Genomic DNA, 57,671 nt, shown 5'->3' with positions numbered 1-57,671 from the left:
TTCTTTATGTTCGTAAAGTTGCCCAGGTAGTCGTAATATATTCGCTTCTAGTTCATTTCTTAGAAATAGCATCCCAATAAAAACCCCTGTTAGGATAACCAATACAGCTGTATAGCCTTTTAACCTAGGTGTAAATTTGAATTTTTCCTTTTTGGTAATCTCATCCTCACTGGCATATCTAATCAGTCCTTTAGGAAGGTTTACTTTTTCCATTATGGTGTTGCATTCATCTATGCATGCAGTACAGTTGATACACTCTAGTTGGGTTCCGTTTCTAATGTCTATACCCGTGGGACACACGTTGACACATTGGTAACAATCTATACAATCCCCATGGCCAAGTGCGTTTCTGTCCTCATTTTTACGCCATTTTTTTCTTCCGGCCTCTCCTTCACCACGTTTATAATCATAGGCGACCACTATTGATTTATTGTCCAATAAAACGCCTTGCATTCTACCATATGGGCAAGCAATGATGCAAACCTGTTCCCGGAACCAAGCAAAAACAAAGTAGAAGACCCCCGTAAAAACCAAAAGGGAAACGAGCGTGCTAATATGCTCTAGTGGACCATTTATGACATATCTCACTAGACGGTCACTGCCTATTAAATATGCTAGGAATACATTGGCAATTAAGAAGGATATAATGAAAAAAATAATCCATTTCAATACTCTTTTTCTAATTTTCTCTGCATTCCAGGCCTGTCTATCCAGTTTAATTTGTGCACCTCTGTCCCCGTCTATCCAGTATTCAATTCTGCGAAATACCATTTCCATAAATATAGTCTGGGGACACATCCAGCCACAAAAAATACGGCCAAAGGCCACCGTGAACAAGGCAATAAAAATGACGCCTATAATCATCGAAATCACAAATAGATGAAAATCTTGGGGCCAAAATGGAAAACCAAAAATATTGAACCTACGTTCCAAAACGTTGAACATTAGAAATTGGTTCCCATTTATTTTCACAAAAGGGGAAGCGAACAAAAAAGCCAACAAAAGGTAACTTACATATTTACGGTATTCGTAAAATTTTCCGCTAGGTTTTTTTGGAAATACCCATGCCCGCTTACCTTCCTCATTAATGGTGCCTATAGAATCCCTAAAGTGTTCCTGGTCTTGTGACATTTTGATTGATATACGTTTTTACTTTACGGTAACACCCATTAAAAGTGGTAGTAACAGCTTCCTAGTTTATGGCCACAGAGGTGTCCGTTGTAAGCGTTGTGTCTTTCATTTGTTCTGGTACTGCTTCCTCCGCAGCTTCAGGTGTATTGGGATCTTTCCAAATATCACCCTCTGGATCTTTGGGGTTTGCTGGAGTTTTACCATTTATTTCTGTTAGGATATAACTAGAAACTTGTGCTATTTGAACAGGTTTAAGAATAGACTTCCATGAAACCATACCCTTGCCATCCCTACCTCCTTCAGACACCGTATTAAAGACATTTTTAATGCCTCCACCAAGTATCCAATAGTCATCGGTTAGGTTTGGCCCAATACCACCACCACCGTCTGCCATGTGGCATGCTACGCAGTTGGTCTCGAAAATAGTTTTACCAGCCGCAAGGTCAGAGGCATCGCTTAACAAAGTAACATTGCTGACATCCACTAAATCTTTTGCGGTTTTCTTATATTCTTCAATGGCCAATTGTGCCGCGGCCACTTCTTGTTCATATTCGAGATCTTGGTCATAATCATTGAATACATGAAATCTTACCAAGTATATCACACCAAAAATAATGGTGGCATAGAACATATATACCCACCATGGCGGTAGTTTGTTGTCCAATTCCCGTATACCGTCATAATTATGATCTAGTATAATCTCTTGCTCGGCTTCCATTGGTTTAGACCCTAGTAGCTTTTTGTAGGTTCTCTTGCCCCAAGTCCATTCCCATGCATTGGAAGAAGATTCCAAATAGCGTTCTTTTGCCTCTTCCGATAAAGTTTGGAACATTACGTTTTCTATGGACGCTAGGATAACCTCTATTGCAATCAATAGCAATAAAATAAAGCCAAGGAACAGCGATGCAATAGGATAAGCTATAAAAGCAGGTTGTTCTCCGGAGTCTATAAAATACTCCATCAATCCAAAAATGATAAAGAAGAGCAGCGGTACCCTAATCCACCATGGTGTTGTATTTTTCATCTGTTTATTATTTAATGGTTTTCATTGTCTGATGTAATTCAATTGGGACTTAAAACAAGTAAGCCCTATTTATACGATATTGTTATTTTGGTCTGTATTCTCCAATGGGAGTTCACTCACCTCTTTTATATAGGTTTTAGATGCTGTTAACACCCACCAGAACAGTACTACAAAAAAGATGAAGAAAATTAATAGGGAAAGCATTGGATAGGTGGCTACACCCTCAATATTTTCCATATACCCTTTTACAAATTTTAACATGGCTTACTTGTTTTCTGAGATTAGTTCGTTTGTTTCTTTTATTTTGATATCGGTGCCCAAACGTTGCAAATATGCTATCATGGCAACAATTTCCCTATCTCGCATTTCTATAAACTCTTCGCCATTCTCAGCAGCGTATTTCTTGTCCGCTTCGTAGGTGGTAACAAAATCTGGATCACTGTAAAGGTTCTTTTCTATTTGAGTGGCCTGATCATTCATAGTACTTTGGGCATTGGCAATATCTTCGTCTGAATAGGGAACACCCAAGGATACCATTGCTTCCATTTTGTCCTGAACACCGCTTCTGTCATGTTTATTTCTTACCAGCCAAGAATATGAAGGCATTATTGATCCTGATGAGGTGGTTTGTGGATCGTACATATGATTTAAATGCCAATTGTCGGTATATTTTCCTCCAACACGTAGCAAGTCAGGCCCTGTACGTTTACTTCCCCATAGAAATGGATGGTCATAAACAAACTCGCCAGCTTTGGCGTATTCACCATAGCGTTCTACCTCACTACGGAAAGGCCTAACCATTTGTGAATGGCAACCAACACAACCTTCCCGTATATAAAGATCCCTGCCTTCTAGTTCCAAAGGAGTATATGGTGTAACACTGGTGATGGTAGGAATGTTTGATTTTACTAAGATTGTTGGTACAATTTGAATAATCCCACCAATTAAAATAGCTACGGTAGCTAATAAAGTAAGTTGAATAGGCTTACGCTCTAACCATGTATGGAAAGTTTCGCCAGCCGTTCTCTTTTTGGAAACACGTGTTAACGGTGCAGCTTCTGCCAACTCATCTTCAACTGTTTTACCAGATTTAATGGTTACTACAATATTATAAACCATTACCAAAGCACCAATAATATACATACTACCACCAATGGCACGCATCCAGTACATAGGAATAATTTCATTAACGGTCTCCAAGAAGTTGCCATAAACCAAGGTGCCATCCGGATTAAAATCTTTCCACATCAATGCTTGTGTAAAACCGGCCACATACATGGGAAGCGCATAAAGAATGATACCTAGTGTTCCAATCCAAAAATGGAAGTTGGCCAAGCCCAAAGACGCTAATCTTGTTTTGAACATTTTAGGAACCAACCAGTAAATCATACCAAAGGTCATGAAACCGTTCCAGGCCAAGGCTCCTACATGCACATGTGCAATAATCCAATCGCTAAAGTGGGCAATGGCATTTACGTTTTTAAGGGAAAGCATAGGGCCTTCAAATGTCGCCATACCATAACCTGTAATGGCTACAACCATGAATTTTAAGGTAGGGTCCGTACGAACTTTGTCCCAGGCACCCCTTAACGTTAACAGGCCATTGATCATACCACCCCAAGAAGGCGCTATAAGCATTACAGAAAATGCAACACCTAAGTTTTGTGCCCAGTCTGGTAAGGCAGAATATAAAAGGTGATGGGGTCCCGCCCAGATATAGATAAATATTAAAGACCAAAAGTGAACTATAGATAGTTTATAGGAATATACTGGCCTATTAGCTGCCTTGGGAACAAAATAATACATTAAACCCAAGAATGGAGTGGTCAAGAAGAATGCTACTGCATTGTGGCCATACCACCACTGTACCAAGGCATCTTGCACACCAGCATAAACCGAGTAGCTTTTTAAGGCACTAACCGGTAGTTCCAAGCTATTAAATATATGCAATACTGCCACTGTTACAAATGTTGCCAAATAGAACCAAATGGCAACATATAAATGGCGCTGCCTCCTTTTGATCATGGTCCCAATCAGGTTGGCCCCAAAAGCCACCCAAATCAACGCAATAGCAATATCTATCGGCCATTCCAATTCTGCATATTCTTTAGAAGTGGTATACCCTAATGGCAGGGTAATGGCTGCTGCAACAATGATTAATTGCCAACCCCAAAAATTAAAGTTGCTCAAAAAATCACTGAACATTCTGGCCTTTAGGAGGCGTTGGGTACTATAGTAAATACCAGCGAAAATGGCATTCCCCACAAATGCAAATATCACTGCATTGGTATGTAAGGGTCTTAAACGACCAAAACTTAACCAAGATATGCCATCGGTTAAGTTAGGGAACATGAACATAAAGGCCAGTAAAAGTCCTACTGACATCCCCACAATACCCCAGAGCATTGTAGCGTAGATAAACTTTTTTACGATTTTATTATCGTAATAAAACTGTTGGATTTCCATAGTTGATTAGTTATTTATTTCTAATGTTTGATCTAGTTCGGTTTCTTGAGAAGTTTTTTTTGATTTTACAATCTCATCATCAAAAAGCATGCGGACAGATGGCGTATAGGAATCATCATATTGTCCATTTTTAACGGAGAAAATAAAAGCAACAAAAAAAATAATGGCTACAGTGATACTGATGGCCAATAACACATAAATTACACTCATACCTACCTGAATTCTGGGGTAAAACTACCGCCCCTGTTTAGTATTAAATATGACATTTGTCAGGTTTCCAAAAATTTTGTTAAAAAGTCCTAGCGGGTATATATTAATTGACTTACCGTAGGTTTTTACATCTTTAAGGATTACCCATAAGGCCCCTATGATTATTAGGTTCTTTATGATATACTGTCCCACAAGGGTAAGTGCTATAGGATTTCCGTTAAAGGATTTATCGTAAAAGAAAAACAATGGGCTAAACGTAAAAAAGATGTGGAACAATGCCATGTATATGGCTGTGGTTGTTTTAATGTTCAAAATAAGGAAAACACCAATGACAACTTCTAGAATTGCCAACAATACAAGTTCTAAATTGGGTGCGATCATATGAAATGTAAGCATGCTAATGGTATCTGTGGCAAGTTCTTCTGCGGGACTCAAGCCCGGAAAAAATTTTAATGTGCCAAACCATAAATACACTAGGCCTATAGCAATTCTCATAAAGCAGATTGGGGATGAAGTTTTTGTAGTTTCTTTTGTTCTCATATTAATTTTCTTCCTAAAATATTAGTCGTTACTGTGGTAAATGCCACCACGCTAATTGAACTCAATGGCATAAGAATAGCCGCAATCACGGGCTCTAATTGACCTGTAACCGCGAAATAAAGGCCTATGGCATTATATGCCAGTGAAAGCAAAAAGCTTAGTTTAATTATTTTCATAGCCTTTTTGGATGCGATGACATAATTGTACAATTGGTTGAATTTTGAAGCATCTAAAATGCCATCACAGGCTGGTGAAAAAACATTTATATTTTCTGATATGGCAATCCCAACTTCTGCCTGTGCGAGTGCCCCGGAATCATTTAGTCCATCTCCTACCATCATTACTTTTTTACCTTGATTTTGAAGGGATGCTATAAAATCCAGTTTATCTTTCGGTTTTTGGTCAAAATACATGGGGGTGAGTTTTGGCAACAATTTTTCCAAAACAGATTTCTCTCCTTCATTATCCCCAGAAAGTATGGCTAGCTGTAAGCTTTGGTTCATTAAACTAAAGAGCTCGGAAACACCTTCCCTATATTGGTTGTGAAATACAAATTTACCCTTGTAGCAATCATTACTGGCAATGTGCACAGAGGTGTTTAAACTTTGGTTTTCTTTCGTGTTCCCTACATATTCTGACGAGCCAATTTTAATATTTCTGTCACCAAAAGTACCCTCGAGCCCTTTGCCTAAATGTTCCTCATAATCGTCCAGGGTAACAATATTTTGTTCTGTAAGCATGGAATAAAGGGACCTGCTTAAAGGGTGGTTGGAAGCTCGTAATGTATTTTTAAGCAATGATTCTTCTGCTGCGGTTAGAGGCATGCCTTCATAAGTGGCACTACTTTCCCTTGCTGTTGTAATGGTTCCTGTTTTATCGAAAATGGCCGTATCTACCTGTGCCAATTGTTCAATGGTATTGGTATCCCTTAGGTAAAATTTTCTTTGGCCAAAAATGCGTAACATATTCCCTAACGTAAATGGGGAGGCCAATGCAATGGCACAAGGGCAGGCAATTATCAAGACAGCGGTAAAGACATTCATTGCCTTGCTTGGGTCTGCAAATAACCAGAATAAGGTTGCTATCATGGCAATAGATAACACACCAATCGTAAACCTCTTGCCAATACTATCTGTTATGGTTTGGAAACGGCTAGATTTGTCTTGTTGAAAAACTGAATTACTCCATAATTGTGTCAAGTAACTTTGTGAGACAGATTTTAAGGCCTCAATTTCAATAGGTCCCTGTAATTGTTTTCCGCCCGCAAATAGTTTATCACCAGAAATTCTCCTTACTGGCTCCGATTCACCGGTGACAAAACTATAATCAACATTGGCCTTGCCATTAATTAAAATGCCATCAACAGGTATGAGTTCTTTGTTTCTAATCAAAAGTCGGTCTCCAGGCTTTATGTCATGTACCTGTACGTTTTCCTCGTTTCCATCGGATGCTATTTTAGTAACGGCGATAGGGAAATAGGACTTGTAATCGCGTTCAAAGGATAAAAATGAATATGTTTTTTGTTGAAAGAATTTACCAAGTAGAAGGAAGAAAACCAAGCCTGTTAGTGAATCAAAAAAACCAGCGCCCCAATCAAAAATAATTTCTAAAGTACTTCTAACGAATAGAACCAGAATACCTAGTGAAATGGGTACATCTATATTTAGAATATTGGAGCGCAATCCTTTATAAGCAGAAATAAAATAATCTGCCCCTGCATAAAAAACTACTGGTAACGAGAAGGCAAACATGAGCCACCTGAACAAGTGTTGGTATTGGTTTAACCAATATTCTCCTCCTGAAGATGCACTTGTTGTTAAATCAAAATAATCGGGAAATGACAGGAACATTACATTGCCAAAAGCAAATCCTGCAACACCTAGTTTATAAATTAGGGATCTATCAATTTTTTTCTTTTTGTTATCATGGTCATCTAAAGAGATATATGGCTCATATCCTATTTGGGCAAGCAGAATAACCAATTCTTTTAGTGTTATCTTTTTGCAGTTGTACGAAATACGGACCGTTTTCTTTGGAAAATCAACCTGAGAAATCGTAATTCCTGGGTGCAGCTTGTTCATATTCTCCAAAACCCAAATACAGGAACTACAATGTATTGTTGGAATGTACAGGTTTATAACTTGAAGCTCACCATCATTAAATTCGGTAAGTTTTTCAACAATGGTATCCGTGTCAAGGAAATTATATTTCCCTTCAATAGTTTCCGGTGTGCTACCTGCGGCGGATTCTAAGTCATAATAGTATGATAAATCATTGCTGGAGAAAATTTCATATACCGTTTTACAGCCATTACAGCAGAAATCCCTATTGTCATATTCAATTGCTTCAGAGCCACAGTTGTTACCACAATGATAGCAGTTGTGCTTTTCCATAATTCATTTGCTTATACCTATGGGCAAAGGTGGCGACTGCTATTTTTAAAAAACATGATAATTATCAGGTTTTTGGTATCTTGTGGTCGGTACCTTTGTTAAGTCAGGTAAACAGAATAGTATGGAAAGCAGATGTGAGAATTGCATCATTAGACAGTTTAGCTCGTTGCGGGCAATGACCAAAGAAGAATTAAAGCGTGTTTCAGATTCTAAAATTAGCAAGACCATTAAAAAAGGGGAGGCTATATTTGAAGAGGGTGATAAGTTAGATGGTGTATACTGTGTTCGTGATGGCGTATCCAAATTATCTAAATTAAGTGCGAACGGCAGTAATCAAATCGTTAAGTTAGCCAGTAAAGGTGAGGTAATAGGTCAACGTTCTGTTGTAGCGGAGGAACACGTTAATCTAAGTGCTACGGCTGTTAGTGATATGGAGGTATGTTTTATTCCAAAAGACGGCATAATAAATACATTACATACGAATCCTAATTTTACCTTAGAGGTATTGCGCCATATGGCCCATGACTTAAAAGAGGCAGACGATGTAATCGTAAATATGGGTCAAAAAAATGTGAAACAGCGTATGGCCCAAGCATTCCTATATTTAAAAACAAATTTTGGAGAGGATAAAGAAGGCTTTTTGAACTTAACATTATCACGAGAGGATATAGCTAACGTAGTAGGTACGGCCCTAGAATCCTGTATTCGAATTATATCGGAATTCAAGAAAAAAGGATATTTGGCAACATCTGGTAAGAAAATAGCCATTGCAGACGAAAAAGCCTTACTAGATCTTATAGAGGGCTTCTGAAACTTGAGTGCCAAAACCTGATATTTATCATAGTTTGCGGTACGGGCCACTTCTAAATTTACCTCATCAATTTAAATTTTAGATGAAAAATATTTTAATCCCAACAGATTTTTCTGAGAATGCTTGGAATGCCATTAAATACGCATTGCAAATGTTTAATGATGAGAAATGTACCTTTTATTTCCTTAATACATATACACCTGCATTAGTAAGCAGCAGGTTTATGGCAGCATCTTTTGAAGGGGGTGTTTTGTCCAATGCCGCTTCCATGCTTTCTGAAAATGGATTAAAGGAAATACTTGTTAAGGTTGAGGATTTAGGGCCAAACCGTAAGCACACTTATAAAACAATCTCCTCATTTAGTCTGTTGGTTGATGAGGTAATGGATACCGTTGCCAATTATGATATTGACTTGGTGGTAATGGGCACGAAGGGGGCTACTGGTCTTGAAGAGGTTTTTATGGGTAGTAATACAGTACGGATTATTAAAACCGTAAAGGATTGTCCTATTTTGGCCATTCCAAATACGTATGAATTTACAAGGCCGAAGGAAATTGCTTTCGCCACAAACTTTAATCGCTTCTATACAAAGTCAGAGTTAAAGCCTTTGGTAGATATGGCTGCCTCATTGGGAGCAGTAGTTAGGATTGTTTATGTACAGTATGAGATCAAAGCACTCTCAGAACTTCAACAATTTAATCTAAGTATGTTGCGTAAATATCTTAAGGATGTAGAACACTATGTACATACCGTTTCAGAACTGAATTCAGTTTCCAAAACATTGGAAAAATTTTCAGAAGAATTGGGAATTCACCTATTGGCCTTATTAAATTTTCAGCATAGCTACTTAGAACGGTTGACCAGAGAGCCTGTTGTGAGTAGGTTGGCCTTTCATTCCAAGACCCCGTTATTTGTGATTCCGGAATTGAGTATGGCAACCCAGTCTAGGTCAAAAAGCCAAGATGAATTCACTTTTTCTAATTAGGCCTCCCACTAATTGGATCGTCTTCATAAAAGTCATCAAAAGTCTTGTTGGTTTTATACTTGTCCGTTAGTACTTTATAAACCATTAAAACAATTAAAATTTGTCCGACTATGGTGCTGTAAAATACCCAGTTGAAAGGAAAATTCATAACGGACATGAGGGTTACGGTAATTAATGCCAAGGTGGTCAATACTACCCAAAAGTGTGCTGTAGCTTTCATTTTATTTAAAAGATACAGTTAATAAAGGGGAAATTACGTTAATGGAATTCTAAAACTAGATGCTTCCCCTTAACATCCAAAATTTATCTCCATCCGGTATTTTATTTTTTCGGCCTAGATGTAATGGGTTAAATTTCATTTTTGCAAATGCATACCATATGGAGGATGAAAGTGTTGGGGAAATATCTGTATGGTCCCAAAGTAAGCTTGGCCCATAGGAAGTGCCAAAATTTGATGTATATGGAATTCCTTTGGCCTCAGGTGTTATGGAGCTCTTAATAAGGGATTTTTCTAAATCTTTTAATAATTTTTCAGCTAGGTCAAATCGTTCTATATCATTAAAGGCTAAAGCCATTTGGGAAGTGCCTTCTAGCCAAATAACATCTTTATCATCATCAAAACAATATCCAGTAATCTGGTCACCACTTAAAGTCAATGTTTGCTCGTTTAAAAAACGGTTTGCCTGAAAAAGTACATCATCAGACATATCGGAAAAAATTCCTTTACTAAGAGTAAGTACGTCCAATGCAAAGGCATACTCTGGATTTTCTGGCCATGCCATCAAAATACCAAGTTCGTTGTTCCATCGGTTATTGGCTAAAAAAGATAGCAGGTTTTTATGAAAATCGTCATATCCCTTAACAGCATTAAAAGCCATTAGCATGCCTTCCGTAACTTTGGGTATGGCCGTGCCGTCTGTATTTATACCACCTAAAAGGCTACCGTCCTCTTGTTGTAAAGATCGCATCCAAAATTCTAACTTTAGTGTTAGTTCATCATATTTGGAAAGTCCATAAACGTCTTTGTAATGGTTTAAGGCTATTAATAGCCAAGCATTGTCTCCCATCCAAATTCTTTCGGGTTCACTACCGTCAGATTTTCTAAATTGGTAGAATCCGCCGTTTTGGTCCAATTCACTATCCATTATTGTGGTGTAATAATCAAAAATACGCTCAGCTTTCCCTTTTTGTCCTATTTCTACAAACAGTAGGGCAGCTAAGGCATTATCATATAAGGAAGTGAAATCTGAATTTTCTGTACTGGCAACCAAACCTGTTGATGATTGCATTTGAAATACCCATTGTATTATTGGGTCACCTGATGTGGTTTTTTCATTGGGAGGTAGCGCTGAATTGTTTAATTCCCCATCTACAATTACTTTAATATCCTCAGGGTTTTCCAACGGGTCTTTTTGACAAGAGGTCAAAGCTATAATCACCAGTAGGATAGGAAAAATCTTAAAGTTCATTTAGGCTGATTTTGGGTTGCAACGCTATACCTAAATTAGGTTGGCGAAATATCTTTTTGGACATCTATCGACTATGGACTATTTTACTCGATGTGAGAAGATTGTGTTGTCAGAGGTCCAATAAAATGGGATTTAATCTTGACTGATGAATTTCGGCCTATTTGATTTAATGGAGAATAGTCGCATTTTAACGGACGACAAAATTTTTATTCAAGAAGGATAAACTAAAAAACCTTTCCTATCTTTGTCATGTTGTGTTGTGCCTCAGACAACATTTGAGGCAATTGTGTTTATCAATATTTATTGATAGTAACCAATGAAAGGCTTTCCATTTAGGGAGGCTTTTTTTGTTTTAGGCTAATATTCTAATAAGAATGAATCACTTGGTGAATTAAGGAAGCAGCCAAACGTGCCGTTTGATGATCTACATCAAATTCTGGATTCATTTCTGCAATATCCACAGCAACCAATTTCCCCGAAGCGGTAATGGTCTTTAAGCTTTCTAAAACCACATCAGGAGTAAAACCCATTGGTGATGGTGCGCTTACACCTGGTGCATACGCTGATGAAAAACCATCGAGATCAATTGTCGTATAAACCACATCCACATTTTTAATGAACGCATTGATCCAAGCATTGATCTCATTATGGAATTGTATCCTAAAAGTATCCCTTTGAATGAATTTTACTTCTAATTCCTTGGCTCTTTTAAAAAGAGATGCATCATTGGCATCTTGTCGAATGCCTAAACATAAATAATGAAAAGGTAGATTGTTAGTCTTACAATCTTCGGCTATTTGGTAAAATGGTGTACCAGAATTAGCACCATTTTTGTCGGATCGTAAATCAAAATGGGCATCAAAATTTATAATACCTATGGTTTTGGAATTGCCTATTGTCGCTTTAATTCCTTTAAAGGTGCCATAGGATATATCATGACCACCGCCCATTAGTATAGGAAAAGTATTGGCAACTAAAAGTTCACTTACTTTTTCTGAAAGTAGTTCTTGGGTCTTTTCAAGGTTGCTTAAGCCATGGCATACATTACCAACATCCAAAAGGGAGGTATGTATATCTAGGTGATTGGGGAGTTTACCCAATTGCTTTCTAATAGCATCTGGTCCTTTTTTAGCCCCAACCCTTCCTTGGTTTAATTTTACGCCCTCATCACATTCATAACCCAAAAGTGCAATTGACTTTGCACTGGCTTTTTTCGATACTTCTTTTATATCTATACATGAAATCTTCTCATGTAAATACAACTGTAGGTCAGAAGCCCTTCCCGTATACGTGTTGGGTTTGGTTGACTTGTATTTTGGCATTTATTGTTTAGTTTAAAACAAATCTTGTATTAGATGATCATCCACTAAGTTAGGCAAAGTTATATGGAGTTCGGGGGTACGGGCCATTTCTCTTTTAATTGCAAATAACGCTTCTTTGTTTCTGGCCCAACTTCTTCTTGATATTCCGTTATTTACGTCATAAAAGAGCATGCTCTTCAATTTTCTAGAGGCGTCTGCGGATCCATCCAATACCAATCCAAAACCACCGTTGATTACTTCGCCCCAACCAACTCCACCTCCATTATGTATAGAGACCCATGTTGCACCTCTAAAGCTATCGCCAATAACATTGTGTATGGCCATGTCTGCAGTAAATTTGCTGCCGTCATAAATATTACTGGTTTCCCTAAACGGGGAATCAGTTCCACTCACGTCATGGTGATCCCTGCCCAGCACTACAGGCGCCGAAATCTCACCTGTTTTTACAGCATCGTTAAAAGCTTCTGCTATCTCCGCACGTCCTTGTGCATCGGCATATAGGATGCGGGCTTGTGACCCTACTACAAGCTTGTTCTGTTCAGCTTCGGCAATCCATTTTATATTGTCCTGCATTTGTTGTTGGATTTCAGATGGAGCTTCTTTTTTTATTTCTTTCATCACCCTCAATGCAATGGCATCTGTTTTGTTAAGGTCTTCAGGATTACCTGAAGTACATACCCAACGAAAAGGACCAAACCCATAGTCAAAACACATGGGTCCTAGAATATCCTGTACATAACTGGGATATTTAAAATCGATTTTGTTGGATGCCATAACATCTGCTCCGGCACGGGAGGCTTCTAGTAGAAAGGCATTTCCATAATCAAAGAAATAGGTTCCTTTTGCTGTATGTTTATTAATAGCCGCTGCGTGTCTTCGTAAAGATTCTTGAACTTTTAATTTATATACATCCGGATCTGAGACCATTAAATCATTGGCCTCTTCATAGGAAATCCCGGCAGGATAATATCCACCTGCCCAAGGATTGTGCAATGAAGTTTGATCTGATCCCAAATGCACAAAAATATGTTCCTCATAAAAGCGCTCCCAAACACTTACAACATTTCCAATGAATGCCAACGAAATTACTTCCTTTTCGACAATGGCTTGTTTAGTTCTCATTACTAAACTGTCCATATCATCAATAAGTTCATCAACCCAACCTTGTTCATGTCGTTTTTGTGCGGCACTAGTATTCACTTCGGCACAAACCGTAATACAACCTGCTATGTTTCCTGCTTTGGGTTGTGCACCACTCATGCCACCAAGACCTGCCGTTAAAAATAGTTTTCCGGAAGGGTTTTCATCTGGTTTCAATACTTTTCTAAAAGCATTCATAACCGTTATGGCTGTGCCATGTACAATACCTTGCGGACCTATATACATATATGAACCAGCGGTCATTTGTCCGTATTGGGTAACACCCAAAGCATTGTATTTTTCCCAATCATCAGGTTTTGAATAGTTGGGTATCATCATGCCATTAGTGACAACAACTCTTGGAGCTTCTTCTGAAGATGGGAAAAGGCCCATAGGATGGCCAGAATATATGTGCAAGGTTTGTTCATTGGTCATAGTTGCCAAATATTTCATGGTCAAAAGATATTGGGCCCAATTCTGAAAAACGGCCCCATTGCCTCCATAGGTAATCAGCTCCTCTGGATGTTGTGCAACATTAGGGTCTAAATTGTTTTGTATCATCAGCATTATGGCTGCCGCCTGTGATGCTTTTGCAGGATAGTCATCAATAGGTCTTGCATAAAGGTCATAATCGGGCATAAATCGGTACATATAAATGCGACCGTATTCATTGAGTTCCATGGCAAATTCCTTGGCGAGTTCCCTGTGCCAATCTGCCGGGAAGTAACGTAAAGCATTTCTAAGGGCCAATTTTTTTTCATCAACCGATAAAATTTCTTTCCTGTTTGGGGCGTGACTTACCTTATGAGATCTATCCTTTTTCTTGGGAAGTTCAATCGGGATACCTTGAAGTATTTGCTCCTTAAAATTCATACCTAAAAATTATGCTTTATGCTTATTGTAGGCCAATATTCCATTTTTCCATACCATACAAGGTTTCAAATTGCCTTGGTTGTACAATATCTCCTGATAATTATCTGTATGGAACAAACTAAAATCGGCTAAATGACCTGTTTTAAGTACACCACGATCTTTTAGTTTTAACGCTGCTGCAGCACGAAAAGTGATTCCGGCCAAAACCTCTGCATTTGTCAACTTTTCAAAGGCCCCTAAAATTGCTGCCTGCGTTAATAGATCTCCCATAGGTGCTGATCCAGGGTTATGGTCACTAGCAATGGCCAAAGATGCACCGGCATCCAATAAGTTTCTTGCAGGTGTATATGCACAACCAAGCCCTAAAGAGGCTCCAGGTAACGCTATGGCTATGACGTTACTATTTGCTAATAACTTAATTTCCTTTGCGGTACTTGCTTCTAAATGGTCTGCACTTATCGCATCAAAATCCACCGCAGTTTCACTGCCTCCGGTTGAAAATTGATCGGCATGTACAGTAATATCAAAGCCTAGTTCATTTGCCTTTTTAAAATAGGGTTTTATTTGTTCAGGCGTAAATGTACTTTGTTCAATAAACGCATCAATACGATTGGTTAATTTCCCCTCTATTAACCTTGGAAAAAGCGATGCACTCATTTCAGCTAAATAAGCTTCTGCGTTTCCGTTGTAATCCCTCGGTAACATATGGGCGGCCAAACAGGTCGGTATTAAATCGACGGGAGTTTGATTGCCAGCTTCCTTTATGGCATATAGCATTTTAAGTTCTTCTTCCACAGAAAGACCGTAACCACTTTTTACCTCTATGGTAGTAACTCCAGTTTTAAGATGCCGGTTGGCACGTTTCGCCGTGCCTCTTGCCAAGTCTTCTTTACTCGTATTTCTAGTTTGGGTAACCGTATCCCAAATACCACCTCCAACTTCTGCAATTTCCAAATAACTTTTACCTGCATTTCGCATGGCATACTCATTGGCACGTGATCCTGCAAAACAAATATGTGTATGGGCATCTACAAACCCAGGAAGACAAACATGATTACCTTTCAACTCGTATATTTCTGCATTTTTATACTGATTTACCAAGTCCTTGAAAGTGCCAATGGCTTCAATTTTAGTGTCGTTAATTACGATGCCGGCATCGTTGATAATTAGTAGCTGCTCATCGTATAGAGCTCCTTTCAACGGTACCCCGGTCATGGGCAATACTTGTTTAAATGGCCCTATGAGTTTTATTTCTTTCATATACTAGGTTTAGTAATTTTCAAATTCTTCGGAGTACTTTGTGTTTAAAGATACGCCTTGTTTCTTGCTAACCTGAGCAACTACTTTACTTATTATGCCATCTTCAATGAGCTGAATGCCTTTTTCAATATCATCTGAAAATACTCTATCCTTTTCCGCAAAAGCAACATGTTTCCGTACTTCTTCATGTACGCTATCTAGAAAAATACCTGATTTTAACGGTTTTCTAAACTCAAATGCTTGGGCTGCCGTAAGCAGTTCTATTGCCAGTATTTTTTCAACATTACCAATAACCTGCAATGCCTTTCTACTTCCAATGGACCCCATACTTACATGGTCTTCCTGCCCTAAGGAAGTGGGGATGCTATCTGCGCTTGAAGGGAAACAAAGTCCTTTGTTTTCGCTTGCCAGAGCAGCCGTGGTATATTGTAATATCATATAGCCTGAATTAATGCCAGTATCCTTCATTAACAATTTAGGCACACCCGGGCTATTCCCTTCCAGTGCCAAATAAATCCGTCTATCTGAAATATTACCAATTTCTGAAGCCGCCAAACAGGCATAATCCAATGCCATGGCTAAAGGCTGTCCATGAAAGTTTCCCCCACTTATGGTAAGTTCTTCATTTATGATTACTGGATTATCGGTAACGGAATTCAATTCTATTTCCAAAAGTTCTTTTAAATGAAGCCAAGTATTCCTAGATGCCCCATGCACTTGTGGAATGCAACGAAGGGAATAGGGGTCTTGGACACGTTCACAGTCAATATGGTCCTCCATAATTTCAGAACCCTTAAGCAAGCGTTTTATACGTTTTGCCACATGTATATTTCCCTTAAATGGGCGAAGCGCATGTAATTCGTTGTAGAATGGTTTTACGGAACCTTGAAGGCCCTCTATCATCATAGCGCCAATAATATCTGCTTGGGATAGTACCGCATGTAATCTTTGTACTACCTTAACACCATGGGCGGTTATAAACTGTGTACCATTTATAAGTGCCAACCCCTCTTTAGGACCTAATTCAAGCGCGGTTAGATCTGTTTTTTCAAACAATTCAGCAGTGGGCATGATAGTTCCTTTATAATGCACTTTTCCTAAACTTATCAACGGAAGAAATAAATGGGACAAGGGAGCCAAATCTCCTGAGGCACCTACCGAACCTTGAGAAGGAACTACCGGAATCACATCATTTTCTATATGCCAAATAATTCGCTCTAGGGTAGTTAGCGCAATACCGGAATATCCCTTGGCCAAAGAATGTGCCTTAAGTACCAACATTAATTTTGCAATCTCTTGGTTTACAGCTTTTCCTACTCCTACACTGTGGCTTTTTAATATATTGGATTGTAAAATACAGGTCTCGGATTTAGATATTTTAGTGGTGCAAAGTGGTCCAAAACCAGTGTTGATGCCATATACGGGAAGCCCAATCTCAACTATGTTTTGAACAGTATGCCAACTCTTTTGAATTTTGCCTTTGGTTTCATTGGTCAATGCTAATGCAATTTTTCCATTGCAAATATCCAATGCAGTTCCAGATGTTAACCAATCTTCTCCTAATTTAAAGGTTTGGGTAGCTTTTGCCATAATCTTTGTTTTAATCCCTTAAAATTATTGGTTAAATTTGATAATTGCCAATACTATTTTATATAACAATTGATAACTATGGGTTCTCAAATAGAGCTTCGCCACCTTGCCTATTTTTTAGCCGTTTCGGAGGAATTACACTTTAGAAAAGCTGCAGAAAGACTATTTATTTCCCAGCCTGGATTAAGTAGGCAAATTAAGCAGATGGAAGAAATTTTGCAGGCAGAATTGTTTGTAAGGGACAAAAAGAAAGTTTCCCTAACACCTGCAGGCCATTATTTAAAAAGGCAAGCAGAAGATATTTTTAAACAATTAAAGGAAACCAAACGGCAATTGCAATTAATTGGCGATGGGGATACCGGGGAGATTCGCATGGGGTTTTTGGGCTCCGCTATGCAGTATGTGATTCCGTCCCTATTACTAAAGCTAAAGGACAACTTTCCTAAAATAAAGACATCCTTGGAGGAACGATCTAATATGGATCAGGTAGATGCCGTTCTTAAGGATGAATTGGATATTGGGTTTGTTCGACTAGAAAGGGTTCCCGCAGAATTAAACATGCAAACGGTTTTTGAAGATACATTTTCACTTGTTTTACCAGAAAGTTACCCAATGCTTACTAGGGAATATAAAGGTATGGAACGGTTTGCGGATGACGAGTTTATTATGTTTAGTCAGGAATACAGTCCGTATTATTATGAAATGATTATGAGCATTTGTTCAGATGCCGGCTTTGTTCCCAAAGTATCACATAAATCTGTACATGCCCAGACTATATTTAAGTTGGTTGAAAACAGATTAGGTATAGCCATTGTACCGACTGCTTTACAATCTGGCTTTCAAATGCGGGTAAAATTTATAGAACTGAAGGATATAAGACAAAAGGCTTTGCTATCGGTGATTTGGAAAAAGGAGAATACAAATCCCGTGTTAAAGAATTGTATAGATTTGTTATTAAACTGAACTTAGTAGAAAATATAGGATATGGTTTTTGATTTGATTAAAAAAAGACGTTCGGTGTTTCCGGTACAGTACAACAATGAGCCCATTGCCAAAACGGATATTGAAAAAATTTTGGAAGCAGCCAATTGGGCACCTAACCATAAGAGTACCGAACCTTGGCGGTTTAAGGTGTTGCAGGGTGATTCACAAGCAGGGCTAGGGGAGTTCCTATCAAAAAAATATCAGGAAGTGGATCCTAGGCCAAAACAAATGAAGATCAAAAAGCTTTTGGAAAACCCAAAACGAGCTGGTGCAATTATTGCCATTTGTATGCAACGTGATCCTAAGGAATCCTTGCCGGAATGGGAAGAAATTGCCGCAGTTTCCATGGCAGTACAAAACATGTGGTTGTGTTGTACAGAAATGGGGATTGGCTCTTACTGGAGCTCTCCTGGAATTATAAAACATATGCACGAATTTTTTGACCTTAACGAAGGTGAAAAATGTTTAGGTTTCTTTTACATGGGTAATTTTGATGGTGATCTGCCTGAACAAACTAGGGGCCCTGTATCTGAAAAAACGATTTGGATAGATTAGTTGAAGTAAGGAAATAGAGCCGACTTATAATCCCAGGCTGTAGTTAGAAACAATCCCAAATACACGATAGCTACCATAAATTTCAAAAAAGTGCCCGTTAAGAATCCCAAAAAGGAACCAAATGCCGCTTTAGTAGCGGTTTTTTTGTCAGCCTTATTTAATAATTCGCCCACTAAGGCACCAACAAATGGCCATATAACAATTCCCAATGGGCCTAATACAGGGAAAAACAGCGCTACCAGTAATCCAACAGTGGTTCCTATGACTCCAGCTTTAGTACCGCCAAATTTTTTAGTACCCAAAGCTGGAATCACATAATCCAATGCAAAAACGATCAGTGCAATGGCCAATGTTACCCCCAACACCCACCAATTATTTGGAATAGCTTTGGTAAGATAAAGTAATAATAACCCCAGCCAGCTTAATGGTGGTCCGGGCAATACAGGTAAAAAACTTCCTAATACACCCACCAGCATAAATATAAATCCGATAATAAGTAGTGCAATATCCATATGTGCTGTTGTTAGTCAAAAATACTTTTGTTTTGTTACAATCAATGGAAAAACAAACCCATTTATTTTTTTCTCGTATGTAGTTTTAAGATAACGGCCCAAAATAGATAATATCATCATGTATAATTTTAAATGCACATTTTCATTAGTAATTCTACTTTTTGTTAATTCGATATCAAGTCAAAATTTAAAGGGTACTATTAGAGACAGTTTTGGAAATCCTTTACAGGACGTGGGTGTCTTAAATAAAAATAGTGGACAACACAGCCATTCAGATAACAAAGGAAATTTTGTACTTTCCAATACTAAGGCCTACGACTCTATTTTCTTTTCTAGCCTGGGATTTGCAACTAAAATGATATTGGTACAAGCGTCAAACTTCACTAATGGTATGCTAGTTCAAATGGAGGCCGCTTCAATTGCCTTAGATCAAGTCGTTTTGGTTTCTAAAGTAGACGTGCTAAGCAGAATGGTCGCTATTGATATTGAATCTGATCCAGTAAAATCATCACAGGAAATATTACGTAAGGTACCTGGTTTAGTAATAGGCCAGCATGCGGGTGGCGGTAAAGCGGAACAACTTTTTTTGCGGGGTTTTGATATCGATCATGGTACAGATATAGCCTTAAGTGTAGACGGTTTACCTGTAAATATGGTTTCTCATGCCCATGGTCAAGGATATGCAGATCTGCATTTTGTAATTCCTGAGACCATACAAAACCTAAACTTTGGTAAAGGTCCATATTATGCAGATCAGGGAAATTTTAATACTGCTGGTTATGTTGATTTAAAACTCAGAAAAAGCATAGACACTAATTTCGCTTCAGTTGAAATAGGACAGTTTAATACCCAACGTTTCTTAGGAATGTTTAATGTGCTGGATAGTGGAAACAGTTCAGCATATATAGCTTCTGAACTATATTTGACCGATGGTCCTGTAAAATCGCCCCAAAATTTTAATAGAATAAATGTATTAGGTAGATACCGCTATAATTTACCTGGAGATCAAGAAATGCTTATAACAGCTTCACATTTTCAAAGTAAATGGGATGCATCTGGTCAAATTCCAACTAGGGCAGTAGCGCAAGGAATTATAACAAGATTTGGAGCCATAGATGATACCGAGGGCGGACAAACTAGTAGGACAAACATCCTTTTTAATCACAATAAAAAACTTTTAGACGGTGGGTCAATAATTTCAAAAGCCTACGTGTCACAGTATAATTTTGAACTGTACTCTAATTTTACATTTTTCTTGAATGACCCGGAAAACGGAGATCAAATAAAACAAAAGGAAGGAAGGGTTATAATTGGAGCTGAAACTACGTATGCTAATTTTTTTAATAATTGGGGTAGAGGTAACCTTGAGTACAATGCTGGATTAGGATTCAGGTATGATAATAGTGATGATAATGAATTGTCACACACACGTAACAGACAAACTATTTTAGATCGAATTTCTTTTGGGGATGTAGATGAGGTGAATACCTACGGATTCTTAAATGGGGAAATTAAGTTGGGAAATTTCACTCTAAATCCTGCGATACGATTAGACTATTTCAAATTTGACTATGTTAACCATTTAAGCGAATTATATGATACCAAGAGCGAAAATAAAATAGTTGTTAGTCCCAAATTCAACACCATATTCACCCCAAATCCCAAGACTCAATTTTTTCTTAAAACGGGTATTGGTTTTCACTCTAATGATACTAGGGTTGTGGTTGCCAATAATGGTACGGATATTTTACCTGCGGCTTATGGGATAGATTTAGGAACTATACTAAAACCTGCGGATAAAGTAGTGCTCAATGCTACGTTATGGAGTTTATTTTTAGATCAGGAATTCGTTTATGTAGGTGATGCGGGTATTGTAGAACCCAGTGGTAAAACAGAACGATATGGGCTCGAGGTTGGTGCTAGGTATCAAGCTACAGATTGGTTATATCTGTTTGTTGATGCCAATTATACCAAGGCAAAAAGCTTGGCGGCTAATAAAGGAGAAGATTACATTCCGTTGGCGCCAGATTTTGTTTCTAACGGAGGAATAGCAGTTGAATTAAAAAATGGTATTTCTGGAGGGTTAAACTATAGATATGTTGATGATAGGCCTGCCAACGAGGACAATTCTATAGTTGCAGATGGTTATTTTGTGACCGATGCCAATATCAACTATAAATGGAATAACTGGACTTTGGGTTTGATCGTAGAGAATTTGTTCGATACAGAATGGAACGAAACACAGTTTGCAACAGAAAGCCGACTCTTAAATGAAACCAGTCCCGTGGAAGAAATTCACTTTACGCCTGGAACACCTTTTTACTTAAGGGGAAAGGTGAGTGTTACTTTTTAAAACTTATTATTTATGGTAGGTATGTCTATATTGACTATAATTTAGAAATACATTTCTCTAAAGAATAAACTCCCCAAAAAATTGTAATTTCCGCCATAGTTTAGGTGTAATGCAACGCATTTTAATTTTATTGGTATGTCTGGGCATGGCCTCTTGTAATTTCTTTGCGTCTAAAGAGAAACGGACCCAAGAACTTATTGATGTGGAATTAAACCAAATAGATTGGAATTCTATAGATTCCTATCCCTTATTTTTAGAATGTGACGAGAATGCTACCAAAGAAGTTCAAAAGCAGTGTTTTGAACAAAAGCTCACTTCACATTTTGAGCATACCTTAAAGGAGTTTGAATTTACGGTAGATTCCAAAGAGAATGCTATTGTAGAAGTTATCTTTGTTATTGATGCCGAAGGTAAAATTAGCGTAGTTGCCATTCATAAGGATGCATCTATTTTAAAGCAAATGCCGGAGTTTGATGGGATAATCACACAAAGCTTAAAGAACATGCCTGCTATTGCGCCAGCTCTAAAAAGAGGAGTTCCGGTAAGCACCAAGTATAAAATTCCAATTGTATTAAATACCAAGTAATAATTTGGCCAACGAAAAAATAATATTGGGAATAGATCCCGGAACAACCATTATGGGTTTTGGACTCATAAAGGTGATAGGCAAGAAGATGGAGTTTATCCAGATGAATGAGCTATTGTTAAAAAAGTATGATGATCCCTACATAAAGTTGAAATTGATATTTGAACGCACGATAGAATTGATAGATACCTACCACCCTGATGAAATAGCTATTGAAGCCCCTTTTTTTGGCAAGAATGTCCAATCCATGCTTAAATTAGGTCGTGCACAGGGTGTGGCCATGGCTGCGGGACTTTCCAGACAAATTCCTATCACGGAATACCTGCCAAAAAAAATTAAAATGGCCATTACCGGTAACGGAAATGCCAGTAAGGAGCAAGTGGCTAAAATGCTACAGAGTGTACTTGGGTTAAAATCACTTCCCAAAAATTTAGATAGTACAGACGGGCTGGCAGCGGCCGTTTGCCATTTTTATAACGAGGGTAGGATAGAAGTTGGCAAAAGTTATTCTGGTTGGGATGCTTTTGTAAAACAGAACGAGAAACGAGTTAAAAAGTAAATTTCAACTAACAACTAACAACTAACAACTAACAACTAACAACTAACAACTAACAACTGATTACTGCTAACTGAAACTATGTCCGGAATCTACATCCATATTCCATTTTGTAAACAAGCGTGTCATTACTGCGATTTTCATTTTTCTACCACCATGGGAAAAAAAGAAGCCATGGTAGCCGCATTGTGTAAGGAGTTAGAGCTTCGTGAAAGTGAGTTTGCATACGAAACTGTGGAAACGATATATTTTGGTGGTGGAACGCCATCGGTTTTAAATACTTTGGAAATTGAGCAAATCATTTCTTCAGTTTACGCAAATTATACAGTTAATGACAATCCAGAAATTACTTTGGAAGCCAATCCGGATGATTTATCAGAAGAAAAAATTAAGGCACTGGCAGCAAGTCCTATAAACCGATTAAGTATAGGTATCCAATCTTTTTATGAAGAGGATTTAAAGTTAATGAATAGGGCCCACAATGCAGCTGAAGCTTCAAAATGCATAGAAATAGCAACCGCTTACTTTGAAAATATTTCAATTGACTTAATATATGGGATGCCCAATATGAGCAACGAACGATGGCTTTCAAATATTAACAAAGCAATTTCCTTTGGCATACCACACATATCCAGTTATGCGTTGACGGTAGAGCCAAAAACGGCATTGGCCAATTTTGTAAAAAAAGGTTTGGTGAAACCGGTTGATGATGCTGTGGCGCAAGAACATTTTAATATATTGAACGAAACGCTGACAGCAGCTGGTTTTATATCGTATGAGATTTCCAATTTTGGAAAGCCAGGATTTTACTCAAAAAACAATTCGGCCTATTGGCAACAGAAGAAATATATTGGGATCGGACCGTCTGCACATTCTTTTGATGGTCATCGCCGTGGTTGGAACATCAATAACAACCCAAAATACATTAAGGCTATAGAAGTTGGCCATTTGCCTATGGAGGTGGAGGTGCTAACGAAAACTGATAGGTATAATGAATATGTTATGACGGGATTAAGAACCATTTGGGGTGTTTCTTTAACCAAAATAGCTTTAGATTATGGTGAGAAATACAAGCAATATATTTTACTGCATTCCCGAAAATTCCTTCAAGAACAGCTCCTGTTTTTAGACGATGAAACTCTGTTGACCACTAAAAAGGGTAAATTTTTGGCCGACGGAATTGCAGCAGATTTATTTATGGTTAATTTGTCATAGAAAATGCAACAGTGAAAACTAGAGTCCATCATAAAAGAAAGGAATACCAGATAAACTTGGCCAAACCATTGGATATTTCTATACCGATTCATGGCGGGCCATCCAACGTGAACGCTTGGTATGTTAAGCATCCAGAAATAAGACCACATGTAGATGGTGATTTTATTGGCAGCGTTGCAGAAGGTGCTTCAACTAATTTTAATGATATTTGGTTTAATCCACATGCACATGGTACGCATATCGAATGTGTGGGTCATATTACCAAGGAGTTTTATTCTATCAATAAAAACCTAAACACCTTTTTCTTTTTGGCGGAGTTGGTTACCATAGCGCCTGGCAAATTGAACGATGATTTTGTTATCTCCAAAAAACAACTTCAGAATGCTATTAAAAATCAAGATTTGGAAGCCTTGGTAATCAGAACCTTACCCAATACCAATGCAAAGCTTTCTAGACAATACTCCCATGCCAATCCACCATATTTTTTGGAAGAGGCTATGGAATTTCTTGTAGAACTTGGTGTAAAACATTTGTTAGTAGACCTGCCTTCTGTAGATAAGGAAAAGGATGATGGAAAGCTTTTGGCACATAAGGCCTTTTGGAATTTAAATGGAGATGTCAGGCAAGATGCTACGATTACGGAATTTATATATATCCCGAACACTATTGGAGATGGCGACTACTTCCTTAATCTACAAGTGGCGCCATTTGAAAATGATGCAAGCCCCAGTAGGCCTGTGCTCTATAAAATTAAAACCTTATGAAAACACTTTTGAAGCTAGAAGAGTTTGCCATGTTTGTTCTTGGTATTTTCATGTTTGGATTGCTGGGGTACCCTTGGTGGTTGTTTCCTGTGCTTTTATTAACACCAGATGTTGGCATGGTTGGATATTTGATCAACGCCAAAATAGGGGCCACTATGTATAATCTATTTCATCATAGAGGGATAGCTATTTTGCTCTATTTTATGGGAATGTATTTTTCTGCACCTATTGTACAATTAATAGGGGTTGTTGTATTTTCGCATGCGGCCATGGACAGGATATTTGGTTACGGACTTAAATATGAGAAAGGTTTTAGATTCACACATTTGGGTGAAATAGGAAATAAGAATGGATAATGTCTTTGATGTTTTTTTAGGATTGATTTTAGGTGGTATCACCATGTACTGGCTTTTTTCATTCTTTGGAAGGAAGAAAAGAAAGGAGCTTACCACGCATCAGTCCACAGTGCTTTTAGAAAAAATAAAAAATGTTTGTAAATTGATTTCCGTTGAAGGCGACTTTGCTGAAATTTATAAGTACGAGAATACCAAGGAACGGTTTATGAGCTTGGTAAGCAGCAAGAAAAAGGCACTAATTGTAATTAAGGCCAAGGCACAGATAGGGTATGATCTAAATAAAATTTTGATGCATGCCGATGATGGCAAGAAAAAAATAATTCTAACGAATTTTCCGCAACCAGAGGTCTTATCCATAGAACCTGAATTGGAATTTTATGATATAAAAAATGGGTTCTTTAATACGTTTACCCCCAATGATCTAACTAGTTTAAACCAAGAGGCAAAAAAGCATATACTCGAAAAAATACCAGAAAGTGGACTTATGGAAACCGCACGAAAAGAAGCCTTACATACTGTTCTTCTTATAGAGAAAATTGTGGATACCATTGGTTGGAAATTAGATTATTCCGCTTTGGAAATTTCCTCTAAACAAAAAGAGATATTAAAATAAGAAATCGAATACAAGAGATAATTTTAACTACACACTTTAAACCATTTAAAAAGTATGAAAACTATAGCAACTTTATTATTTTTAACACTTACAATAACGGGCTTTGCCCAAACTAAAGAACCAATGAACGAATTTGATTCCCATTTTGCACATACTGTATATTTTTGGTTAAAAAACCCTGATAGCAAAGAAGATTGTAAAGCTTTTGAAACCTCATTACAGAAATTCTTAGATAACTCAGGCTTTGCGAAAACAAAATTTATTGGGAAACCACCAAGAGCAAGCAGGGATGTGGTAGATGGCTCATTTACGTACTCTTTGATTGTGACTTTTGAATCTGCCGAAGCTCAAAAGGAATATCAAGATGAGGCACCACATAAATTATTTATAGCGGAATCGGAAGACTTATGGACAAGGGTAATCGTCTATGATTCCCAAGGTATATAAAAACCCACATGAATATTGAGGCGTTTCGCGAATATTGTGTATCCAAGAAAGGCGTAACAGAGGATTTTCCTTTTGATGAAAAAACCTTGGTATTTAAAGTTATGGGTAAAATGTTTGCATTATCTGGGTTGGATCGCATTCCAACCCAGATAAACCTTAAATGCGACCCAGAACGCTCAGCTTTTTTAAGAGAGCAATATGACGGTTTTATTGTTCCAGGTTATCACATGAGTAAAGCACATTGGAATACGCTTTATATAGATAATCTTTCACCCAAACTAATTCTGGAACTTACAGACCATTCTTATGATTTGGTAGTGTCTAAATTCACAAAAAAAGTAAGGAACGAGTTTGATGCTTTAGATGAAAAATAAGGCAAAATTACATGGTGTTATAATAGAATAATTATTCACACAAAAAAATAGCATCTGCTAAAGGCTATGCCCTTGGGACTGTTTCATCAAGTATTTCCTAACATCATATTTAACATCTTGGCCAAATAGCAATGGTAACCACTTACAATAACTAAGTCATTGTATGTATCTTTACGGGCTAATTAAGCCCAGTGCCCAATGCAGGATCTTTTCTCTTTTTACAAGACCAGAATAGCTGAATTTAGCCACGAACTATCCAAGATTAAAAAAAAGTTATTTGCGTCTAGCATGTTACGTTTGGTTGTATTTTGTATGGCAGCTTTTGGGGTATATCTTTTTTTTGGAAATACCAGGGTAATTATGGCGATTGTCTTGTGTGCCATAATTTTGTTTATTTATTTGGTTTCCAGGCATGCCGACTTACAATATGCCCGGAATACACTAAATACCTTAATTGATATTAATACCACAGAATTGGCAGTTCTTAATAGAGACTTCCATGATTTACCGGATGGGTCTGGATTTAAAGACCCCAACCACTATTATAGTCAGGATATTGATTTATTTGGTAAAGGGTCCTTTTATCAATATGTTAATAGATCCAGTTTACCTGAGGGTAGCACTACCTTAGCGTCTATTTTAAAAGGGAATGATATCATTGACATCCCCAAAAAACAGGAGGCCGTTTCGGAACTGGCCGAAATTCCAAAATGGCGTCAAGATTTTTCGGCAACAGCTTCCATGACAACATCGGAAACACCAATTTTCAGCATAGTTAATTGGCTCCATAAATATATTTCCTTTGTGCCCAAGGTGATGCGGGTTTTACCTTGGATATTTACTGGTCTTTCTGTAACGGTGTTTATTTTGTTTTTTACCGATATGATTAAGGAATCTATTTTACTCTATTGGATGGGCCTGGGTCTTGTGATTTCTGGTTTGTACACAAAGAAAATCACAAAGCTAAGTATAGGTGCCTCAAAGCTACAATCTACGTTTCAGCAGTATAACAAATTATTGCACTTAATCGAGCAACAAGACTTTAACTCAGCAGTGTTAAAGAATAAAAAAGAGCTTATCACAAGTAAGGGTAGAAAATCCTCCGAAGTACTAAAGGAATTTTCCAGATTGTTGGGCAACTTGGACCGGAACAATAATATAATCTATCTCATTTTTGGAAATGGATTCTTCTTGAGTGGTTTGTCAACTTGTTATAAGATAGAAAATTGGATTAAAACCCATGGCGGTGCGGTAGAACAATGGTTTGATATTATTGCCTTTTTTGATGCTTATGCCAGTCTTGGGAATTTTGCATTTAATCATCCAGAGTATAGCTATCCAGAAATAAAGGATGTAGGTTCCGTAATTAAGTCAAGGGATGCTGGTCATCCTTTATTAGATCCCGTTAAAAGTGTTACCAATGATTTTGAAATAGGAAAACAAGACTTCTTCATCATTACCGGGGCCAATATGGCAGGCAAAAGTACTTTCTTGCGTACCGTATCCTTACAAATTCTCATGGCTAATCTTGGTCTGCCCGTTTGCGCGAGTGAAATGGAATATAGCCCCATAAAGCTAATTACGAGTATGCGTACCACAGATTCCTTAACAGATGACGAGTCCTATTTTTTCTCTGAGTTAAAACGGTTAAGGTTCATTGTTGATGAAATTGAAACGGATAACTATTTCATTGTCTTGGATGAAATCTTAAAAGGCACTAATAGTAGGGACAAGGCTATTGGTTCACGTAAGTTTGTGGAACGATTGGTTGCCTCAAAATCTACGGGAATAATTGCGACACATGACCTGAGTCTTTGTGAGGTCTCCCAAACCCTACCACAGGTAAAGAATTTTTATTTCGATGCTGAAATAGTAAATAACGAACTTCATTTTGATTATACTTTCAAAAAGGGTATTTGTCAAAATATGAATGCATCCTTTTTACTCAGGAAAATGAACATTATTCTGAATTAGATTGCCTTGCCCAATCTAATACCACTTTGCGTCGAATAAATACTTCATCGATAGTAATCCACTATCTGTCTATTCTCTTTCTATGCTTCAACTGTAATTTAGATTATACTTCTTGTTCCTAATGTAAATTTGACCTGTAATTAAATAGCATATTAGGATGAAACGATTTGGAAAAAAAGAATTTGTAGGATATTGGGAATCTAATGTAACCTCTGCAGTATATGAAATTTGCGATTTCAATATTAGCGATAATGAAATTACGCTGTGTAGCATTACACCTTTTTAGCAACTAACTAACTCAATTAAATAGGTAGGTAGTTCCCCCCGTTACCTATGAAGGCCGATATCTTAATATATCGGCTTTTTTTATTTTAACCCTTTTACTTGAATATTGTGGAATGTATCTGCTTGTAATCGAAGTAGTTCGGCTGCTTTTTTCTTTTTATATCCATAAAGCTCTTCCTCGCCTTTAAGGTCTTCATATATTTTTTGGTTAAGGGTACTATCTGTAGAAGCAATAAGTTTGCGTTGCGCCAATTTTTGTTCCACCCAAGATGCCAAAGTACTTTCTTCCTCCTCCAGTTTAATATCGTATTCACCCTTAGGGGCCAATATTTTGGCTATAATAGGAGATGTTTCTATGGCCAAGAACAGTAGAAAAATAAAGAAGGATGGAAACCATGGTAATTCCCCCAAAGCTGTTATTCTGGCCATGAGTCCGTCAAAACCATCGATAATCGGTTGGGTGTTTTGTACAACTTCTGCATACTCGGTATTCAGAGCTGCTATCTGGTTTTCCAAGCCAGTTATTTTCTCACTATTGGTGGTTTTTAACTGCTGCAGCTCGGCCAAGGAAGCATCATGTTTATCACGTTTTTCCTTGTAGACGGGGCCTTTTCCTAGAAGCCCCGTACCTGCGGTTCCTTCAGCTTCATTGATGTAGATATCGTAGAGGGTATTCGTTTCGGTTTCCTTTGCCGCTATTTCCGATTTTAAGTTTACAATGTCTTGGTTCAATTGTTCCACTTTAGGAGTGTATTGTAATGCTAATTGTTCTTTATTGGCCAGTGTAAGTTCGTTTTTCTGTTCTAACAACACCTGATTGATTTCCTTTTCGAAAATTTTCATTTCTAGAGGTTTGGAAATGACTACGGCTATGATAACCGCTAAAATAATCCTAGGCGTGGCCTGAAAAAACTCCTGACTAAAATTATTTCGTTTTTTAATGGTGGAAACAATAAAGCGGTCTAGATTAAATATCAACAAGCCCCATATAAGACCAAAAAACACTGCTACATAAACACTGTCAAAAACCGTAAATAATGCATAGCTGCTAGCAATAAAGGCCATTACGGCCGTGAAGAAAACAGTAGCGCCGATACCGGCATATTTGTTTTGCTCCCCTTTGGAGCACGATTTTAAAATTTCGGAATCTGCCCCGGAACACAGGATAAAAAAGTCTTGTAACATATTGATTTGTTTTTTGATTGACCCTTTAGCTAAGCCCAGGGCAAGATTAAATTGATGACATTGGTCTTACCTGTTAGAACGCTATTTATGGGGAATTGTTACGCAAAAAGCCTTCCAAAAGAAGGCTTTAACATTATTTATGATGATTGTATAATTATCGTTCTATAATTATAGGTGCGGTAGTTAGTTCTATAACTGGGTTCTTACCAGTGGAATTTCTTGAATCTATATTTATATTCTTATTGTTTTTCACAATTTCAATGGCCTTATCCGATGATATTTCCTTTCCTCTATACATGAAAATTGCCCCTTTTTTCGCCATTTCTATTACATGGTCTAATGGATTTGGTGGGGTGGGTGGTTTAGGAGGATTATCAAGCCTAATTTCCTTTATGTAAGTTGGTGGTAAAGGCGGTTCTGCCATATTGGACTGTTTAGGTCTAATACCTCCACTAACAACGTCATATGGATCTTGCTCTTCTATGATTTCTTTTATTTTAACTGCGGCTATTTCCCTTTCATTTGGTGCTTCAGGTGCTTTTGGAGAATCAGGTAGTGGCGGCGGTTCTGGAAAATCTGGAAAAGGCTCTGCATCCTCACGTTGCTTGGTTGACATCTTGGCGTAAATGGTTTTTACTCGTTGTACATCTTGTATTTTAATTTGCATGTGGTTACGATCCATTTCATTGTACTTTTTAGCCAAACCATTGTACTCTTTCATTTCTTCACGGGTCGCACTTTTTTGCTGACTGGATTTCATGGAATTCTTAGGTCCAACAATATTGATAGTTGCGGAGCCATATTCCGTAAGGATGTCATTCGCTTTCTTAATCACATCTTTAGGAGTGTTGGTATCGACTTTAATTATTGATCTAATTACTTTTTTACGTTCACCAAAAGAAAGGTGTTTGTTTATTTTGGATAAATATTCTTTTAATTCATTTATAGCAACTAAATCATCTTGAACGAGTATTTGACCGTTATTGTTAATGTTGACAATGATTTCTTTTATAGTTGTTTGATCTTTGGAAGTATTGGAAAAAGTAATTTTATTAGTCTCAATAAATGTTGATTCCGGTGTTATTTCTACCTTTTCTTTAAATTCATTTTCAGGCATAATATATTCATCAGAAAATACTGTTATTCTTTTTATACCTGATTTTCTAATTTCAGCTTGGATTTCATTTATGAATTTAGATGTAATTACGTCATCCGAATAGATTTGCACTTCATATGGAATTTCAGAAGTGTCAATTTCAAAAGTTTCACCTATTTTATGTGTAAGATCATTAAGGGTAACTTTCTGATTTTGAAACCAAATTTCATCATAATTCTTGATTTCTAACCAGATTATTTCCATTGTAGAAGATTCAATATCACTTGCACCCATATCATTAAAAACATTTTCCCTTCTAATTTTTCTAGCATCCTTTAGTGTTTTACCTCCATAGAGACTTGGCTTAAAGGCATTTTGATTAAAGATTCTAGCTGTTCGTGCACTTATGTGTTTAATGTTTAATATACCGATGGATTGCAATTCAACGTGTATAGGGTCAATTAGTTTATACTGACTTTCATCATATAAGATAGTGGCGTGCACATAGTTTTTAATAAAATAGGGATTTAGTTCTGCATTAATTTCTATTGCCTTCTCTGATAACTTATTAAATGTTGTTTTTTGACCATTAATCATTAACCCACCATCTTTTTTTATTTCAATTTGGAGGTCGTTAATAATGGTAGAACTGTTTTTTGGTCGTATTTCTTTTTGACTAAAACCAAAGAGTATTAAAGCTAATATTGGCAAAAGAAGGATGCTCCTTAATACCATTGACTTTTTTGATGTTCTTTTTTTCATGATTGTAAAACGTTTTTTGATGCTTCGATTACGCTCAGCACGGGTTGATGAATAAACTATAGCGTTCGCTATGTTGACTGACTGATTATTATTTGCACTTGCCTGGGATAAAAAGTACAGTAAGAGGTTTTGATATTTTGGTATACTTGTTTTGGCATTTAATACGGCACTGTCCGCCAAGAATTCATGATTTAATTTCATGGAGGATTTCAGCAAATAGATAAGCGGGTTGAACCAAAGAAAAACCTGTACCAGTTCAATTAACAATATATCTATACTATGTCTTTGTTTTGCATGGGTTTCCTCGTGTAACATTACCTCTTGCGGAATGTTTTGAGCCTCAAATTGTTTCTTGTTTAAAAAAATATAGCTAAAAAAAGTATGGGGAGGAAGCTGTTGTGCCAATAGTACCCTAGTTATAAAATTATCCTTGAGTTTTGGGTTTTTACGTATACGAAACCAAATTTGGGCAAGATGTTTTACAAATCGGAAACCAAACCCTAAAACACCTAAGCCATAAACAAACCATAGAACCATTTCCCAATTGACTGGACTCTCTTTTGTTACAGGTTGTAGAATAGTGGCTTCCACAACAGTATTCGTTATTTGAGCTTGTTCAGATATTGTATTAGGAACTATTTCAATATATTCCGTAAATACAATTGTGGGTATAATTAAAGATATCACTAAGGCTGCCAAAAGATAAAACCGTTTAAAGTGATGCATACTTTCTCTTTCCAGTACCACTTTATAAAACAAAAGTAAGATGGCCAAACAGGCTCCTGATTTTAGTAGATAGACTAACATCTTTATTTCTTTTTAAGTTCGTTGTCAATTAATTTTTTCAATTCTTCCAACTCGTCTTTGGAAAGATTAGTCTCCTGAGTAAAAAAGGATGCAAACTGACTGGCACTGTCGTTAAAAAAGTTCTTTATGAGTCCGTTTACATGTTTAGAGAAATAATCTTTCTTTTTTACCAAAGGATAATACTCCCTACTTCTTCCATAACTCTTGTAAGCAATAAATCCTTTGTCGGACATTCGTTTTAAGAGTGTGGCCACTGTTGTCGTTGCCGGTTTAGGGTCTGGGTATTCATCGAGCAAATCCTTCATAAAGGCTTTCTTCTGTTTCCAAAGGATATTCATTAACTCTTCTTCCGATTTTGACAACTGCATGTTCTACATGTTTAGAATTAATTCTACAAACATAGAGTAAATTTTCACATTCTACAAGTGTAGAGTTGATTTTTATTGATAATAGGAACCCTATCAGTATACATTATATTAAGTTTGCGTTTTAAATGATATAATAATGGCATTGTTAGAAGATTTACAAAATAGAAGTAATGGGGCATGTGAATTATGTGCTGCTACCAACAATTTAGAAGTTTATGAAGTGAAACCGGTTTCTACTGGTGGTCTGGACGGTAGTGTATTGGCATGTACTGCTTGTATTGCTCAAATAGAAAATCCTGAATCTACAGATTCTAATCATTGGCGTTGTTTAAATGACAGTATGTGGAGTGAGCATGATGCTGTTAAGGTGCTAGCATGGCGTATGCTATCAAGATTAAAAGGAGAGGGATGGCCACAGGATTTATTGGACATGATGTACTTGGAGGCAGAAACATTGGAGTGGGCACAAGCAACAGGGGAAGGTCTCTCTGAAAGTGAAAAAATTATCCACAGGGATGTAAATGGGGTGATTTTGGAAAACGGTGACAATGTGGTTTTGGTTAAGGACCTAAAAGTAAAAGGCTCGAGTATGGTGGCCAAACAAGGTACCGCAGTTCGTAGAATTTCTTTGGACCATGAAAATGCAGAATATATAGAAGGTAAAGTAGATGGTCAACAGATTGTTATCATCACCAAATATGTGAAGAAAACATAATTTATCAGCTGAGAAATTTCTGTTTGCAAATTGTATTACAGTAGCAAAAATCCATTGGAAACTTAGGATTTCCCTTTTGAAGTACTTTGTAGGTATTACTTTCTATTGTTATTTTAAAGCGATAAACTAAAAAGAGAAAGTGTTTCGCCTTCTTTTTCAAAATCATATTCATAGTTAAGGCCAAGCTTTGTCAATAGCTTTATGGATTTATGGTTATTAGGCAGGGTTATTGCAATTATTTTTTTGTGAATGCCTAACCCAAGTAAGGCCTCTATGTACTTTTTAATTGCTTCTATAGTATAGCCATTTTTTTCAAAATCAGGTAATAAGGCAAACCCGATATCTGGAAAATTTTGATTTTCCCTGTTTAAAAATGTCACAATGCCAATAGGTTCTCCTGAGGTCTTTAATTCAAATATACTATAGTAAAAATGTGGATTGTCCAGTATTTTTTGGATATACCGTTCAGCATCTATTATAGTCGATATATTTTTATCCCCTATAAATTTTAACCAACCTTTAGAATTAACCAACTCTTTGATAAATGCGGCATCCGTTACGTTTATTGGCCTAATTCTGAGTCGCTCTGTCTCTAGTTCTTTATACAATTTAGATTTATGAATTATAAAATATTAATTCTTATGACCATTTTCATTTTGTTTCATCTCGGTAAAATATTCATAGAAAAAAGGGATGGTCTCAATACCTTTTAGGTAGTTCCAAACCCCAAAATGTTCGTTGGGGGAATGTATGGCATCACTATCCAATCCAAAACCCATGAGAATAGTCTTACTGCCTAATTCTTTTTCAAATAAGGATACAATAGGAATACTGCCACCACTACGCTGTGGTATAGGTTTTTTATTAAAAGAGGTTTCATAGGCTTTTGAGGCCGCTTGGTAGCCAATAGTGTCAATGGGGGTAACATAACCTTGGCCGCCATGATGTGGTTTCACCTTAACCTTAACGCTTTTTGGGGCAATGGCCTCAAAATGATTTTTAAATAATTCCGTAATTTCTTTCCAATCTTGGTTCGGTACAAGTCGCATAGAGATTTTGGCATACGCCTTGCTCGCTATAACGGTCTTTGCGCCCTCACCAATATACCCTCCCCAAATACCATTCACATCTAAAGTTGGTCTTATGGAATTGCGTTCATTGGTCGTAAAACCTTCTTCCCCGTAAACTGCGTCTATATCCAAAGCCTTTTTATATTGCTCTAAGCTGAATGGTGCCTTGGCCATTTCGGCGCGCTCTTCTTTAGAAAGTTCAGCTACCTTGTCATAAAAACCAGGAATGGTAATATGGTTGTTTTCATCATGCAGACTTGCAATCATTTTGGTCAACACATTAATAGGATTGGCAACCGCACCACCGTATAAACCTGAATGTAAGTCCCTATTTGGACCTGTAACTTCAACTTCTACATAACTAAGACCACGTAAACCAGTGGTGATAGAAGGTACATCATTGGCAATCATTCCCGTATCGGAAATAAGGATAATATCGTTGGCCAGTTTTTCTTTGTTCTGGGCAACATAAAGAGCTAGGTTATTACTTCCTATTTCTTCCTCACCCTCTATCATGAATTTTACATTGCATGGTAATTGACCTGTTTGTACCATAAATTCCACAGCCTTTACATGCATGTACATCTGACCCTTGTCATCGCATGCACCACGGGCAAATATGGCTCCTTCTGGGTGTAATTCTGTTTTTTTTATAACAGGTTCAAAAGGAGGGGAGTTCCATAGGTCCATTGGATCTGGTGGCTGCACATCATAGTGGCCGTACACCAATATCGTTGGCAAGCTGGCATCAATAATTTTTTCACCATAAACTATAGGGAAACCTTCTGTTTCGTGAATCTCCACTACATCGCAACCTGAATTTTCCAAGGCTGATTTTACCGCATCTGCAGTATCCAAAACGTTTTGTGAGAAGGCAGAATCTGCACTAATAGATGGAATTTTTAATAAATCTATAAGTTCTTGAAGAAATCTATCTTGATTTTTTAAAATGTATTCTTTGATGTTTTGCATGTATGTTTATTGAAAAAAGTAGCTAAAAGTACAAAAAGCGAAATTTTTAAATAACTAAAATTTAGAGAATTGAAATTTTGCTTTATATTTGCAGCCCGTTTTAGAACGGAAAATGCAGGCGTGGTGGAATTGGTAGACACGCTAGACTTAGGATCTAGTGCCGCAAGGTGTGAGAGTTCGAGTCTCTCCGCCTGTACTTTGTAAAAACCTCTCAGTAGTTGAGAGGTTTTTTTGTTTGTATTGATTGCATTAAACAAGGGAGAGACGAGAAGTTTATACTGAGCGTAGCCGAAGTGAGTCTCTCCGCCTGTACAGTTCGACTCCGCTCAGTGCGGGTGTGATAAAAGCTCTTCAGAATTAAAGGGCTTTTTTTATGTGAAAAGTTTGAATGTATATGGAAATGGCGGAGAGGCAAGAAGTTTACCCCTGAGGGAAGTAAAAGAATAGTATTAGTGGTATAAATAAATCTAAGTGCTTATACCTTTACAGAATAGAAACCTTTCAAATACGGAGGGTTTTTTATGGATGAATGTTGCTTTGTAAACCATATAGCTTACCAGTAAATTTTACTCATTCTAATATGGTAATTCGCTAATGCGGTTACTTTTTATTTGTAATCCGATCGGTTTTGAAGATGTCCTAAAGTTTTTCTTAGAATATATAATTAATGGCTTTAGTATTTTTAGAATATTAGGTTAAATACAATTTGGTGTATTACCCAAGTGGCCAGTATAAGTATATAGGGTTGATATTTTTTGCTATTCCTTTTGTCGTATAAAATTAATCCAACAAGGATCAAGTAGATAATTCCATATTACACATTCTGGGTTACGCTTTCAGGCCAATCTAAAAGTTTTGGTCCAATACGGCCAATGGTAGGCCCAAGGAAAACAGTTGCAGTTCCTATAATGTATCGCATATGTTTTGAAGCATTTTCCCTATTGCCAATAGCCAATGAGTAAAATAAGATCAATAGCATACTATCTGCTAGTGGAAAAAATAACGTTTGTGGTGCATCTGAGTTAATTATTTTTATCATTTGCGGAACGAAGGACAAAATCAAAATTGGGAATACGATATAGGATAGCTTACCAATTTTTCTGTGCAATCTATTTTTGCCATTTATAATGAGAAGGGGTTGTACAATGAGCATTAGAATCCAAATAGAGGCTATTAATGCGTGGAAGTGAATAAAAGCAGTAATGTTTTCTTCAAAATCTGGAAATTGAACAAAGTAAGTTTTGTAAAAACCCAAGAATGTTAATGGAATTAGTAGTAGTAAAAAATATCCTAATTTTCTATATGCTTTTTCCATAGTCTTGAGTTTAAATTGAAATTGAATTATTATAATTGCTGTTATAATAAGCTTCAAATTGGAGGCGTCCAGATGTTTTGTTTCATTTAATAATCTTTCCAGCAGATTTTTGGCGAACCTTGTTCATTAAATTTATGCAGGTAAAAACGAATAATGAAATGTAAAGCCCGGTAACACCGGGCTTTACTATTTTTCAAATTCATTTATTACGGCATTACTCACGTGTAATTGCCATAACTTTTGCACTTGGTCCGCTTAGGTCTTTTCTTAAGGTCCAAATTTCTGTTCTGTCACCATCGGTAGTGGCCTCAACGTCTGCCAAGAATTTTTGAAAACTTCCAGAGCCATGTACTTCTTCAAAATTTTGCGCAAATTTGTCTTCTTTCGCTAACCAAGATGAATTATCAAAGAAGTCTACCCATCCGAAATCCATACCATCCATATTGTTCATTTCATTGGAGTATATCCCATAAATCTGGTCGGGCATTTTTTCCTTGTACATTTTCACTACTTTCTTTAATACCTTTTCCATGAATTCCTGTTCCTTGAAACGCTTGACATCGATCATGAAGACCGAAACTTTGTTGATTTCAAAATCTTTAGAGAGGTTAGATAGCTCAGGATGCATTTTCATATAATTGACCTCGATCTCTGGGGTCAGATATTTGCTTATATTCTTATAGTTGTCATCGGCATGTTCTTGGCTAGAGGGTCTAGCATCCATAGCACTCCAAGGTAAAGGTCCCATGATCAGCATATATTTGCCGGCGTTTTTTCCGTTAAGAACATTATAGACCCTAGCGCCATAGGGCCCGTCGGCATGGAATTTTTTGTTATGGGCGGCAATGCCTGCCTCAAATTCCTCAATATTTTCAGAGTTAACAGTGAGCATTACGTTTTCAATGATTAAAGACTCGTTGTTTTGTGCTATGGCCATAAACGGCAGTAGCAATAAGGTATACATTAATTTTTTCATTGTATTTATATTTAATTGGTTACTATTCTAGTTGGTCCGTGATTATTTAATCGCGATTACTGCACTTGAAGGCCCGGTCAAAGGCATAATGCTCGTCGAAACAAACCCTGCCTCTTTGGCCCATTCTTCAAAATCTGTCGATGTAAAATCATATCCTTCAGGGGTTTCTATAAGCATGTTCAATGACATTAATAATCCAAATGCATTCTCACTTCGATTGTCATCAATTATGTTCTCGATAACTGCAAAAGCACCTCCTTTAGGCAGTGCTTCATAGGCCTTTTTAATCAACATTTTCTTATCCTTAGTGCCCCAATCGTGTAAAATCATACCCATGGTAATGATATCCGCCTTTGGAAAATCATCGATAAAAAAATCGCCCGACGCAATTCGAATTTGGTTGCCCAGGCCCATCTTGTCGATGTTTTCTTGAGCGATAGGGCCTACAGGAGGTAAATCAAATGAAATACATTGCATGTGTTTATTGTTCAATGCTACTTGAGCAGATAGATGTCCGCCTGAGCCACCTATATCACATAGTGTCTTGTGGTTGGAAAAATCAAATTGCTCTGCAAAGGCCATAAAATTACCCATGGAAACCCCAGCCATGGCATTGACAAATTCACGAATTTTATCTTCACATGTGTAAATTGCTTCAAAGAGCGGTGTTTTCCCAGTTTTGGATTCATTTTGTGGCAATCCAGTTTTAAGTCCCTCTTCCAGATCATTCCAAAAAGGAAATAGCCGATTGTTGCACATTTCTAGCATACCACCCATATAAGTGGGCTTGTTCTTGTCGAGAAATAGATTTGTATCTTCAGCATTCTTGTAAATGCTAGTCTCCTTTAGTCCTGTTCTTTTTAAGAAACCCAAAGCTACTAGGGCATCAAGAAAATCATACAGACTTCTTGAATGTAGGTCAAGCCTTGATTGAATTTCTGAACCGGATAATTCTCTTTTTGCCAAAATGGTAAAAAGCCCCATATTGGTTGCTGTGAGCAGTATTTTCGATGCCCAGAAACCCGTTCCCATTTGCATGATTTTTGAGGGATTTACTTGTGTTTTAGGTGTTATTTTCATTTTAAGTTCTCTTTTTTAGATCTTACTTGCCCAAGGCGTCATTAAGCTGTTTTGTATCTACGTACTGCTGAAATCCAATTACCTTACCATCGCTAAGAGTCCACAAATGGGCTGCCTGAGCATCAATGGTTGCGCCATTTACTTTTAGTTTTCCGTTATATCTTAGGGTTGCCAACACTTGATCATTTGCCATTTCATGTAGCTTGATATTTTCAAGGGTAAAAAATTCATAGTCATCGCCAATCCTTGAGAATATTCCTTTTAGAACAGCATCGGGACCTTTATATGGGTTTCCATCTGCATAAGCATTTCCTTCTGCCTCCATCCAAACAACATTGGGGTCAAGAGAAGCAAGGACTGAAGGGATATCACCTTTAGAAAATGATTGGTACATAGTGTGTACAATGTTCCTGTTTTCTTCTGGTAGGAGGTTGTTCAATGCATCAATTTCCTGAAGGGCCAATACCATTGGTGCATTGTCCCAGTTACCGCTGGTTCGTACAATTTTACCATCTTTGAATTGGCCGGTCAAATGAACCGGGATTTTTATTGTCTTTCCGTTAGCCTTTAAGGTCCCTTCCCAATCACCCCAAAAGTTTACCCAAGTAGCTCCTTTATCGGTCACTACCATTTCGTATTCCTGGTCCTTGTCTAAAAAACCCCGATCCGATAAGTTGATCAGGCTTTCTTTATGGTAGTTTACCATTTCAGCAAGGGAAAGACCAATGTCTGAACTATTGTTGAACGTCTTGGCCGTATCTGCATAATGTTCGGTCATGCCATCCCAGTCTTTGGCGTTATAACTTTTAATTACTGATTTAAAAGTGTCAATTTCTGGGGAGTTTTGGGTGTAACGTTGTTCTTGGTTACAGGCAATAAACAATATGACTGTCATTGTCATTACTATTATTTTTCTCATTGTTTTTTATTTAAGTGGTCTTAGTTGAAAACTGGGCAATTATTGCCTTGGTTTTTAAAATGTTATTTTGAAGGGGAAAAGGCCATATCAGGTCGCATTTGACCTTCTATTATCGCATATTCCAGAAGACTCGCTTGGAAGTCACCAAAGACTTTGCCCCATTCCTCCCCTAATAGTTCATTGTTTTCCGCAATTTTGTTAGCATAGTCCACGGCATCTTTTGCAGCAATGGCAACCATATAAAAAGCACCGCGTGTTCCAAACCCACTTTTGTATGATCGATATTCTACTTTTGAACCATTACTTTCAAATAGTTTTTTGATTGCCAATGCTTTTTCCCTTACAGTTTTCTCGTTTGCCGGTGTGTAATGGAAATAATGAAATTTTCGATAATCTTGTCCTTCAGGCGTTTGTGTGATGCCTCCAGGCATATAACTCAATTCTTCATCTAAATGGATAACGTAATCATGCTCTATATCATAACTTTTATTCATTTCTTCAAAAAGATTGTTCATAGCCGTTCCGCCCATTTTTTCTGATAGCTCTTTAAAGATGGGGCGCTCAATATCGGCCATAGAGGCCAGTGGGCTAACCCACAGGTATCTGTGATCAGCCGTATTGGTTACTATAACATCAAATCCTTGAATATTATATTTTTTTAAATTAGAGGTTAGGTCTTTGCAGACTTTTTCATAAGAGGTTATCATTGAAGGTTTGACAACATCTTCATGAACCCAATAGGCTTGTGATTTTGTTTCTTGGCCTAGGGTAAGATTTGGGACTAGACAAATAGTCATTGCTAGGAATAAAGTTATAATTGTTCTCATAATATTTGATTTTAAGTGATTGGTAATTCGTTGATCTATTGTTTCATTTTTTATTACTTCATGTTTGGTTCATTTAAGGTATATCCTAATTGTTGTAGTAGCTCCAGTTCATTGAAATAGACATCTTCCTGCATTATTTTTCCTTCTTTATTAAATTTGAAGGTGGAATGGCCACTAACATTGACCTTTTTTCCAGTAGCAGTTACATCTTTAAAGGTGCCTGTATGTGTTCCAGTATAGGTCCAATTAACAAACAACTGGTTGTCTTTAAAGATTAGGTCTTCCACGATAATCTTTGTATTCGGGAAACCTTTAAAATATATGTTCATATGGGCAGCTACTTCATGTTGACCCTTGGCTATCTGTACACCATTCAGTTTTCGGACAAAATTCTCTGTGGTAATTATTTTTAAGCTGTCCATATTTTTTTCGTTCCAAACGGATTGAACATAACTTTCAAATGATGTGACCAAACTCAATTTTGTATCGTCTGAATTTCGGGCTACTTGTTTCGTGTCAGTTCCACAGTAAACGGTCAAAAACAGTAGTAGGAGCGGTACAAGAGTGGTAGATTTCATGATTCCCATAATGATCAAAATTTGCTTTAGCATAATAGGCTGAAAGCGTATTTCTCATGTTGTTTTGTTAAAAAAAGTCATTATAAATTTTGAATGGAAGTGATTATGGACGAACGTATGGTTTTCTTGTCCGGAGCAACATTTTCAATTATCGAGCAATTATTGAGGATAATGTTGTATATTGATTAGACAACCATTGCCTTAGTAAAACCAATCCGCAGAATGAGTAGCTTTTTTCTTAAAGCCGTCTGTCTTTGTTTCTTTTCTATATTGAATTGCGGTTATGTCCTTGCCCAGATTATTGATTTCAACCGCGAAAAACCCTACAAAAAAGTCTTCGTCGAGACCGATAATTTTGGGATTTCTTATTTGGATATTTTAGAAGAAGCGTATCCGAAGGTAAAGGCAGACTCCTTAAAATTCTCCATGCTCAACGATTTGGCGTATTACTGGCACACGCGAAACCTGATCAAGGCATTAGAATTTACTGAAGAAGGTCTGCAATTAACTTTAGAGAGGCAAAACAACGTATGGCTGGGTAGATTTCAAATCACCCAGGGAGCCATTCTTTTACGGATGGAAAAGTTGGACAGTGCCGAATTGGTTCTCAATAGTGCAAGGGCCAAGGTTGCGGTAACGGACTTGCCGCTTCTCAACACCCAATTGGGTTATGTTTACGAAAGACGTGGGCAATTGGACAAAGCAGCCGATTTTGCACAAGAAACACTACGGCTGGGCGAAAAATTGAACGATAAATGGGCAATTGCAATGGCCTATAGTGATTTGAGTAACTTATTCTGGAAGCAATCCAAATATGAGGCTGGTCTCGAATATGGACTTAAGTCTTTGGAAACCTTTGAAGAAAGAGGTATAAATGATCTTGATTATGATTTTACCCTATTCGTGGTTGGTAATAATTATTTAGGGTTGAAGGAATATGATAAGGCCATGAATTATTTTCAGCATTCTATTGTTATTGGGGAACGCTATGGTTTTTATAACAATTTGAGTGACACCTATATGTTAATGCTTGAGCTTTACGCCTATCAAAATGATTTTGAAAATGCCTCCGAGGCGGGCGCCAGTGCACTAAAATATGCCGAATTACTTAGTAATAATTATATGGTAATGCGCAGTTGGCTTTCTATTGGAAAACTCCAGAACTTCCAAGGCAAGTATGGATCGGCAGTTGAAAGTCTTCAAAAATGTATAGATGTGGCCACCAAGGATTTCGGTGACACCTTTCACTTAAGCCAAGCTTATGGGGCCTTGGGAAAGGCCTATGCGGGGAACCATCAATATCTTGAGGCCTATCAGGCTTTTGCAGAATATGATAGGTACAAGAGCGCAATTTTTACCGAAAAGGCGGATCAGCGTATATCATTACTTCAAACAGAGTTCAAGGTTGCAGAAAAGGACGGTAAGATTCAAGCACAACAGAGCCAAATAAAAAAACAAAAGACCATTCAGACTTTGACGATAATTTTTGTCTTGCTTTTGCTTCTGTACCTCATACTTCTGTTCAAAGCAGTAAGTAATAATGCCAAAACAAATGGGTTGTTGGAGAAACAGAACAATGAAAAAGAATTTTTGTTGAAAGAGATTCATCATCGCGTCAAGAACAATCTTGAAATTGTATCAAGTCTTTTATCCCTTCAATCCGCTCAAATTGATGACCCTAATATTATCGAGGCCATGCAAAAAAGTCAGCAGAGGGTGCAAAGTATGAGTATGATCCATCAAAAACTCTATCAAGGCAGAAGTCTGGCAGCAGTGGAAATGAAGGGCTACTTTCTAAACTTAGGGGAATATATACTTGATTTATACGGAGCAAAAGAAAGAATTAAAATGGTCTACCCAATGAATGAGCTTGAATTGGATGTGGATATGGCAATTCCTATAGGATTAATAGTTAATGAACTATTAACTAATTCAATGAAATATGCCTTTCCCAACAACTCATTCGGCAAAATTGAAGTAAGCCTAAACGAAGTAAACACTACATTATATCTTAAAGTTGCCGATAATGGCGTTGGAAGGTTAACCGAGGGTGGTAAGGATGATATAGGATTTGGTACACAACTTATTGAATTGTTGACCAAACAATTGGATGGCATAATGAAATTGACCGTTCAAAATGGAACTGTGATCGCATTTGAGTTTCAACTAAATAAAGCGGCCTAGATGGAGAAGAAGACCCGAATATTAATTGTTGAGGACGATATGATTATCGGGGCCAATTTATCCTTGCAATTGTCAATTTTGGGATACGAGGTAATAGGAATAGAATCAAGGGGCGAGGAGGCCATAATGCATGCCGAGACAAACTCTCCTGACATTATTTTAATGGATATTAACCTTAAGGGAAAATTAAATGGTATAGAGACCGTAATTACTATTCATAAAAATCATGATATTCCGGTAATCTATTTAACTGCTAATAGTGATGAGGCAACTTTTTCCCGCGCTAAGGAAACTCACCCATATGCATTTATTTCAAAACCCTTCAACAAATTGGATTTACAACGTACCATTGCCTTAGTTGCCGAACAACTGGAGGAACGCCATGTTCAACACCAAGGCACAACTGATATTAAGGTACTTGAAGATCGTATTTTTGTTAGGTATAACGGAAAGATGACAAAACTGTTATTGGATGATATCCTTTATATAGAAGCTGACCGTAACTACTGTACTTTAGTTACAAATAAGTGTAAATATGTACTTGCAAGCACTCTAAAGACAATGGAAGAGGAACTTCCCCAGTCAAACTTTATCAGGGTCCATAGGTCTTTCATCATCAATATCTCAAAGTTGGATGTGGTAACAGACAATCACATCGAAATAGACCGTAAGGTAATTCCCTTGAGTAAATCACATAAAGAATTTTTGATGGCCCGTATTCATACTATTTAATTTTTTGCTCGATAACTAAATGAATTTCTTGGGACACTAATAGTCGTTGTTCGTCCAGTGTCCAATTCTTGTTTCTATAAAATTTGTTACCATTAAGTACGGTTTGGGTAGACCATGCCTATTTTCAAACAACTAAATAGAAGAACATGAAAAAAGTAGTACTAATTGCAGCATTGATGTTATTAGGTGTAATGGCCAGTGCACAAGAAAAATTATATCTTGTTTTCGAATTCATGAAAGTGGATAACGAGCAAGATTCCGCTTATACAGAAACAGAGGAGTTTTGGGAGAAGATCCAACAACAGCGTGTTAAAGCTGGAGATATAATAGGATGGGATCTTTGGGCGCTCAGTCCGGGAGGGGAAATGCAGGGTTTTCAGTATCTAACAGTATCCTTATACAACGATCCTGTAAAAATGATGGATGGAAGTAGTTGGGCCAATTTAATGGACCGGGCAAAGGCTGCATACCCCAACATGTCCGAGTCAGATTTAATGAACAAGCTAAACAATTCTGCACAAACCAGGGATTTGGCAGTTAGGATATATGCCGAAGAAATTCTTACGACTACAGGTTCATCGGCAGCTGAAATGGTTTTGGGAACCGTAGCAGAAATTGATATGATGAAAGTGGATCTAATGAGTTATGCAACTTATGAAAAAGCCGAGGAAGAAGTTTTTCAGCCCTTACATCAAAAGTCAGTAGATGCTGGTGAAAAGAATAGTTGGGGCTTGATTAGGTTTATGAACCCTATAGGAAGTGATACTTACGCATCGCATATGACCGTAAGTATGTTCAAGGATTATAAACAAGCGTTGAATCAAAATATCAATTATAGTGAGGGAGCAACACCTGCATCAACCAAATTAATGCAAGAAGGTGTAGCGGCAAGGGATCTTAAATATGTGTATTTCGCAGAACTCATTAGATTGGCCCGTTAAGTAGTAGCTTGGGCTTCTGTAATTTTCACTTAAACAATGCTAATTGTGGACCTACAGTTTTTGGCTGTAGGTCTTTTATGTGCTGTTTAAGACTATTTGCCATTTCCAAACCTAATTTCTATTACTTCCCTAGTTAAATTGTGATGGAGTATGTAGGAAAGCGATAAGTTTACTTTGTACGGGTATTACCGCGTATCAGATTTCATTCCGAACTTAACAGAAGGGTGTGTACTGCGGCTCCTACCTGTTTTGATAGACTCTAGTAATCGAAAGGTTTTTGTACTATCAACCCAAATCTAACATGGTAACGAATAACAGTTGGTTGATAATCAAATATCTCCCAAAAATTAACGTTAGGGATTTATAAGTACAAATAACGTTGGGTTTTTACGTTAACATCTAAACCAAGTCAATATTTTTGTATTTTTGTTATCAAATGAAAAAGGCATTCCATAAAATAGCGGCTATCTCAATGGCACTATTAGTGTTGTTTACCACGACTTCGTTCTCGGTTGATATGCATTATTGTGGTGACCACTTGGTTGATTTTAGCTTGTCTGGAAATGTGGATACCTGTATGATGAAGGCAGAAATGTCAAAATCCTCAAGTAGCTGCGCCATGATGGAAATGAAAATGGACTGCTGCTCCGATTTGGAATTATCTGTCATAGGACATGATGATTTAAAGGTTTCATTTGATCAATTAACCTTAGAACAGCAGGTTTTTGTTACTTCTTTTGTAAATTCTTACACAGGCTTGTTGCTGGAAAGCTCTGAGAAAGTAACACATTTTATAGATTACTCCCCACCACCTTTAATCAGGGATGTACAAATTTTAGATCAGACTTTTCTAATTTGATTTTTAGGCTTTAAACTGTACCTAGTGTTATACTACTTACTAGGATTGTCTTGTTGGGTTCCATTGTGAAAACAACAAAACCAAAACCATGTTTAACTGTCTAATCATCAATTCTTATGCTAAATAAGGGCATAAAATATCTCATAGAAAACAAGCTTGTTGCAGTACTTATGCTCATCCTTTTGGTTGGGTGGGGAATTGTAAATGCACCCTTTAATTGGAACACAGGATTTTTGCCTTCTGCTCCAGTGGCGGTAGATGCCATTCCGGATATCGGTGAAAATCAGCAATTAGTTTTCACCAAATGGGAGGGTCGATCCCCGCAAGATATAGAAGACCAAATAACATATCCGCTAACGAGTTCTTTGTTGGGTATTTCTGGGGTAAAGACCATACGGAGTTCGTCCATGTTCGGGTTTTCAAGTATTTATATCATTTTTGAGGAGGATGTAGAATTCTATTGGTCTCGTAGCCGTATTCTGGAAAAGCTTAATTCCTTACCAAGCGGACTTTTGCCTGAAGGTGTTAGCCCAGCATTAGGACCGGATGCCACTGGATTAGGTCAGATTTATTGGTACACCTTGGAAGGTAGGGATGTAGAGGGCAATGTTACTGGTGGATGGGATTTACAGGAGTTGCGCAGTATTCAGGATTATTATGTTAAATACGCCCTATCCTCTGCAAGTGGGGTTTCCGAAGTCGCTTCAATTGGTGGTTTTGTACAAGAGTATCAGGTAGATGTTGATCCTGAGCTGATGCGACAATACAAAATTGGTTTACCGGATATTGTCAAGGCCGTTAAGCAAAGTAATCAGGATATTGGGGCACAGACCTTGGAAATGAACCAAGCGGAATACCTAATCCGTGGTTTGGGGTATGTAAAGTCTATTGCCGATATAGAAAATGCAGTAGTAACCTCTACAAATTTCACTTCAATTCGAGTTAAGGATATAGCTAATGTGCATTTGGGTCCGGCTACCCGTAGAGGTATTTTGGATAAGGAAGGTGCAGAGGTTGTTGGTGGTGTTATTGTGGCAAGGTATGGCGCAAATCCATTGGAAGTTATTAATAATGTTAAAGATCAGATTAAGGAACTCGCGTCCGGATTGCCATCAAAGGTTTTACCAGACGGAAGAACATCACAGTTGACTATTATCCCCTTCTATGACCGTACAGAGCTGATCCAGGAAACCTTGGGGACCCTAAACGAGGCCTTAACCTTGGAAATCTTGATAACCATTCTGGTAATTATTGTAATGGTCTTTAACCTTCGTGCCTCTATTCTCATATCAGGGCTATTGCCAGTGGCTATAGTAATGGTTTTTATAACGATGAAACTATTTCATGTAGATGCAAATATTGTGGCATTATCTGGAATCGCTATTGCCATTGGTACAATGGTAGATGTGGGGGTAATACTTGCCGAGAACATGATACGGCATATAGAGGATTCTAAACTACGGGTTAGGGAAGATGGTAGCCACTACACTACCAATGAAATTGTTTACAATGCCACTTCGGAGGTTTCCGGAGCCATCCTTACAGCGGTTTTGACCACTATCATAAGCTTTATACCAGTTTTTACCATGATTGGTGCAGAGGGTAAATTGTTTCGTCCATTGGCGTTTACCAAGACCATGGCACTTACGGCTTCGCTTGTGGTTGCTTTGTTTTTAATTCCTCCATTTGCTGCTTTTTTGTTTAGAAAAAGAAATTTAAGTTTTCCATTTAAGAAAATTTGGAACATCAGTCTAGTTGTCTTGGGATTGTTAGCTTTGGTGCTGGGATTGTGGATAGGGCTAGCTTTAATCGCATTTGGCGGCTTTGGACTTTGGTTTGGAAGTAGAGAGGGCCTAGATGTCGAATTTTCTAAATTTGGTTTTAGGGCTTCACTATCTCAAAATTTAATCAATATTGTAATTGCTGTATTTATAATCGAAGTACTGTTGGCAGAATTTTGGCGGCCTTTAGGTTTTAATAGAGGTTTGGCAATCAATTTTATATTTGTAGCTGTTATTTGCTTTGGGATTTTAGGTACGTTCTCCTTGTTTAAACAATTTTATTCAAGAATCCTGAGATGGGCATTGGAGCATAAGTTGTTATTTATAATGATACCAAGTACAGTATTGTTATTAGGGATTTTGATAATGCGAAATACGGGCAAAGAGTTCATGCCTTCTCTAAATGAAGGAACTTTTTTATTGATGCCTACTTCCTTGCCACATGCAGGAGTGGAGGAGAATAAGCGTGTTTTGCAACAATTGGATATGGCAGTGGCCAGTATTCCTGAAATTGAAACGGTAGTAGGGAAAGCCGGTAGGACCGAATCTGCCTTGGATCCTGCGCCACTTTCCATGTACGAAAATATTATTCAGTACAAGTCGGAATATATGCGAAACGAAATGGGCCAAAGACAACGCTATAGGATAAATGAAGATGGCTTGTTTATTTTACAAAATGGTAAGTTGGCCATGAACCCAAATATGATTTTTGAGGATAGTTTAAGGTATGAAGCGTCTCAAATACAAACATCGGCAACACAAAATGAATTGATACCGGATGCCCATGGCGAATATTACAGAAATTGGCGACCAGAAATCAATAACCCTGATGATATCTGGAACCAGATTGTTGCTGCAACAAAGTTGCCAGGGGTAACTTCTGCTCCAAAACTACAACCTATAGAGACCCGTTTGGTGATGTTGCAAACCGGGATGCGTGCACCTATGGGTATTAAGGTCAAGGGGCAAGACTTAAAGGAAATAGAGGCCTTTGGTCTGCAACTAGAGGGGATTCTTAAACAGGTCGAAGGCGTAAAGGAACAAGCTGTTTTCGCGGACCGTATTGTTGGTAAACCTTATTTGCTTATAGATATTAAACGGGATCAATTAGCCAGATATGGTATTTCTGTGATGGATGTCCAGGGAATTCTTGAGGTTGCCGTTGGCGGTATGGCATTGACCAAAACCGTGGAAGGTAGGGAACGCTATGCAGTACGGGTACGTTACCCTAGGGAGCTAAGGGACAACCCAACGGATCTCGAAAATATTTATGTTCCGGTTGAAAATGGAAGTCCAGTGCCATTACGTGAGTTAGTTGAAATCCGATATGAAAAGGGACCACAAGTAATTAAAAGTGAAGACACTTTTTTAGTAGGCTATGTATTGTTTGATAAATTGGATGGTTTTGCAGAAGTGAACGTAGTAGAAAATGCACAGGCCGCTATCGAGAAAAAAATAGAAAGTGGTGAATTGAACATTCCCAAGGGCATTAGTTATCAATTTACAGGAACCTACGAAAACCAATTACGCGCAGAAAAAACATTGTCGATAGTAGTTCCTATGGCGCTTTTGGTCATCTTTTTGATTCTGTATTTTCAATTTAAATCGGTAGCCACTTCTTTAATGGTGTTTACGGGTATAGCAGTAGCATTTGCAGGTGGGTTTATTATGATTTGGCTTTATGGTCAGGACTGGTTTTTAAATTTTGATCTTTTTGGTGAAAATTTACGGTCCATATTTAATATGAAAACCATTAATTTAAGTGTTGCCGTATGGGTAGGTTTTATTGCTCTTTTTGGAATAGCTACCGATGACGGTGTCGTCATGGCCACTTACCTGACCCAGACATTTGACAGGGAAAATCCTATGGATAAAAAAGGAATTCGTTTAGCGGCATTAGAAGCCGCTGAGAAGCGGATACGCCCATGCTTGATGACAACCGTTACGACCATTTTGGCCTTGTTGCCGGTTATGACATCCACGGGTAAGGGAAGCGATATTATGATACCAATGGCTATTCCTATTTTTGGGGGAATGGTCATTGACATAACTTCTTACTTTATTGTTCCCGTGTTATATAGCTGGAAAAAGGAACTTCAACTTAAACGTGTAGGCAAATGAAAAATAATGGCATTTTATTAGTACTGTTTTTTACCACGGTAATGGTCAATGCTCAGGAACTACAGTCCTATTTGGAGGAGGCTGAAGCCAATAACCCAGAAATCCAGGCGTACGAGCTACGGTATAACATTGCCAATGAAAAAGTAGGGGCGGCAAATGCATTGCCCAACACCACTGTAAGTGCAGGGTACTTTGTAAGTGAACCGGAAACCCGTACTGGTGCCCAACGGGCAAAATTTTCAATTTCACAGATGTTACCTTGGTTTGGGACGATTACAGCCAGGGAAAACTATGCCAATTCAATGGCAGAGGCAGACTATTTGGAATTGGCCATTGCCAAAAGAAAGCTGGCATTGACAGTGGCCCAGTCCTATTATGAGTTGTACGCCATTGAGGCCAAAAAGTCTATTTTGCAAGCAAATATCCAGTTGCTGGGTACCTATGAGCAATTGGCATTGACATCTGTAGAAGTAGGGAAGGCATCGGTAGTGGATGTGTTGAAATTGCAAATTCGCCAGAATGAATTACAACAACAATATGCTATATTGAATCAAGAATTTTTAGCGGAAAGGGCTAGATTTAATACGCTGCGAAACCAAAAAGAAAGTCTTTCAGTAGCATTGGTTTCTGAACTTGAACTTCCATTGGAAGACCCTGTCCTTTCCAACGAAAATCTTGAACTAAACCCCGAATTATTGAAGTATGATAAAATGTTTGAGTCCGTTACTCAGTCCGAAGTATTGAATCAAAGGGAAAGTTTGCCTAGCATTGGGGTTGGATTGGATTATGTTCCGGTGTCCGAACGTACGGATATGAGTTTTAGTGATAATGGGAAGGACATTGTAATGCCAATGCTATCATTTTCCATTCCTATTTTTAACTCTAGTTACAGGTCGATATCCAAACAGAACGAGCTTAAACAAATGGAAATTAAATCGCAAAAAAAACAACGATTGAACATCCTGGAAACAGCATTGGCGCAGGCAGTCTCATTAAGGAACCAGGCCCGTATTGCAAATGCTACCCAACAAATGAACCTTCAGCATTCAAAGGATGCTGAAGAAATACTACTTAAAAATTATGAGACTGGAACTATCGATTTTAAAGAAGTTTTGGACATTCAAGAGTTGCAATTAAAATTCCAGATCAATCAAATTGAATCAATTAAATTATATTATAAACAAAGTACAAATATCAATTATCTAATACAATAACTATGAAAAGAGTCACATTACCCATAGCAAGTTTATTTCTAATCCTATCTATTTCTTGCAAGGAAGACAAAGCAAGTAAAAGCACTAGCTTGGAAAAAAAGCCCGAGCACGAACAAATGACCAAAACCGATTTAGCTTCATTTTCAAATGAAACTTCTGAAAAAGTATTCCAAAATTATCAACTACTTCGAGTGGCATTGGTTAATTCTGACTTGGGCGAAGCAAAAAATGCTGCCCAGAAACTTACCCAGGGTTTAGAAGAGGGTCAGGAAGATTTAAAGTCACTTTCCTTAGCAATGATGCAGGCCGATGATATGGAAAAACAAAGATCCTTGTTTTCAGATTTGACTGAAAAGGTAACCCCATTGTTAAAAGAGACTATTGAAGGAGGGGAGATTTATAAACAATATTGCCCCATGGCCTTTGAAGGTAAAGGAGGATATTGGATATCCGATGTTGCCGAAATAAGGAATCCCTACTTTGGTGATAAAATGCTTACTTGTGGAAAGGTCATGGAAACCATAAATTAAAAAATATACAATGCCCCAAGATGGATTTTGATACTGATCTAGATATTCAATGGTAAATTATATTTGACTTTAAAAAAGTAAAATTTGAATAGATGAAACACACCTATAAAATAACAGGAATGAGCTGTAATGGTTGCAGAAAACATGTGGAAGAAGCACTTTCTCAAGTTGAAGGTGTGTCCAATGTATCTGTGGACTTGGAAAAGGCGGAGGCAACCATAGAAATGGATTCCCATATCCCGATTGAGCGTTTTAAAGATACACTTGCGAATGACGGGGGTTCTTATGGCATACATATTCTAGGGGAAGTGCATGAAAATCACAAGCATGAAAATCAGAGACCTAAGGGCAAGGGTACCGGTACTTTCTACTGTCCCATGCACTGTGAGGGGGACAAAACCTATGATAAACCGGGCGATTGTCCCGTTTGTGGAATGGATTTGGTAGAGGAGCAAAGTACTTTTTCATCTCCTTCAGGGGAATGGACATGCCCCATGCATCCAGAAGTAGTAAAAGATGAGCCTGGTGCTTGCCCAATTTGTGGAATGGACTTAGTACCCAAGAAACCGGAAGTTTCCGCTGAGCATAGGAATTATAAAAAGTTATTGAAGAAATTTTGGGTTGCAATGTCATTTACCCTCCCCATTTTTTTGATAGCTATGAGTGAGATGCTACCTAATAATCCACTATATAAGGTCATGGAGCAACGGTGGTGGAATTGGGTTCAATTCGCGTTCTCCATTCCTGTGGTGTTTTATGCAACATGGATGTTCTTTGTACGTGCGTTTCGAAGTATCAAGTCTTGGAATCTTAATATGTTTACGCTGATTGGAATAGGTGCAGGGGTGGCTTGGACCTTTAGTGTATTCGGTATGCTGTTTCCAGATATTTTCCCAGAGCAGTTCAAGACAGAATCTGGAGTGGTACACGTATATTTTGAAGCCGCTACTGTTATATTGACCTTGGTCTTAATGGGACAGGTATTGGAGGCACGTGCCCATAGCAAAACTAATTCTGCAGTAAAGGAATTGCTAAAGTTGGCACCAAACAAAGCGGTAAAAATAGTGAATGGGGAGGAAAAGGAGGTGTCTATTGATACCATTGAAATAGATGATATCCTAAAGGTGAAGCCAGGAGAAAAAATTCCCGTAGATGGAGTTATTATCGAAGGAAATACATCGGTGGATGAATCTATGATCACTGGTGAACCTATCCCGGTACAGAAATTTATAGGTGATAGGGTAAGTAGTGGAACTTTAAATGGGAACCAATCATTTTTGATGAAGGCAGAAAAAGTAGGTGCTGACACCTTGCTTTCACAGATTATAACTATGGTAAATGATGCCAGTCGTAGTCGTGCACCGATTCAAAAATTAGCGGATACGGTTTCCAGTTATTTTGTTCCTATTGTAGTTGTTATTTCGGTTATCACTTTTATAGTTTGGGCTGTTTGGGGTCCAGAACCAGTATATGTGTATGCCTTGGTAAATGCCATTGCTGTTTTGATTATTGCTTGTCCCTGTGCCTTAGGATTGGCTACCCCTATGTCCGTAATGGTAGGTGTAGGGAAAGGTGCCCAGAACGGGGTATTGATTAAAAATGCGGAGGCATTGGAGAAAATGGATAAGGTAGATACCTTGATCGTGGATAAAACAGGCACCATTACCGAAGGAAAACCTACTGTAGGGAAAATAGGGGTTTTTGGTGATGAATTTGAAGAATCCGAGATACTTTCTTATATAGTGTCCTTAAATAATTCAAGTGAACATCCCTTGGCTGAGGCCACAGTGAATTTTGGGAAGGAACATGGGGCGGAAATCAAAAAAGTAGAGCACTTTAATGCTGTAACGGGCAAGGGTGTTGAAGGAACTATAGCCGATAAAAAATTGAGCCTTGGCAATGCTAAAATGATGGTTCATGCCCATGCCAAGCTGGAAAAGGGGATGCAAGAAGAAGCAGAAACGTTTCAAAAGCAAGGGAGGACCGTATCCTTTTTGGCTATTGAAGGAAAAATATCGGGTTATGTGGTTATAGGTGATAATATCAAAAAAAGCAGTGCCACAGCAATTAAAATTCTTCAAAAAAAGGGTATTAAGGTTATTATGTTTACCGGTGATAACCCGAATACAGCGAAGGCTGTTGCCAATGAATTGAATCTGGATGATTTTAAGGCAGGCATGTTACCTGAAAACAAATTAGAAGAAGTTGCAAAGCTTCAAGATTCTGGTAAGGTAGTTGCTATGGCTGGTGATGGTATCAACGATGCACCAGCGTTGGCTAAAAGTGATGTGGGAATTGCTATGGGTACGGGTACCGATGTGGCTATAGAAAGTGCTATGATTACTTTGGTCAAGGGAGATCTTCATGGAATTGTAAAAGCACGGAATTTGAGTGATGCTGTTATGAGGAATATCAAGCAAAATCTATTTTTTGCCCTCGTTTACAATACCATTGGTATACCGGTGGCTGCTGGAGTTTTATACCCAGTTTTTGGAATACTGTTGTCGCCAATGATAGCTGCATTGGCCATGAGTTTTAGTTCAGTTTCCGTAATTGCCAATGCCTTGAGGCTAAGAAGTAAAAATATTGATTAAGAATATGGTAAAAAGAAAAATAGCGGTTAGGGTTAGAAAGGCGCATAGATATCTTGGTTTATTTCTAGGTGTCCAATTTCTTATGTGGACTATAAGTGGGCTTTATTTCAGTTGGACGGATATTGACGAAATACATGGTGACCATTTTCGTAAGCCATCTAATGAAGTCACATCTTTTAAGGATTTGAAAAGTCCGTCAGATATGGTAAAGGGTCAATCTATAACTTCCGTAGAGTTAAGGAGCATAGCGGGAAAACCATTTTATTGGATAAACCGGAAACAACTTTTTGACGCCCAAACCGGTATATTTAAAAAGGAAATCTCCAAAGATGAGGCACTTTCTATCACAAAAAAATATATGCTACCCGAACTTAAGGTGTCCCATATTGAGCGTATTGAGGAAGTAGGAAGGCATAGTGAATATCGCGGTAGACCATTACCTGCCTATGCTATTTCATATGATGCTCCAGAGAATATTGTAGCATATGTGTCGGTAAAGGACGGGGCTTTTCAGGCATTACGACATCGAGATTGGAGGTGGTTCGATTTTCTTTGGATGACGCATACGATGGATTATAAGGGGAGGGATGATTTTAACACCTTAATACTTAGGACCTTCTCATTATTGGGACTAGTAACAGTGCTGAGTGGTTTCCTTCTTTGGTTTACAAGTTCCCCTACCGTAAGAAAGATTAAAAAGAAATAATAAATTGTATCGTAAGGAAATTAAACATATTGAAATGAACAAAAATGTCTTATATATTGGTATTGCCATAATCGTTGGACTTTTTATTGGCTGGTTAATTTTTAGTGTCCCAAACAAAGGGGAAGTACAAACTAAATCTGTTCATGAACATTCGGGAGAGACTGCGGTACAACGGTGGACATGCTCTATGCATCCACAAATTATAAGGCCTGAGCCAGGTGATTGCCCAATATGTGGAATGGATTTAATACCTCTTGAATCGGATGTAGAAGGGTTGGCGTTGAATGAAATTAAAATGACTAAAAATGCCATGGCCCTGGCCAATGTGACTACCACTGTTGTTGGGACAACTTCTTCCGGCCTTGAAAATATAGGTTCATTGTCAGGGAAAATAGAGGTTAATGAAGAAGCCAATACCATACAGTCAAGTTATTTTGATGGTCGGTTGGAACAATTATACATAGATTATGAAGGTCAAGAAGTAAAAAAAGGGCAACTCTTGGCTACAATTTATGCCCCTAATTTGGTGGCGGCACAACAAGAACTGATAACATCACTTTCCTTAAGAGAATCACAACCTGCACTTTATAACGCTGTTCGAAACAAATTAAAGCTTTGGAAACTTTCAGAGGAACAAATAAACAGTATTGAAAAGTCAGGAAAGGTAAAGGAAAACTTTCCCGTGTACGCTTCTGTTTCTGGGACAGTTACCGATAAAATGGCTTTGGCGGGGGATTATGTTAAACAAGGTCAGCCTCTATTTAAAGTTAGCAGCCTTAGTTCGGTTTGGGTAGAATTTGATGTTTATGAGAATCAAATTTCACTATTCAAAATAGGTCAAAAGATGACTATTATTGCTGCCGCATATCCTAATATGGAGTTCAAGGGTACGGTATCCTTTATTAACCCTGTTTTGGACACCCAAACACGTACTGTTTCCTTACGAGCCACTTTATCTAATGAAGATGGTCTGTTTAAACCAGGGATGTTTGTAAGGGGAAGCATAGAAAATACGAACTATGATGTTGACGAACAAAAGCTAGTTGTGCCAGCTACTGCAGTAATGTGGACTGGCGAACGTTCTTTGGTATATGTTAAGATGAATGGAAGCCAACCTGTATTTCAAATGCGCGAAATAAAGCTGGGAAATAGGAGAGGGGAGACTTTTACTGTAGTTTCTGGATTAAAAAATGGAGAGGAAATAGTTACTAATGGTGTATTTACGGTGGATGCTGCAGCACAACTTCAGGGTAAAAAATCTATGATGAATCAGGGTGATGAAGATATGGGTACAGGAGATACGCCTAATACCATGAAAATGGAGTTTCCTATAGCATTTCAAAATGATTTTCAAAGGGCATTACCGTATTATTTTAAAGTTAAAAATGCTTTTGTTGAAGGTAACGCTCAAAAAGTGTCAGACTATGCTACTGAAACATTACCAAAACTTACGTCGATAGATGTATCGGTGCTAAATAAAATGGAAAAATCGCATTTCATCAAAATAGTACAAGCATTAGAAAAAATTTCTATTGAAAAAGATCTGTTATTACAACGTGATGATTTTGTAATCCTGAATGAAAATTTGGTTCCGATTGTGTTTAATATTGGAAAATTGGAAGGCACTGTTTTTGTTCAAAAATGTCCAATGGCCAATAGCAATAGAGGTGCTTTTTGGTTAAGTAGCGAAAAAGAAATTCGAAATCCTTATTACGGTGATCAGATGATGACATGTGGTAGTGTGATTGATATTATTAATTAGTTTCATTTTAAAACCTCTTGATATCGGGAGGTTTTAATTTTTAGAGTCTAATTGATTTCTTACTTTTCACAAAAGATACTTTGTGTATTTGACATTTTCGTCATTTCATATGATAAAGGCCTTGATTTTCTTCCCATATCTTTCATAATGCTACATTAGTATTCATGGTGTATAGCTTACGGACTGTCTTGATTCTTATTCAGTAATAACCGGTAAATTATTTTTAAAAATTAGCTCAAATTGCTGAAAAACTTAAAAATTGGCAGTGTCTTATGAAAATAACTTTCTACCACTACTTTTCATTTAGACTTATTTATTTAACTGACATAGGTGTTTTTTGCCTGTATTTGATAACATATCATTTTTAGATGATCACAAAAATTAAAAGAGGAGATTTTTTACTTTTAAAAATGAATGGTACTGAGGATTACTTCTACTTTATTGATTTTTTATTTAAAATATAAGTAGCCGTGTTGTAAGTAATTATCAATGGTATTTTAAGATTAATACTTCAAAAATATTAGTTGTTTGGCGTTGTCTTTAGTTCTAAGTAATATTAATATGACAGCTAAATGTTTATAAAACCTAATTAATCATAATTATATTCAAAATAAAATATTAAATTATGATATTAATTAGTTAAAATAATATTAACAACAAATTGCTCGTGAATAAGTAAAAAGACTTCAAATGGTGTCTGTCCATACAAATAATAGCTTAAAATTCATGAATTTGAGAGTGGTAATCGCTTAAATAATTAAATGTTAAATTTTGTTAGGGTAGTTTTAT

General features: G+C 37.5%; 50 protein-coding genes and 1 tRNA gene (1 of these 51 running past the window's edge). 26 read left to right on the top strand and 25 right to left on the bottom strand.

Annotation, left to right across the window (positions count from 1 at the left end; all coding sequences use genetic code 11):
- The 7 genes from ccoG to ACOCEA_RS02185 all read right to left on the bottom strand — a co-directional run.
- Positions 1-1,131, bottom strand: the 5' portion of a protein-coding gene (gene ccoG / locus ACOCEA_RS02215; RefSeq protein ID WP_420754560.1) for a cytochrome c oxidase accessory protein CcoG. It extends 288 nt beyond the left edge of the window; 1,131 of the gene's 1,419 nt are visible here — the first part of the coding sequence; its start codon is at positions 1,129-1,131; its stop codon lies beyond the left edge, outside the window.
- Between the two features lie 61 nt (positions 1,132-1,192).
- Positions 1,193-2,155, bottom strand: a complete 963-nt coding sequence (locus tag ACOCEA_RS02210; protein WP_420754559.1) for a cbb3-type cytochrome c oxidase N-terminal domain-containing protein — start codon at positions 2,153-2,155, stop codon at positions 1,193-1,195.
- A gap of 69 nt (positions 2,156-2,224) precedes the next feature.
- Positions 2,225-2,416 (bottom strand): CcoQ/FixQ family Cbb3-type cytochrome c oxidase assembly chaperone, encoded by a 192-nt coding sequence (locus ACOCEA_RS02205; RefSeq protein ID WP_420754558.1) that lies wholly within the window; start codon positions 2,414-2,416, stop codon positions 2,225-2,227.
- A gap of 3 nt (positions 2,417-2,419) precedes the next feature.
- Positions 2,420-4,621: a cytochrome-c oxidase, cbb3-type subunit I gene (gene ccoN, locus ACOCEA_RS02200; protein WP_420754557.1), complete on the bottom strand. Its 2,202-nt coding sequence runs from the start codon at positions 4,619-4,621 to the stop codon at positions 2,420-2,422.
- A gap of 6 nt (positions 4,622-4,627) precedes the next feature.
- Positions 4,628-4,831, bottom strand: coding sequence for a cbb3-type cytochrome oxidase assembly protein CcoS (gene ccoS / locus ACOCEA_RS02195; protein ID WP_420754556.1), 204 nt, complete (start codon positions 4,829-4,831; stop codon positions 4,628-4,630).
- 24 nt (positions 4,832-4,855) lie between these two features.
- Positions 4,856-5,371 carry a DoxX family membrane protein gene (locus ACOCEA_RS02190; protein ID WP_420754555.1) on the bottom strand — a complete coding sequence of 172 codons (516 nt, stop codon included), beginning with the start codon at positions 5,369-5,371 and terminating at the stop codon, positions 4,856-4,858.
- On the bottom strand, positions 5,368-7,764 hold the full coding sequence (locus tag ACOCEA_RS02185) for a heavy metal translocating P-type ATPase (RefSeq protein WP_420754554.1): 2,397 nt from the start codon (positions 7,762-7,764) through the stop codon (positions 5,368-5,370). The genes ACOCEA_RS02190 and ACOCEA_RS02185 overlap by 4 nt, the downstream gene beginning before the upstream one ends.
- 121 nt (positions 7,765-7,885) lie before the next feature.
- Between ACOCEA_RS02185 and ACOCEA_RS02180 the strand changes: the two genes are divergently transcribed.
- Positions 7,886-8,575: a Crp/Fnr family transcriptional regulator gene (locus tag ACOCEA_RS02180; protein ID WP_420754553.1), complete on the top strand. Its 690-nt coding sequence runs from the start codon at positions 7,886-7,888 to the stop codon at positions 8,573-8,575.
- 82 nt (positions 8,576-8,657) lie between these two features.
- Positions 8,658-9,560 (top strand): universal stress protein, encoded by a 903-nt coding sequence (locus tag ACOCEA_RS02175; RefSeq protein ID WP_420754552.1) that lies wholly within the window; start codon positions 8,658-8,660, stop codon positions 9,558-9,560.
- Here the strand turns inward: ACOCEA_RS02175 and ACOCEA_RS02170 are convergent.
- The 6 genes from ACOCEA_RS02170 to hutH form a co-directional block, all read right to left on the bottom strand.
- The gene (locus ACOCEA_RS02170; RefSeq protein ID WP_420754551.1) at positions 9,553-9,780 is read right to left on the bottom strand and encodes a hypothetical protein; all 228 of its coding nucleotides are present in this window, start codon (positions 9,778-9,780) and stop codon (positions 9,553-9,555) included. The genes ACOCEA_RS02175 and ACOCEA_RS02170 overlap by 8 nt on opposite strands.
- 55 nt (positions 9,781-9,835) lie before the next feature.
- A complete protein-coding gene (locus tag ACOCEA_RS02165) occupies positions 9,836-11,029 on the bottom strand; it encodes a hypothetical protein (RefSeq protein ID WP_420754550.1) in 1,194 nt (397 codons plus the stop codon).
- Between the two features lie 365 nt (positions 11,030-11,394).
- Complete coding sequence (gene hutG, locus ACOCEA_RS02160; RefSeq protein ID WP_420754549.1) at positions 11,395-12,351, bottom strand: formimidoylglutamase; 957 nt, start codon at positions 12,349-12,351, stop codon at positions 11,395-11,397.
- A gap of 12 nt (positions 12,352-12,363) precedes the next feature.
- Entirely contained in the window at positions 12,364-14,364 is a 2,001-nt protein-coding gene (locus tag ACOCEA_RS02155; RefSeq protein WP_420754548.1) for a urocanate hydratase, read from the bottom strand.
- A 9-nt stretch (positions 14,365-14,373) separates the two neighbouring features.
- Positions 14,374-15,624, bottom strand: coding sequence for an imidazolonepropionase (gene hutI, locus ACOCEA_RS02150; protein WP_420754547.1), 1,251 nt, complete (start codon positions 15,622-15,624; stop codon positions 14,374-14,376).
- Positions 15,625-15,633: 9 nt separating this feature from the next.
- A complete protein-coding gene (hutH, locus tag ACOCEA_RS02145; protein ID WP_420754546.1) occupies positions 15,634-17,214 on the bottom strand; it encodes a histidine ammonia-lyase in 1,581 nt (526 codons plus the stop codon).
- Between the two features lie 78 nt (positions 17,215-17,292).
- Between hutH and ACOCEA_RS02140 the strand changes: the two genes are divergently transcribed.
- Both ACOCEA_RS02140 and ACOCEA_RS02135 read left to right on the top strand, forming a co-directional pair.
- A complete protein-coding gene (locus ACOCEA_RS02140) occupies positions 17,293-18,177 on the top strand; it encodes a LysR substrate-binding domain-containing protein (protein WP_420754545.1) in 885 nt (294 codons plus the stop codon).
- Between the two features lie 21 nt (positions 18,178-18,198).
- The gene (locus ACOCEA_RS02135; RefSeq protein ID WP_420754544.1) at positions 18,199-18,753 is read left to right on the top strand and encodes a nitroreductase family protein; all 555 of its coding nucleotides are present in this window, start codon (positions 18,199-18,201) and stop codon (positions 18,751-18,753) included.
- Here ACOCEA_RS02135 and ACOCEA_RS02130 read toward each other — a convergent pair.
- Entirely contained in the window at positions 18,750-19,265 is a 516-nt protein-coding gene (locus ACOCEA_RS02130) for a DUF456 domain-containing protein (protein ID WP_420754543.1), read from the bottom strand. The two genes, ACOCEA_RS02135 and ACOCEA_RS02130, sit on opposite strands and share 4 nt — an antisense overlap.
- Positions 19,266-19,383: 118 nt before the next feature.
- Here ACOCEA_RS02130 and ACOCEA_RS02125 point away from each other — a divergent pair, with 118 nt between their 5' ends.
- From ACOCEA_RS02125 to ACOCEA_RS02080, 10 genes are all read left to right on the top strand, one after another.
- Positions 19,384-21,618, top strand: a complete 2,235-nt coding sequence (locus tag ACOCEA_RS02125; protein ID WP_420754542.1) for a TonB-dependent receptor — start codon at positions 19,384-19,386, stop codon at positions 21,616-21,618.
- 109 nt (positions 21,619-21,727) lie between these two features.
- Complete coding sequence (locus ACOCEA_RS02120) at positions 21,728-22,204, top strand: energy transducer TonB (RefSeq protein WP_420754541.1); 477 nt, start codon at positions 21,728-21,730, stop codon at positions 22,202-22,204.
- 4 nt (positions 22,205-22,208) lie between these two features.
- Positions 22,209-22,763, top strand: a complete 555-nt coding sequence (gene ruvC / locus ACOCEA_RS02115) for a crossover junction endodeoxyribonuclease RuvC (RefSeq protein ID WP_420754540.1) — start codon at positions 22,209-22,211, stop codon at positions 22,761-22,763.
- 78 nt (positions 22,764-22,841) lie between these two features.
- Positions 22,842-23,975, top strand: coding sequence for a radical SAM family heme chaperone HemW (gene hemW, locus ACOCEA_RS02110; protein WP_420754539.1), 1,134 nt, complete (start codon positions 22,842-22,844; stop codon positions 23,973-23,975).
- An 11-nt stretch (positions 23,976-23,986) separates the two neighbouring features.
- Positions 23,987-24,739: a cyclase family protein gene (locus ACOCEA_RS02105; RefSeq protein WP_420754538.1), complete on the top strand. Its 753-nt coding sequence runs from the start codon at positions 23,987-23,989 to the stop codon at positions 24,737-24,739.
- Positions 24,736-25,095, top strand: coding sequence for a DUF4260 domain-containing protein (locus ACOCEA_RS02100; protein WP_420754537.1), 360 nt, complete (start codon positions 24,736-24,738; stop codon positions 25,093-25,095). Before ACOCEA_RS02105 ends, ACOCEA_RS02100 begins: the two co-directional genes overlap by 4 nt.
- Positions 25,088-25,708, top strand: coding sequence for a DUF4230 domain-containing protein (locus ACOCEA_RS02095; RefSeq protein WP_420754536.1), 621 nt, complete (start codon positions 25,088-25,090; stop codon positions 25,706-25,708). The genes ACOCEA_RS02100 and ACOCEA_RS02095 overlap by 8 nt, the downstream gene beginning before the upstream one ends.
- Before the next feature lie 54 nt (positions 25,709-25,762).
- The gene (locus ACOCEA_RS02090) at positions 25,763-26,155 is read left to right on the top strand and encodes a Dabb family protein (RefSeq protein WP_420754535.1); all 393 of its coding nucleotides are present in this window, start codon (positions 25,763-25,765) and stop codon (positions 26,153-26,155) included.
- Positions 26,156-26,163: 8 nt separating this feature from the next.
- Entirely contained in the window at positions 26,164-26,529 is a 366-nt protein-coding gene (locus tag ACOCEA_RS02085; protein ID WP_420754534.1) for an MmcQ/YjbR family DNA-binding protein, read from the top strand.
- Between the two features lie 198 nt (positions 26,530-26,727).
- Positions 26,728-28,503 (top strand): MutS-related protein, encoded by a 1,776-nt coding sequence (locus ACOCEA_RS02080; RefSeq protein WP_420754533.1) that lies wholly within the window; start codon positions 26,728-26,730, stop codon positions 28,501-28,503.
- Between the two features lie 366 nt (positions 28,504-28,869).
- Here the strand turns inward: ACOCEA_RS02080 and ACOCEA_RS02075 are convergent, their stop codons facing one another.
- The 3 genes from ACOCEA_RS02075 to ACOCEA_RS02065 all read right to left on the bottom strand — a co-directional run bounded on the left by ACOCEA_RS02075 (position 28,870) and on the right by ACOCEA_RS02065 (position 33,006).
- Complete coding sequence (locus tag ACOCEA_RS02075; RefSeq protein WP_420754532.1) at positions 28,870-29,973, bottom strand: DUF4407 domain-containing protein; 1,104 nt, start codon at positions 29,971-29,973, stop codon at positions 28,870-28,872.
- Between the two features lie 154 nt (positions 29,974-30,127).
- Positions 30,128-32,638, bottom strand: coding sequence for a M56 family metallopeptidase (locus ACOCEA_RS02070; RefSeq protein ID WP_420754531.1), 2,511 nt, complete (start codon positions 32,636-32,638; stop codon positions 30,128-30,130).
- 2 nt (positions 32,639-32,640) lie between these two features.
- Positions 32,641-33,006: a BlaI/MecI/CopY family transcriptional regulator gene (locus tag ACOCEA_RS02065; protein WP_420754530.1), complete on the bottom strand. Its 366-nt coding sequence runs from the start codon at positions 33,004-33,006 to the stop codon at positions 32,641-32,643.
- A 136-nt stretch (positions 33,007-33,142) separates the two neighbouring features.
- Here ACOCEA_RS02065 and ACOCEA_RS02060 point away from each other — a divergent pair, with 136 nt between their 5' ends.
- Positions 33,143-33,721, top strand: coding sequence for a PhnA domain-containing protein (locus ACOCEA_RS02060; protein ID WP_420754529.1), 579 nt, complete (start codon positions 33,143-33,145; stop codon positions 33,719-33,721).
- A 113-nt stretch (positions 33,722-33,834) separates the two neighbouring features.
- On the opposite strand, the gene ACOCEA_RS02055 is transcribed toward ACOCEA_RS02060, so the two are convergent.
- The gene (locus tag ACOCEA_RS02055) at positions 33,835-34,329 is read right to left on the bottom strand and encodes a GNAT family N-acetyltransferase (RefSeq protein WP_420754528.1); all 495 of its coding nucleotides are present in this window, start codon (positions 34,327-34,329) and stop codon (positions 33,835-33,837) included.
- Between the two features lie 24 nt (positions 34,330-34,353).
- On the bottom strand, positions 34,354-35,763 hold the full coding sequence (locus ACOCEA_RS02050) for a dipeptidase (protein ID WP_420754527.1): 1,410 nt from the start codon (positions 35,761-35,763) through the stop codon (positions 34,354-34,356).
- Between the two features lie 114 nt (positions 35,764-35,877).
- On the opposite strand from ACOCEA_RS02050, the gene ACOCEA_RS02045 reads away from it, so the two are divergent.
- Positions 35,878-35,959, top strand: a tRNA-Leu gene (locus ACOCEA_RS02045).
- 618 nt (positions 35,960-36,577) lie between these two features.
- On the opposite strand, the gene ACOCEA_RS02040 is transcribed toward ACOCEA_RS02045, so the two are convergent.
- The 6 genes from ACOCEA_RS02040 to ACOCEA_RS02015 all read right to left on the bottom strand — a co-directional run bounded on the left by ACOCEA_RS02040 (position 36,578) and on the right by ACOCEA_RS02015 (position 41,467).
- On the bottom strand, positions 36,578-37,078 hold the full coding sequence (locus ACOCEA_RS02040) for a hypothetical protein (RefSeq protein ID WP_420754526.1): 501 nt from the start codon (positions 37,076-37,078) through the stop codon (positions 36,578-36,580).
- Positions 37,079-37,292: 214 nt separating this feature from the next.
- Entirely contained in the window at positions 37,293-38,054 is a 762-nt protein-coding gene (locus ACOCEA_RS02035; protein ID WP_420754525.1) for a hypothetical protein, read from the bottom strand.
- A 42-nt stretch (positions 38,055-38,096) separates the two neighbouring features.
- Entirely contained in the window at positions 38,097-39,134 is a 1,038-nt protein-coding gene (locus ACOCEA_RS02030; protein WP_420754524.1) for a methyltransferase, read from the bottom strand.
- A 22-nt stretch (positions 39,135-39,156) separates the two neighbouring features.
- Positions 39,157-40,053 carry a nuclear transport factor 2 family protein gene (locus ACOCEA_RS02025; protein ID WP_420754523.1) on the bottom strand — a complete coding sequence of 299 codons (897 nt, stop codon included), beginning with the start codon at positions 40,051-40,053 and terminating at the stop codon, positions 39,157-39,159.
- 62 nt (positions 40,054-40,115) lie between these two features.
- Positions 40,116-40,880 carry a hypothetical protein gene (locus ACOCEA_RS02020; RefSeq protein WP_420754522.1) on the bottom strand — a complete coding sequence of 255 codons (765 nt, stop codon included), beginning with the start codon at positions 40,878-40,880 and terminating at the stop codon, positions 40,116-40,118.
- Positions 40,881-40,933: 53 nt separating this feature from the next.
- Positions 40,934-41,467, bottom strand: a complete 534-nt coding sequence (locus ACOCEA_RS02015) for an ester cyclase (RefSeq protein ID WP_420754521.1) — start codon at positions 41,465-41,467, stop codon at positions 40,934-40,936.
- A 213-nt stretch (positions 41,468-41,680) separates the two neighbouring features.
- Here ACOCEA_RS02015 and ACOCEA_RS02010 point away from each other — a divergent pair, with 213 nt between their 5' ends.
- The 10 genes from ACOCEA_RS02010 to ACOCEA_RS01965 all read left to right on the top strand — a co-directional run bounded on the left by ACOCEA_RS02010 (position 41,681) and on the right by ACOCEA_RS01965 (position 56,882).
- Entirely contained in the window at positions 41,681-43,642 is a 1,962-nt protein-coding gene (locus tag ACOCEA_RS02010) for a sensor histidine kinase (RefSeq protein WP_420754520.1), read from the top strand.
- Positions 43,643-44,374 (top strand): LytR/AlgR family response regulator transcription factor, encoded by a 732-nt coding sequence (locus ACOCEA_RS02005; RefSeq protein WP_420754519.1) that lies wholly within the window; start codon positions 43,643-43,645, stop codon positions 44,372-44,374.
- 146 nt (positions 44,375-44,520) lie between these two features.
- Positions 44,521-45,315 carry a hypothetical protein gene (locus ACOCEA_RS02000; protein ID WP_420754518.1) on the top strand — a complete coding sequence of 265 codons (795 nt, stop codon included), beginning with the start codon at positions 44,521-44,523 and terminating at the stop codon, positions 45,313-45,315.
- Positions 45,316-45,751: 436 nt separating this feature from the next.
- Positions 45,752-46,174, top strand: coding sequence for an HYC_CC_PP family protein (locus tag ACOCEA_RS01995; protein WP_420754517.1), 423 nt, complete (start codon positions 45,752-45,754; stop codon positions 46,172-46,174).
- A 116-nt stretch (positions 46,175-46,290) separates the two neighbouring features.
- Positions 46,291-50,076: an efflux RND transporter permease subunit gene (locus ACOCEA_RS01990; protein WP_420754516.1), complete on the top strand. Its 3,786-nt coding sequence runs from the start codon at positions 46,291-46,293 to the stop codon at positions 50,074-50,076.
- On the top strand, positions 50,073-51,290 hold the full coding sequence (locus ACOCEA_RS01985; RefSeq protein ID WP_420754515.1) for a TolC family protein: 1,218 nt from the start codon (positions 50,073-50,075) through the stop codon (positions 51,288-51,290). The genes ACOCEA_RS01990 and ACOCEA_RS01985 overlap by 4 nt, the downstream gene beginning before the upstream one ends.
- 2 nt (positions 51,291-51,292) lie before the next feature.
- Positions 51,293-51,820, top strand: a complete 528-nt coding sequence (locus tag ACOCEA_RS01980; protein ID WP_420754514.1) for a DUF3347 domain-containing protein — start codon at positions 51,293-51,295, stop codon at positions 51,818-51,820.
- A gap of 92 nt (positions 51,821-51,912) precedes the next feature.
- Positions 51,913-54,414, top strand: a complete 2,502-nt coding sequence (locus tag ACOCEA_RS01975; RefSeq protein ID WP_420754513.1) for a heavy metal translocating P-type ATPase — start codon at positions 51,913-51,915, stop codon at positions 54,412-54,414.
- A gap of 4 nt (positions 54,415-54,418) precedes the next feature.
- The gene (locus ACOCEA_RS01970) at positions 54,419-55,120 is read left to right on the top strand and encodes a PepSY domain-containing protein (protein WP_420754512.1); all 702 of its coding nucleotides are present in this window, start codon (positions 54,419-54,421) and stop codon (positions 55,118-55,120) included.
- Between the two features lie 34 nt (positions 55,121-55,154).
- On the top strand, positions 55,155-56,882 hold the full coding sequence (locus ACOCEA_RS01965; RefSeq protein WP_420754511.1) for an efflux RND transporter periplasmic adaptor subunit: 1,728 nt from the start codon (positions 55,155-55,157) through the stop codon (positions 56,880-56,882).
- The last annotated feature ends 789 nt before the right edge of the window (positions 56,883-57,671 follow it).

Origin of the sequence: Maribacter luteocoastalis, assembly GCF_048890225.1 — a bacterium.
Classification (GTDB): Bacteria; Bacteroidota; Bacteroidia; order Flavobacteriales; family Flavobacteriaceae; genus Maribacter; species Maribacter luteocoastalis.
The sequence above is the reverse complement of the archived record's forward strand: the minus strand, read 5'-3'. Positions and strand labels throughout refer to the sequence as shown.

Excerpts from the sequence above, each read along its gene's own strand:
- ACOCEA_RS01980 (WP_420754514.1), top strand. The coding sequence starts at position 51,293 with ATGAAAAGAGTCACATTACCCATAGCAAGTTTATTTCTAATCCTATCT.
- ACOCEA_RS01985 (WP_420754515.1), top strand. The coding sequence starts at position 50,073 with ATGAAAAATAATGGCATTTTATTAGTACTGTTTTTTACCACGGTAATG.
- hutI (WP_420754547.1), bottom strand. The coding sequence starts at position 15,624 with ATGAAAGAAATAAAACTCATAGGGCCATTTAAACAAGTATTGCCCATG.
- ACOCEA_RS01970 (WP_420754512.1), top strand. The coding sequence starts at position 54,419 with ATGGTAAAAAGAAAAATAGCGGTTAGGGTTAGAAAGGCGCATAGATAT.
- ACOCEA_RS02015 (WP_420754521.1), bottom strand. The coding sequence starts at position 41,467 with ATGGGAATCATGAAATCTACCACTCTTGTACCGCTCCTACTACTGTTT.
- ACOCEA_RS01965 (WP_420754511.1), top strand. The coding sequence starts at position 55,155 with ATGAACAAAAATGTCTTATATATTGGTATTGCCATAATCGTTGGACTT.
- ACOCEA_RS02190 (WP_420754555.1), bottom strand. The coding sequence starts at position 5,371 with ATGAGAACAAAAGAAACTACAAAAACTTCATCCCCAATCTGCTTTATG.
- ACOCEA_RS02100 (WP_420754537.1), top strand. The coding sequence starts at position 24,736 with ATGAAAACACTTTTGAAGCTAGAAGAGTTTGCCATGTTTGTTCTTGGT.
- ACOCEA_RS02010 (WP_420754520.1), top strand. The coding sequence starts at position 41,681 with ATGAGTAGCTTTTTTCTTAAAGCCGTCTGTCTTTGTTTCTTTTCTATA.
- ACOCEA_RS02080 (WP_420754533.1), top strand. The coding sequence starts at position 26,728 with ATGCAGGATCTTTTCTCTTTTTACAAGACCAGAATAGCTGAATTTAGC.
- ccoS (WP_420754556.1), bottom strand. The coding sequence starts at position 4,831 with ATGAGTGTAATTTATGTGTTATTGGCCATCAGTATCACTGTAGCCATT.
- ACOCEA_RS02210 (WP_420754559.1), bottom strand. The coding sequence starts at position 2,155 with ATGAAAAATACAACACCATGGTGGATTAGGGTACCGCTGCTCTTCTTT.
- hemW (WP_420754539.1), top strand. The coding sequence starts at position 22,842 with ATGTCCGGAATCTACATCCATATTCCATTTTGTAAACAAGCGTGTCAT.
- hutH (WP_420754546.1), bottom strand. The coding sequence starts at position 17,214 with ATGGCAAAAGCTACCCAAACCTTTAAATTAGGAGAAGATTGGTTAACA.
- ACOCEA_RS02125 (WP_420754542.1), top strand. The coding sequence starts at position 19,384 with ATGTATAATTTTAAATGCACATTTTCATTAGTAATTCTACTTTTTGTT.
- ACOCEA_RS02185 (WP_420754554.1), bottom strand. The coding sequence starts at position 7,764 with ATGGAAAAGCACAACTGCTATCATTGTGGTAACAACTGTGGCTCTGAA.
- ACOCEA_RS02025 (WP_420754523.1), bottom strand. The coding sequence starts at position 40,053 with ATGAGAAAAATAATAGTAATGACAATGACAGTCATATTGTTTATTGCC.
- hutG (WP_420754549.1), bottom strand. The coding sequence starts at position 12,351 with ATGCCAAAATACAAGTCAACCAAACCCAACACGTATACGGGAAGGGCT.
- ccoN (WP_420754557.1), bottom strand. The coding sequence starts at position 4,621 with ATGGAAATCCAACAGTTTTATTACGATAATAAAATCGTAAAAAAGTTT.
- ACOCEA_RS02000 (WP_420754518.1), top strand. The coding sequence starts at position 44,521 with ATGAAAAAAGTAGTACTAATTGCAGCATTGATGTTATTAGGTGTAATG.
- ACOCEA_RS01995 (WP_420754517.1), top strand. The coding sequence starts at position 45,752 with ATGAAAAAGGCATTCCATAAAATAGCGGCTATCTCAATGGCACTATTA.
- ACOCEA_RS02165 (WP_420754550.1), bottom strand. The coding sequence starts at position 11,029 with ATGAACTTTAAGATTTTTCCTATCCTACTGGTGATTATAGCTTTGACC.
- ACOCEA_RS02075 (WP_420754532.1), bottom strand. The coding sequence starts at position 29,973 with ATGTTACAAGACTTTTTTATCCTGTGTTCCGGGGCAGATTCCGAAATT.
- ACOCEA_RS02070 (WP_420754531.1), bottom strand. The coding sequence starts at position 32,638 with ATGTTAGTCTATCTACTAAAATCAGGAGCCTGTTTGGCCATCTTACTT.
- ACOCEA_RS02085 (WP_420754534.1), top strand. The coding sequence starts at position 26,164 with ATGAATATTGAGGCGTTTCGCGAATATTGTGTATCCAAGAAAGGCGTA.
- ACOCEA_RS02155 (WP_420754548.1), bottom strand. The coding sequence starts at position 14,364 with ATGAATTTTAAGGAGCAAATACTTCAAGGTATCCCGATTGAACTTCCC.
- ACOCEA_RS02095 (WP_420754536.1), top strand. The coding sequence starts at position 25,088 with ATGGATAATGTCTTTGATGTTTTTTTAGGATTGATTTTAGGTGGTATC.
- ACOCEA_RS02065 (WP_420754530.1), bottom strand. The coding sequence starts at position 33,006 with ATGCAGTTGTCAAAATCGGAAGAAGAGTTAATGAATATCCTTTGGAAA.
- ACOCEA_RS01975 (WP_420754513.1), top strand. The coding sequence starts at position 51,913 with ATGAAACACACCTATAAAATAACAGGAATGAGCTGTAATGGTTGCAGA.
- ACOCEA_RS02060 (WP_420754529.1), top strand. The coding sequence starts at position 33,143 with ATGGCATTGTTAGAAGATTTACAAAATAGAAGTAATGGGGCATGTGAA.
- ACOCEA_RS01990 (WP_420754516.1), top strand. The coding sequence starts at position 46,291 with ATGCTAAATAAGGGCATAAAATATCTCATAGAAAACAAGCTTGTTGCA.
- ACOCEA_RS02175 (WP_420754552.1), top strand. The coding sequence starts at position 8,658 with ATGAAAAATATTTTAATCCCAACAGATTTTTCTGAGAATGCTTGGAAT.
- ACOCEA_RS02030 (WP_420754524.1), bottom strand. The coding sequence starts at position 39,134 with ATGAAAATAACACCTAAAACACAAGTAAATCCCTCAAAAATCATGCAA.
- ACOCEA_RS02035 (WP_420754525.1), bottom strand. The coding sequence starts at position 38,054 with ATGAAAAAATTAATGTATACCTTATTGCTACTGCCGTTTATGGCCATA.
- ACOCEA_RS02050 (WP_420754527.1), bottom strand. The coding sequence starts at position 35,763 with ATGCAAAACATCAAAGAATACATTTTAAAAAATCAAGATAGATTTCTT.
- ACOCEA_RS02170 (WP_420754551.1), bottom strand. The coding sequence starts at position 9,780 with ATGAAAGCTACAGCACACTTTTGGGTAGTATTGACCACCTTGGCATTA.
- ACOCEA_RS02040 (WP_420754526.1), bottom strand. The coding sequence starts at position 37,078 with ATGGAAAAAGCATATAGAAAATTAGGATATTTTTTACTACTACTAATT.
- ACOCEA_RS02020 (WP_420754522.1), bottom strand. The coding sequence starts at position 40,880 with ATGAGAACAATTATAACTTTATTCCTAGCAATGACTATTTGTCTAGTC.
- ACOCEA_RS02090 (WP_420754535.1), top strand. The coding sequence starts at position 25,763 with ATGAAAACTATAGCAACTTTATTATTTTTAACACTTACAATAACGGGC.
- ACOCEA_RS02120 (WP_420754541.1), top strand. The coding sequence starts at position 21,728 with ATGCAACGCATTTTAATTTTATTGGTATGTCTGGGCATGGCCTCTTGT.
- ACOCEA_RS02130 (WP_420754543.1), bottom strand. The coding sequence starts at position 19,265 with ATGGATATTGCACTACTTATTATCGGATTTATATTTATGCTGGTGGGT.
- ACOCEA_RS02205 (WP_420754558.1), bottom strand. The coding sequence starts at position 2,416 with ATGTTAAAATTTGTAAAAGGGTATATGGAAAATATTGAGGGTGTAGCC.
- ACOCEA_RS02135 (WP_420754544.1), top strand. The coding sequence starts at position 18,199 with ATGGTTTTTGATTTGATTAAAAAAAGACGTTCGGTGTTTCCGGTACAG.
- ACOCEA_RS02005 (WP_420754519.1), top strand. The coding sequence starts at position 43,643 with ATGGAGAAGAAGACCCGAATATTAATTGTTGAGGACGATATGATTATC.
- ACOCEA_RS02140 (WP_420754545.1), top strand. The coding sequence starts at position 17,293 with ATGGGTTCTCAAATAGAGCTTCGCCACCTTGCCTATTTTTTAGCCGTT.
- ACOCEA_RS02180 (WP_420754553.1), top strand. The coding sequence starts at position 7,886 with ATGGAAAGCAGATGTGAGAATTGCATCATTAGACAGTTTAGCTCGTTG.